The sequence below is a fragment of the Pararhizobium capsulatum DSM 1112 genome, from assembly GCF_030814475.1.
Classification (GTDB): domain Bacteria; phylum Pseudomonadota; class Alphaproteobacteria; order Rhizobiales; family Rhizobiaceae; genus Pararhizobium; species Pararhizobium capsulatum.
The window spans coordinates 228,642-285,107 of sequence record NZ_JAUSVF010000001.1; the positions used below are offsets into that span (position 1 = coordinate 228,642).

The 56,466-nt window shown below is 59.9% G+C and carries 55 protein-coding genes (2 of these 55 running past the window's edge); 23 read left to right on the top strand and 32 right to left on the bottom strand.

Annotated features, from left to right (window positions below; genetic code table 11):
- A protein-coding gene (locus QO002_RS01065; RefSeq protein ID WP_307225827.1) for a LysR family transcriptional regulator crosses the window boundary here: on the bottom strand, positions 1 to 680 show its 5' portion. It extends 214 nt beyond the left edge of the window; the window shows 680 of its 894 coding nt (coding positions 1-680); its start codon is at positions 678 to 680; its stop codon lies off the left edge, out of view.
- Positions 681 to 796: 116 nt separating this feature from the next.
- Here QO002_RS01065 and hglS point away from each other — a divergent pair, with 116 nt between their 5' ends.
- The 6 genes from hglS to QO002_RS01095 all read left to right on the top strand — a co-directional run bounded on the left by hglS (position 797) and on the right by QO002_RS01095 (position 9,008).
- Complete coding sequence (hglS, locus tag QO002_RS01070) at positions 797 to 2,197, top strand: 2-oxoadipate dioxygenase/decarboxylase HglS (protein ID WP_307225829.1); 1,401 nt, start codon at positions 797 to 799, stop codon at positions 2,195 to 2,197.
- A 9-nt stretch (positions 2,198 to 2,206) separates the two neighbouring features.
- Positions 2,207 to 3,625, top strand: coding sequence for an FAD-binding oxidoreductase (locus QO002_RS01075; protein ID WP_307225831.1), 1,419 nt, complete (start codon positions 2,207 to 2,209; stop codon positions 3,623 to 3,625).
- 40 nt (positions 3,626 to 3,665) lie between these two features.
- Positions 3,666 to 5,198 (top strand): L-piperidine-6-carboxylate dehydrogenase, encoded by a 1,533-nt coding sequence (amaB, locus tag QO002_RS01080; protein ID WP_307225833.1) that lies wholly within the window; start codon positions 3,666 to 3,668, stop codon positions 5,196 to 5,198.
- 14 nt (positions 5,199 to 5,212) lie between these two features.
- A complete protein-coding gene (locus QO002_RS01085) occupies positions 5,213 to 6,445 on the top strand; it encodes a pyridoxal phosphate-dependent aminotransferase (protein WP_307225835.1) in 1,233 nt (410 codons plus the stop codon).
- Positions 6,446 to 6,597: 152 nt separating this feature from the next.
- On the top strand, positions 6,598 to 8,013 hold the full coding sequence (locus QO002_RS01090) for a cytochrome P450 (protein ID WP_307225837.1): 1,416 nt from the start codon (positions 6,598 to 6,600) through the stop codon (positions 8,011 to 8,013).
- Between the two features lie 2 nt (positions 8,014 to 8,015).
- On the top strand, positions 8,016 to 9,008 hold the full coding sequence (locus QO002_RS01095; RefSeq protein WP_307225839.1) for a lysophospholipid acyltransferase family protein: 993 nt from the start codon (positions 8,016 to 8,018) through the stop codon (positions 9,006 to 9,008).
- Here the strand turns inward: QO002_RS01095 and phnN are convergent.
- The 14 genes from phnN to phnG all read right to left on the bottom strand — a co-directional run bounded on the left by phnN (position 9,003) and on the right by phnG (position 21,457).
- Positions 9,003 to 9,575 carry a phosphonate metabolism protein/1,5-bisphosphokinase (PRPP-forming) PhnN gene (gene phnN / locus QO002_RS01100; protein WP_307225841.1) on the bottom strand — a complete coding sequence of 191 codons (573 nt, stop codon included), beginning with the start codon at positions 9,573 to 9,575 and terminating at the stop codon, positions 9,003 to 9,005. The two genes, QO002_RS01095 and phnN, sit on opposite strands and share 6 nt — an antisense overlap.
- A complete protein-coding gene (locus tag QO002_RS01105) occupies positions 9,575 to 10,714 on the bottom strand; it encodes an alpha-D-ribose 1-methylphosphonate 5-triphosphate diphosphatase (protein WP_307225843.1) in 1,140 nt (379 codons plus the stop codon). Before QO002_RS01105 ends, phnN begins: the two co-directional genes overlap by 1 nt.
- 1 nt (position 10,715) lies before the next feature.
- The gene (locus QO002_RS01110) at positions 10,716 to 11,423 is read right to left on the bottom strand and encodes a DUF1045 domain-containing protein (RefSeq protein ID WP_307225845.1); all 708 of its coding nucleotides are present in this window, start codon (positions 11,421 to 11,423) and stop codon (positions 10,716 to 10,718) included.
- 98 nt (positions 11,424 to 11,521) lie between these two features.
- Complete coding sequence (gene phnE / locus QO002_RS01115; protein ID WP_307225847.1) at positions 11,522 to 13,039, bottom strand: phosphonate ABC transporter, permease protein PhnE; 1,518 nt, start codon at positions 13,037 to 13,039, stop codon at positions 11,522 to 11,524.
- 9 nt (positions 13,040 to 13,048) lie between these two features.
- Complete coding sequence (phnE, locus tag QO002_RS01120; protein WP_307225849.1) at positions 13,049 to 14,005, bottom strand: phosphonate ABC transporter, permease protein PhnE; 957 nt, start codon at positions 14,003 to 14,005, stop codon at positions 13,049 to 13,051.
- Between the two features lie 104 nt (positions 14,006 to 14,109).
- The gene (gene phnD, locus QO002_RS01125; RefSeq protein WP_307225851.1) at positions 14,110 to 15,015 is read right to left on the bottom strand and encodes a phosphonate ABC transporter substrate-binding protein; all 906 of its coding nucleotides are present in this window, start codon (positions 15,013 to 15,015) and stop codon (positions 14,110 to 14,112) included.
- A 92-nt stretch (positions 15,016 to 15,107) separates the two neighbouring features.
- On the bottom strand, positions 15,108 to 15,950 hold the full coding sequence (gene phnC, locus QO002_RS01130; RefSeq protein ID WP_307225853.1) for a phosphonate ABC transporter ATP-binding protein: 843 nt from the start codon (positions 15,948 to 15,950) through the stop codon (positions 15,108 to 15,110).
- 142 nt (positions 15,951 to 16,092) lie between these two features.
- The gene (locus tag QO002_RS01135) at positions 16,093 to 16,710 is read right to left on the bottom strand and encodes a DapH/DapD/GlmU-related protein (RefSeq protein ID WP_307225856.1); all 618 of its coding nucleotides are present in this window, start codon (positions 16,708 to 16,710) and stop codon (positions 16,093 to 16,095) included.
- Complete coding sequence (phnL, locus tag QO002_RS01140; RefSeq protein WP_307225858.1) at positions 16,707 to 17,414, bottom strand: phosphonate C-P lyase system protein PhnL; 708 nt, start codon at positions 17,412 to 17,414, stop codon at positions 16,707 to 16,709. Before phnL ends, QO002_RS01135 begins: the two co-directional genes overlap by 4 nt.
- Before the next feature lie 2 nt (positions 17,415 to 17,416).
- Positions 17,417 to 18,187, bottom strand: coding sequence for a phosphonate C-P lyase system protein PhnK (gene phnK, locus QO002_RS01145; RefSeq protein WP_307225860.1), 771 nt, complete (start codon positions 18,185 to 18,187; stop codon positions 17,417 to 17,419).
- Positions 18,184 to 19,098: an alpha-D-ribose 1-methylphosphonate 5-phosphate C-P-lyase PhnJ gene (locus tag QO002_RS01150; protein ID WP_307225863.1), complete on the bottom strand. Its 915-nt coding sequence runs from the start codon at positions 19,096 to 19,098 to the stop codon at positions 18,184 to 18,186. Before QO002_RS01150 ends, phnK begins: the two co-directional genes overlap by 4 nt.
- Before the next feature lie 150 nt (positions 19,099 to 19,248).
- A complete protein-coding gene (locus QO002_RS01155) occupies positions 19,249 to 20,358 on the bottom strand; it encodes a carbon-phosphorus lyase complex subunit (RefSeq protein WP_307225865.1) in 1,110 nt (369 codons plus the stop codon).
- A gap of 2 nt (positions 20,359 to 20,360) precedes the next feature.
- Entirely contained in the window at positions 20,361 to 20,990 is a 630-nt protein-coding gene (phnH, locus tag QO002_RS01160; protein ID WP_307225867.1) for a phosphonate C-P lyase system protein PhnH, read from the bottom strand.
- The gene (gene phnG, locus QO002_RS01165; RefSeq protein ID WP_307225869.1) at positions 20,990 to 21,457 is read right to left on the bottom strand and encodes a phosphonate C-P lyase system protein PhnG; all 468 of its coding nucleotides are present in this window, start codon (positions 21,455 to 21,457) and stop codon (positions 20,990 to 20,992) included. Before phnG ends, phnH begins: the two co-directional genes overlap by 1 nt.
- An 82-nt stretch (positions 21,458 to 21,539) precedes the next feature.
- On the opposite strand from phnG, the gene phnF reads away from it, so the two are divergent.
- Positions 21,540 to 22,277 (top strand): phosphonate metabolism transcriptional regulator PhnF, encoded by a 738-nt coding sequence (phnF, locus tag QO002_RS01170; protein WP_307225871.1) that lies wholly within the window; start codon positions 21,540 to 21,542, stop codon positions 22,275 to 22,277.
- Positions 22,278 to 22,338: 61 nt separating this feature from the next.
- Here the strand turns inward: phnF and QO002_RS01175 are convergent, their stop codons facing one another.
- From QO002_RS01175 to fba, 4 genes are all read right to left on the bottom strand, one after another.
- Positions 22,339 to 23,175 (bottom strand): fumarylacetoacetate hydrolase family protein, encoded by an 837-nt coding sequence (locus tag QO002_RS01175; protein ID WP_307225873.1) that lies wholly within the window; start codon positions 23,173 to 23,175, stop codon positions 22,339 to 22,341.
- Between the two features lie 119 nt (positions 23,176 to 23,294).
- Positions 23,295 to 23,837, bottom strand: coding sequence for a gluconokinase (locus tag QO002_RS01180; protein WP_307225875.1), 543 nt, complete (start codon positions 23,835 to 23,837; stop codon positions 23,295 to 23,297).
- Entirely contained in the window at positions 23,806 to 24,573 is a 768-nt protein-coding gene (locus tag QO002_RS01185; RefSeq protein WP_307225877.1) for an SDR family oxidoreductase, read from the bottom strand. The genes QO002_RS01180 and QO002_RS01185 overlap by 32 nt, the downstream gene beginning before the upstream one ends.
- A 3-nt stretch (positions 24,574 to 24,576) precedes the next feature.
- The gene (fba, locus tag QO002_RS01190) at positions 24,577 to 25,623 is read right to left on the bottom strand and encodes a class II fructose-bisphosphate aldolase (RefSeq protein WP_307225879.1); all 1,047 of its coding nucleotides are present in this window, start codon (positions 25,621 to 25,623) and stop codon (positions 24,577 to 24,579) included.
- Between the two features lie 584 nt (positions 25,624 to 26,207).
- Here fba and QO002_RS01195 point away from each other — a divergent pair.
- The 5 genes from QO002_RS01195 to QO002_RS01215 all read left to right on the top strand — a co-directional run bounded on the left by QO002_RS01195 (position 26,208) and on the right by QO002_RS01215 (position 32,505).
- The gene (locus tag QO002_RS01195; protein WP_307225881.1) at positions 26,208 to 27,806 is read left to right on the top strand and encodes a peptide ABC transporter substrate-binding protein; all 1,599 of its coding nucleotides are present in this window, start codon (positions 26,208 to 26,210) and stop codon (positions 27,804 to 27,806) included.
- A 60-nt stretch (positions 27,807 to 27,866) separates the two neighbouring features.
- Positions 27,867 to 28,790 (top strand): oligopeptide ABC transporter permease OppB, encoded by a 924-nt coding sequence (gene oppB / locus QO002_RS01200; RefSeq protein ID WP_307225884.1) that lies wholly within the window; start codon positions 27,867 to 27,869, stop codon positions 28,788 to 28,790.
- Positions 28,783 to 29,916, top strand: coding sequence for an ABC transporter permease (locus tag QO002_RS01205; RefSeq protein ID WP_307225887.1), 1,134 nt, complete (start codon positions 28,783 to 28,785; stop codon positions 29,914 to 29,916). Before oppB ends, QO002_RS01205 begins: the two co-directional genes overlap by 8 nt.
- Positions 29,891 to 31,513: an ABC transporter ATP-binding protein gene (locus tag QO002_RS01210; RefSeq protein ID WP_307225889.1), complete on the top strand. Its 1,623-nt coding sequence runs from the start codon at positions 29,891 to 29,893 to the stop codon at positions 31,511 to 31,513. Before QO002_RS01205 ends, QO002_RS01210 begins: the two co-directional genes overlap by 26 nt.
- A 77-nt stretch (positions 31,514 to 31,590) precedes the next feature.
- Entirely contained in the window at positions 31,591 to 32,505 is a 915-nt protein-coding gene (locus QO002_RS01215; protein WP_307225891.1) for an SMP-30/gluconolactonase/LRE family protein, read from the top strand.
- 6 nt (positions 32,506 to 32,511) lie between these two features.
- Here QO002_RS01215 and QO002_RS01220 read toward each other — a convergent pair whose 3' ends face one another.
- Complete coding sequence (locus tag QO002_RS01220; protein ID WP_307225893.1) at positions 32,512 to 33,423, bottom strand: DMT family transporter; 912 nt, start codon at positions 33,421 to 33,423, stop codon at positions 32,512 to 32,514.
- Positions 33,424 to 33,841: 418 nt separating this feature from the next.
- Between QO002_RS01220 and QO002_RS01225 the strand changes: the two genes are divergently transcribed.
- On the top strand, positions 33,842 to 34,918 hold the full coding sequence (locus QO002_RS01225; protein WP_307225894.1) for a DUF475 domain-containing protein: 1,077 nt from the start codon (positions 33,842 to 33,844) through the stop codon (positions 34,916 to 34,918).
- A 117-nt stretch (positions 34,919 to 35,035) separates the two neighbouring features.
- Here the strand turns inward: QO002_RS01225 and QO002_RS01230 are convergent, their stop codons facing one another.
- The 5 genes from QO002_RS01230 to QO002_RS01250 form a co-directional block, all read right to left on the bottom strand.
- Positions 35,036 to 35,206, bottom strand: coding sequence for a hypothetical protein (locus QO002_RS01230; protein ID WP_307225896.1), 171 nt, complete (start codon positions 35,204 to 35,206; stop codon positions 35,036 to 35,038).
- 211 nt (positions 35,207 to 35,417) lie between these two features.
- Entirely contained in the window at positions 35,418 to 36,935 is a 1,518-nt protein-coding gene (locus QO002_RS01235; protein WP_307225898.1) for a tripartite tricarboxylate transporter permease, read from the bottom strand.
- Positions 36,936 to 36,947: 12 nt separating this feature from the next.
- Complete coding sequence (locus QO002_RS01240) at positions 36,948 to 37,439, bottom strand: tripartite tricarboxylate transporter TctB family protein (RefSeq protein ID WP_307225899.1); 492 nt, start codon at positions 37,437 to 37,439, stop codon at positions 36,948 to 36,950.
- Positions 37,436 to 38,380: a Bug family tripartite tricarboxylate transporter substrate binding protein gene (locus QO002_RS01245; RefSeq protein WP_307225901.1), complete on the bottom strand. Its 945-nt coding sequence runs from the start codon at positions 38,378 to 38,380 to the stop codon at positions 37,436 to 37,438. The genes QO002_RS01240 and QO002_RS01245 overlap by 4 nt, the downstream gene beginning before the upstream one ends.
- Positions 38,381 to 38,607: 227 nt before the next feature.
- Entirely contained in the window at positions 38,608 to 39,675 is a 1,068-nt protein-coding gene (locus tag QO002_RS01250; RefSeq protein WP_307233057.1) for an ABC transporter substrate-binding protein, read from the bottom strand.
- A gap of 162 nt (positions 39,676 to 39,837) precedes the next feature.
- Between QO002_RS01250 and QO002_RS01255 the strand changes: the two genes are divergently transcribed.
- Together QO002_RS01255 and QO002_RS01260 are read left to right on the top strand one after the other, a co-directional pair.
- The gene (locus QO002_RS01255; RefSeq protein WP_307225903.1) at positions 39,838 to 40,512 is read left to right on the top strand and encodes a response regulator; all 675 of its coding nucleotides are present in this window, start codon (positions 39,838 to 39,840) and stop codon (positions 40,510 to 40,512) included.
- On the top strand, positions 40,509 to 41,906 hold the full coding sequence (locus tag QO002_RS01260) for a sensor histidine kinase (RefSeq protein ID WP_307225905.1): 1,398 nt from the start codon (positions 40,509 to 40,511) through the stop codon (positions 41,904 to 41,906). The genes QO002_RS01255 and QO002_RS01260 overlap by 4 nt, the downstream gene beginning before the upstream one ends.
- A gap of 471 nt (positions 41,907 to 42,377) precedes the next feature.
- Here the strand turns inward: QO002_RS01260 and QO002_RS01265 are convergent, their stop codons facing one another.
- From QO002_RS01265 to QO002_RS01275, 3 genes are all read right to left on the bottom strand, one after another.
- Positions 42,378 to 43,157, bottom strand: coding sequence for an ABC transporter substrate-binding protein (locus tag QO002_RS01265; RefSeq protein ID WP_307233059.1), 780 nt, complete (start codon positions 43,155 to 43,157; stop codon positions 42,378 to 42,380).
- A gap of 123 nt (positions 43,158 to 43,280) precedes the next feature.
- On the bottom strand, positions 43,281 to 44,087 hold the full coding sequence (locus QO002_RS01270) for a MerR family transcriptional regulator (protein ID WP_307225908.1): 807 nt from the start codon (positions 44,085 to 44,087) through the stop codon (positions 43,281 to 43,283).
- 23 nt (positions 44,088 to 44,110) lie between these two features.
- The gene (locus tag QO002_RS01275) at positions 44,111 to 44,365 is read right to left on the bottom strand and encodes a type II toxin-antitoxin system RelB/DinJ family antitoxin (protein ID WP_307225909.1); all 255 of its coding nucleotides are present in this window, start codon (positions 44,363 to 44,365) and stop codon (positions 44,111 to 44,113) included.
- A 418-nt stretch (positions 44,366 to 44,783) separates the two neighbouring features.
- Here QO002_RS01275 and QO002_RS01280 point away from each other — a divergent pair, with 418 nt between their 5' ends.
- Both QO002_RS01280 and QO002_RS01285 read left to right on the top strand, forming a co-directional pair.
- Complete coding sequence (locus tag QO002_RS01280; RefSeq protein WP_307225911.1) at positions 44,784 to 46,055, top strand: 4-aminobutyrate--2-oxoglutarate transaminase; 1,272 nt, start codon at positions 44,784 to 44,786, stop codon at positions 46,053 to 46,055.
- Positions 46,056 to 46,219: 164 nt separating this feature from the next.
- Positions 46,220 to 47,683: an NAD-dependent succinate-semialdehyde dehydrogenase gene (locus tag QO002_RS01285; protein ID WP_307225913.1), complete on the top strand. Its 1,464-nt coding sequence runs from the start codon at positions 46,220 to 46,222 to the stop codon at positions 47,681 to 47,683.
- Between the two features lie 27 nt (positions 47,684 to 47,710).
- Here the strand turns inward: QO002_RS01285 and QO002_RS01290 are convergent, their stop codons facing one another.
- Positions 47,711 to 48,880, bottom strand: a complete 1,170-nt coding sequence (locus QO002_RS01290; RefSeq protein WP_307225915.1) for a CaiB/BaiF CoA transferase family protein — start codon at positions 48,878 to 48,880, stop codon at positions 47,711 to 47,713.
- A gap of 9 nt (positions 48,881 to 48,889) precedes the next feature.
- Entirely contained in the window at positions 48,890 to 50,077 is a 1,188-nt protein-coding gene (locus QO002_RS01295; protein ID WP_307225917.1) for an acyl-CoA dehydrogenase, read from the bottom strand.
- A gap of 135 nt (positions 50,078 to 50,212) precedes the next feature.
- Between QO002_RS01295 and QO002_RS01300 the strand changes: the two genes are divergently transcribed.
- The 5 genes from QO002_RS01300 (at position 50,213) to QO002_RS01320 (ending at position 54,879) form a co-directional block, all read left to right on the top strand.
- Positions 50,213 to 51,457, top strand: coding sequence for a M24 family metallopeptidase (locus QO002_RS01300; protein ID WP_307225920.1), 1,245 nt, complete (start codon positions 50,213 to 50,215; stop codon positions 51,455 to 51,457).
- Positions 51,458 to 51,461: 4 nt separating this feature from the next.
- Entirely contained in the window at positions 51,462 to 52,397 is a 936-nt protein-coding gene (locus QO002_RS01305) for a LysR family transcriptional regulator (protein ID WP_307225922.1), read from the top strand.
- 114 nt (positions 52,398 to 52,511) lie between these two features.
- Complete coding sequence (locus QO002_RS01310) at positions 52,512 to 53,633, top strand: NAD(P)/FAD-dependent oxidoreductase (protein ID WP_307225924.1); 1,122 nt, start codon at positions 52,512 to 52,514, stop codon at positions 53,631 to 53,633.
- A gap of 145 nt (positions 53,634 to 53,778) precedes the next feature.
- The gene (locus QO002_RS01315; protein ID WP_307225926.1) at positions 53,779 to 54,336 is read left to right on the top strand and encodes a DJ-1/PfpI/YhbO family deglycase/protease; all 558 of its coding nucleotides are present in this window, start codon (positions 53,779 to 53,781) and stop codon (positions 54,334 to 54,336) included.
- A 39-nt stretch (positions 54,337 to 54,375) separates the two neighbouring features.
- The gene (locus tag QO002_RS01320; protein WP_307225928.1) at positions 54,376 to 54,879 is read left to right on the top strand and encodes a pyridoxamine 5'-phosphate oxidase family protein; all 504 of its coding nucleotides are present in this window, start codon (positions 54,376 to 54,378) and stop codon (positions 54,877 to 54,879) included.
- A gap of 172 nt (positions 54,880 to 55,051) precedes the next feature.
- Here QO002_RS01320 and QO002_RS01325 read toward each other — a convergent pair whose 3' ends face one another.
- Complete coding sequence (locus QO002_RS01325) at positions 55,052 to 55,534, bottom strand: flavin reductase family protein (protein ID WP_307233061.1); 483 nt, start codon at positions 55,532 to 55,534, stop codon at positions 55,052 to 55,054.
- Between the two features lie 374 nt (positions 55,535 to 55,908).
- Here QO002_RS01325 and QO002_RS01330 point away from each other — a divergent pair, with 374 nt between their 5' ends.
- Positions 55,909 to 56,085 (top strand): hypothetical protein, encoded by a 177-nt coding sequence (locus QO002_RS01330; protein ID WP_307225930.1) that lies wholly within the window; start codon positions 55,909 to 55,911, stop codon positions 56,083 to 56,085.
- A gap of 33 nt (positions 56,086 to 56,118) precedes the next feature.
- Here QO002_RS01330 and QO002_RS01335 read toward each other — a convergent pair whose 3' ends face one another.
- Positions 56,119 to 56,466, bottom strand: the 3' portion of a protein-coding gene (locus tag QO002_RS01335) for a RidA family protein (RefSeq protein WP_307225932.1). It continues 39 nt past the right edge of the window; the window shows 348 of its 387 coding nt (coding positions 40-387); the start codon falls outside the window, past its right edge — the gene reads right to left on this strand; it ends in the stop codon at positions 56,119 to 56,121.

The window sequence follows — 56,466 nt, forward strand, 5'->3', positions numbered from 1 at the left end:
AACTGGTCGAAGCGATTGCCGCGATAGGCCGACTTCATCTCGCTGCCGTTGAGCTCGAACCATTGCGCCCACATCTTCGGTCGCGTCGCCAAGTGTAGCAGCGGCTTGTCTTCGAGCTCTGCAGCTTCCCTCATGGGATGGGCCGCAATCAGCTGCGGGCTGGCAACCGGCACGATGATCTCGCTGCAGAGATAGCTGCAGGTCGCATGCGCCCAGATCGGCTGACCGTAATGAATGGCAAGATCGAAATTCTCTTCCTCGAAATCGAAGGGTTTCGAGCGCGAGGCAATGTTGATGACCGTGCCGGGATAGCGTGCGATGAAATCGGGAAGCCGGGGCGTCAGCCACCGGCTGCCGAAGGTTGGCAGCGAGGCGATGGAGAGCGACGAATCGGAGCGCGCCGATGCCATAGCGCGCACCATCATCTCTTCGGATTGATGCAGCAACCGTCGAACTTCGGGCAAGAACTTCTGCCCGGCTTCGGACAGGATCACCCGCTGGCGGATGCGCTCGAACAGCAGCACGCCGATCTGGCTCTCCAGGTCCTTGATCTGGCGACTGACAGCACTTTGCGTCAGATTCAGTTCAGCCGCGGCCTGGGTGAAGCTGCCATGGCGTGCGGCGCATTCGAAAGCCTGGAGCGTGGTGATGTCCGGCACCAGCCGTCTGCTCAACTTCATTCCGACCTCGCATGATCATAGTCACAAGGAACGCAATCAAAGCTCATTCGGCTCCTATATGATACTGAATGAGAATGATCACCCCATCCGTATTCCTTAATGCGAGGCGTGCCGCCGTGAAAGAAAATAGTTTCGTTTCCACCGATGACATCCGCTCGGCCTTCTCGGCCGCGATGTCTGCCATGTACCGCACCGAGGTTCCGGCCTACGGTACGCTGATGGAGCTTGTGGCAACCGTGAACGCCGAGACGCTTGCTGCCGACCCGGCTTTCAAGGCTCGTCTTGAAGACACCGACACGCTGGAGCGCATCTCCGAAGAACGCCACGGCGCCATTCGCCTCGGCACGCCCGCCGAACTTTCGATGATGCGCCGCGCCTTTGCCGTCATGGGCATGTACCCGGTCGGCTACTACGATCTATCGACCGCCGGCGTCCCGGTTCACTCCACAGCCTTCCGTCCCGTGGGTGATGAGGCCCTGAAGCGCAACCCGTTCCGCGTGTTTACCTCGCTGCTGCGCCTCGATCTCATCGATGACATGGAGTTGCGTGCGGAAGCCGAGGACATCCTGTCCCGCCGCCAGATCTTCACGCCACTTGCCGTTGCGCTGACCGAAAAGGCCGAGCATGACGGCGGCCTCAACAAGGTCGATGCCGATCGCTTCGTATCCGAAGTGCTGGAAACGTTCCGCTGGCATGACAAGGCCAATGTCAGCCCTGCCATGTACCACCGCCTGCACGATGCGCACCGGCTGATCGCCGACGTCGTGTCCTTCAAGGGACCGCACATCAACCACCTGACGCCGCGCACCCTCGATATCGACGCCATCCAGGCCCGCATGCCGGATTACGGCATTGCGCCAAAGGCCGTCGTAGAAGGCCCGCCGACGCGCAGATGCGCGATCCTGCTGCGCCAAACGTCCTTCAAGGCCTTGGAAGAGCCGGTTTCCTTCCAGGCCGAAGACGGCAGCTGGCAGGCCGGCTCCCATACCGCCCGTTTCGGGGAAATCGAGCAGCGCGGCATTGCGCTGACGCCGAAGGGCCGCGCTCTCTATGACGAACTTCTCACTGCATCCCGCAAGATCGTGCGTCCTGCAGCCGATGGCTCCAATGCTGCTGAATACGAGAAGGCACTAGAACAGGCTTTCGTCGATTTTCCTGACACCTGGGCCGAAATCCGCATCAAGGGCCTCGGCTACTTTGCCTATTCGCTGACGGAAAAAGGTCGCCGCGCCGGCGTCGTTGCCTCCACGGATATCGAAGGCCTGATCGCGACCGGCCTCGTACAGTTCGACCCGATCGTTTATGAAGACTTTCTGCCGGTCAGCGCCGCAGGTATCTTCCAGTCGAACCTTGGTGACGATGCTGCCCAGGAATTTGTTGCGAGCCCCAACCAGCAGCGTTTCGAAATCGATCTCGGAGCAACGGTTCTGAACGAATTCGATCACTATGCCGGTATTGAGCAGGGCTCGATTGATGATTGTATCCGGGCACTGTCGAAGCTTGAAGCTGCCGAATAAGGGACGTCAATGCTCAATGAAAACCATATGGCCGCCCTGAAGGCGCTGGTCTCGGACAAGGGTCTTGTCTGCGATCTCAGCGATATGGCGACCTATGAGAAGGGTGCGCGTTACGACGAGGGCCGTGCGGCGCTCGTCCTGCGTCCGCAAACGACTGAAGAAGTTTCGGCTGTCGTCGCTTACTGCGTGAAAAACGACCTGCCGCTTGTTCCGCAATCCGGCAACACCGGTCTCGTTTCCGGCTCGACACCGGATGCAACGGGCACGCAGATCGTGCTGAGCCTCGATCGCATGACCAAACGCTTCGATCTCGATCTTGACAACCGCTCGCTTCGCCTCGACGCCGGTTTCACCCTGTTGGAGATCAACCGTCGGCTTGAACCGCACGGCCTGTTCTTCCCCATCGATCTGGGTGCCGACCCGCGTCTCGGTGGCATGATCGCCACCAACACCGGCGGCTCGCGCTTCCTGAAATATGGTGATGTCCGCAAGAACACGCTGGGCATGACCGTCGTTCTCGCCGATGAAGCTGGCACCATGCTCGATCTCAATTCGGACCTGCGCAAGAACAACACCGGCATCGACTGGAAACAGATCTTCATCGGCACATCCGGCGCCTTCGGTATCGTCACCGAATGCGTGATCAACCTGGAACGTCTGCCACGCCAGACGGCGACAGCCTATCTCGTGCCCGCAAGCGGCGCCCATGTGATGCCGTTGCTGCGCGCCATGGAAGAGCGGCTCGGCGCCTATCTCTCGGCCTTCGAAGGCATGTCGAAAGATGCGGTCGCCGCCGCTCTTTCCCACGTGCCATCGCTGAGGAATCCTTTTCAGGGCGGAAACATTCCGGACTATGTGATCCTCGCCGAGATTTCCCGGACCTGGGAACCACGTGAAGGCGAGCAGTCGCTTGATGCGGTTCTGGAAACCGTGCTTGGCGAAATCTGGGAGAGCGACGACGCTCCGCTTGCCGACGCCTTCGTCGGGCCGGCCTCGGAGATGTGGTCGCTGCGCCACGCATTGTCGGAAGGCGTCAAACATCTCGGAAAGCTGATCGCCTTCGATCTTTCCTTCCGCAGGGGTGATATCATGGCCTTCTGCGACCATATGAAGGCTGAAATGCCGCACACCTTTCCCGAAATCACCATCTGCGATTTCGGCCATATTGGCGATGGCGGCGTGCACTTCAATCTGGTCGTGCCGAAAAACAGCACGACAGCATCCGATCCGGATTTCGAGAAGCGCCTGCGCGATTTCGTGTTTTCGATCGCTGTTGAAAAATTCGACGGCAGTTTCAGTGCAGAACATGCCATCGGCCGCAAGAACCAGGCCTACTACGACCAATACACGCATCAGCACATCAGGGACCTCGCCAAGGGCCTGAAGTCGATCACCTCGCCGGGAAAGCTCGGCACGGTCCGCTTCTGACAGTCTCTATATCCAAATCAAGAACGGGAGTTTGCTCACCATGAACATTGCAACCAAGCCGGTGAACGTCGCCGCTGAAGCCGCTAGCCTCCTCGACAAGCTGGGCGTCGACAAGGCGCTTTATACGGGCGGCGATATGGTCTCCTTCTCGCCGGTCACCGGCGAGCAGATCGCCAGCCTGAAGACCGTTTCGGCTTCAGAAGCCGCCGCGAAGATTGAAAAAGCCGATGCCGCTTTCCGCGCCTGGCGTCTCGTACCCGCCCCCAAGCGTGGCGAACTGATCCGCCTGCTTGGTGAGGAGCTTCGCGCCCACAAGACCGAGCTTGGCCGCCTCGTTTCGCTCGAAGCCGGCAAGATTCCGTCGGAAGGCCTCGGCGAAGTTCAGGAAATGATCGACATCTGCGATTTCGCCGTCGGCCTTTCCCGCCAGCTCTACGGCTTGACGATCGCAACCGAGCGCCCCGGTCACCGCATGATGGAAACCTGGCATCCGCTCGGCGTCATCGGCGTCATCTCCGCCTTCAACTTCCCGGTCGCCGTCTGGGCGTGGAACACGGCGCTGGCCATCGTCTGCGGCAACGCTGTTGTCTGGAAGCCCTCAGAAAAGACCCCGCTCACCGCCCTTGCATCGCAGGCTATCCTTGACCGCGCCATCGCCCGCTTCGGCGACGCGCCGGAAGGCCTGAGCCAGGTTCTGATCGGGGATCGCACCATCGGCGAAGTTCTCGTCGATCATCTGAAGGTCCCGCTGGTTTCGGCCACCGGCTCCACCCGCATGGGCCGCGATGTCGGTCCGCGCCTTGCCAAACGTTTTGCCCGCGCCATCCTCGAGCTCGGCGGCAACAATGGCGGCATCGTCTGCCCGTCTGCCGATCTCGACATGGCGCTCCGCGCCATCGCCTTCGGCGCCATGGGCACTGCTGGCCAGCGCTGCACGACGCTGCGTCGTCTGTTTGTTCACGACAGCGTCTACGACCAGCTCGTTCCGCGCCTGAAGAAGGCCTATCAGAGCGTTTCCGTCGGCAACCCGCTGGAATCGTCGGCACTGGTTGGCCCGCTGGTCGACAAGGCCGCCTTCGACAACATGCAAAAGGCGCTTGAGGAAGCAAAGGCGCATGGCGGCGCGATCACCGGCGGCGAGCGCGTCGATCTCGGCTATGCCAACGGTTATTATGTGAAGCCTGCTCTGGTCGAAATGCCGAAGCAGGACGGCCCGGTCACCGAGGAAACCTTCGCACCGATCCTCTACGTCATGAAGTACAGCGACTTCGACGCAGCCCTTGCCGATCACAATGCTGTTGGCGCCGGCCTCTCCTCGTCGGTCTTCACGCTCGACCTGCAGGAAGCCGAACGCTTCCTGTCGCCGGACGGTTCGGATTGCGGCATCGCCAATGTCAACATCGGCACATCAGGTGCTGAAATCGGCGGCGCCTTCGGTGGAGAGAAGGAAACCGGCGGCGGCCGCGAATCCGGTTCGGACGCGTGGAGGGCCTATATGCGCCGCGCCACCAACACCATCAACTATTCCAAGGCCCTGCCGCTGGCACAGGGCGTGTCCTTCGACATCGAATAATCGGAGCGACATCCATGACCATCACTGCAACAATCGAGGAGGCGGGCTTTTCGCCCGCCTCGCGGATCTCGACGATCGGGGTTTCGCAGATCCTGAAGATCGGCGCTCGCGCGCAAGCTCTGAAGCGCGAGGGACGGCTGGTGATCATCCTCGGTGCCGGCGAACCCGACTTCGATACGCCCGACCATATCAAGGACGCGGCTTCCAAAGCGATCTATGCGGGCGCAACCAAATACACCGCGCTTGACGGTTCTCCCGAGCTGAAGAAGGCGATCCAGGGCAAGTTCGAGCGCGAGAACGGCGTGCCCTACGCGCTTGACGAGATCACCGTTGCGACCGGCGCCAAGCAGATCCTCTTCAACGCCATGATGGCGACGCTGAACCCCGGCGACGAAGTGATCATCCCGACACCCTATTGGACCTCCTATTCCGATATCGTCGAGATTGCCGAAGGCAAGCCGGTGCTGATCGCCTGCGATGCCGAAGCCGGTTTCCGCCTCAAGGCCGAACAGCTGGAAGCGGCGATCACGCCGAAGACACGCTGGGTGATGCTCAATTCGCCGTCCAACCCCTCAGGCGCGGCCTACAGCGAAGCCGACTACCGGCCGCTGCTTGACGTGCTGCTGCGCCATCCGCATGTCTGGCTGCTCGTCGACGACATGTACGAACACATCGTCTATGACGACTTCAAGTTCGTGACACCGGCGGCCATAGAACCGAAGCTGAAGAACCGCACCTTGACCGTCAACGGCGTGTCCAAGGCCTATGCGATGACCGGCTGGCGCATCGGCTATGCCGGAGGTCCGCGTGATCTGATCAAGGCCATGGCCGTCGTGCAGAGCCAGGCGACGTCCTGCCCCTGCTCGGTCAGCCAGGCCGCTTCGGTCGAGGCGCTGAATGGCCCACAGGAGTTCCTGAAAGAGCGCACCGCGAGCTTCCAGCGGCGCCGTGATCTCGTGGTTTCCGCCCTCAACGCGATCGAGGGTCTGGATTGCCGCACACCGGAAGGTGCCTTCTATACCTACTCAGGCTGTGCTGGTGTGCTCGGCAAGACCGCACCGTCCGGTCGCAAGATCGACACCGACAGCGACTTCTGCGCCTATCTGCTCGATGAAGCCGATGTCGCCGTCGTGCCCGGCTCGGCCTTCGGCCTTTCCCCCTATTTCCGTATTTCCTACGCGACATCTGAAGAGGAACTGAAGGTGGCACTGGAGCGGATCGCCACGGCCTGCGCCCAGCTGGCCTGACCTTCTCCAAAACGCTTTTCCCGAGCCCCGTATGCCTCTGGTTTGCGGGGCTTTTGCTTTCGCAAGGCATTGTACCGCGACCGAATTTGCTGCTATCCGGGTTGTCCAGCCCGCGGTAACCGCGCGGTGCGTTGAACCAGGGCCGATCGTTCATGTTCCGCAATTTGCGTCCATCGACAGACATCATCGAAAAGCGGCAGAACGATACGCTCGAACCGGCCCATGCAAACTTCTACAGGGGAAAACCCAACCCTCTGCGCCTGATCCTGCAGGCCCGGCACGATTTTCTGTCGATCTGGCGCAAGACCGACTATGCCGATCAGGTTACCTCCATCAAGCTGCTGGGCCGGCAGCTCGTTCTCGTCAATTCGCCGGATGCGATCCGCTATGTCGTCGCAAAGCGTCACGAGAATTTCGAGCGCAAGACACCGCAGATGCGCCGCGCGCTTGAGTTTCTTCTAGGTGATGGCCTGTTCATTTCCGATGGCGAAACCTGGAAACAGCGCCGGCCGCTCGTCAACGACATCGTGCACAAGAACCGCCTGCCGGTCTTCGGCAAGATCATGGAAAAGACGGCGAATGAGATGGTGGAGCGCTGGAGCGCGCTGCCGGACGGCGCTGGGGTCAACGTTCTCTACGAGATGGCCGGCCTTACGGCAGAAATCATCTCGCGTAGCGTCTTTGGCAACGATCTCGGTGAAGAGGCAGCAAATGCCGTTTCCCAGGGTTTCGAGAGCTACCAGTCGCTGATCGACTCGATCAATCTCGGCTATTTCCTCGGTTTCGATGACGGTCTGCCGGTTCTGCGCACGCCCAAACTTCGTCGCTCCGTTTCCCGTATCCATGGCATCATCGATAAGGTGGTTGAGGACCATCTTGCCGGCCGCGGCGACGATCAGTCGATGGTGGAGCTTCTGGTACGCCGCCAGCAGCGCAATCCCGAACTGAAGCTCGACGTTGTTGCGCTTCGAAATGAAGCGGCGACGATCTTCATGGCGGGGCATGAGACCACGGCGGCTACTCTCACCTGGGCCTGGTATCTTCTGTCGCGCGCGCCCTGGGTTGAAAAGGCCGTGCACGATGAACTTTCCCGGGTCTGTGGCGACCGCACGCCGACAATGGAGGACTTGCCGGCGCTCGACTGGTGTCGTGCGGTCATCGAGGAGACGCTGAGGCTCTATCCGCCCGTGCCGATCCTGGCCCGCCAGGCAACCGAAGCCGACCGCATTGGCGATGTTGATATCAAGCCGGCGTCTCTGGTGCTGATCGTGCCGTGGCTTCTCCATCGCACGGAAGCCTTCTTCAAGGACGCCCACCTTTTCAAGCCGGAACGCTTCCTGGGCGACAAGCGCCCGATCCCCTACAGCTATATCCCGTTTGCCGCCGGTCCTCGCGTCTGCCCGGGCCTGCAGTTCGGCCTTAACGAGGCCATTCTCTGCCTGGCCGTTCTGGCGCAGCGCTTCCGCATCCGTGTGGCAGATGATCTCAAGGTCGAACCACAATGCCGCCTCACGCTCAGGCCGCGCAGCGGTTTACCTGTCACTCTTCATCGCCGCGGAAAGGCCTGACCATGGCACCGGAAAAACAGAACGTCGTCGCGAAGAAGAGACAGGCCTGGGTTTATGAGGCACCACCAGCCCCGCCGGTTTCGGATTTCTTCCGGGACACGGAGCGGCGGCAGGCCGCCTTCAAATATCATGTAAAGGACAATATCCAGAATGCCGCCGAGTTCGCCACCCATTTCGGCCTGAAGCTGCTTCCGATCGACCTGTGCTCGGCCATCGGTGCATGGCTTGGCGCGTTTGTCATGCCGCGCTGGCACAAGGGTGCCCTGAGGAAGGCCGATCGCAATCTCAAGCAGCTGCTGCCCAACGCCTCGGACGAGGAACGCGCGGCGATCCTGAAACGCAATATGAAAAATCAGGGCCGGCTGATGACGGAGTTTTCCATCATCGGCCGCCTTTCCAAGCCATCGAAACGCGTGGTGTGGAACAATGTCGACTGGATTGTCGAAGCCAAGCGCAAGGGACCGGTCATCATGGTCGGCCTGCATCTTGGAAACTGGGAAATCCTCGGACCGAAACTCGTCGAACTCGGCTTCGAGCCATCCGCCAACTACACCCCGCCCACTGGCCGGGCACGCGCCTGGATCGCCGACCGCCTGCGCATCAAGCTCGGTTATCGGCTGATGCCACCCGGCAAGGACGGTATTCGACCCGCGCTCAAGATCCTCAAAGGTGGCGGCGTGATATCGATCTTTTGCGACGAAGGGTTCGGCGGGAAGATTCGGGGACCCTTTCTCGGGCGGCCACCACATCTCGAAGGCAACATCGCGATCGTCACCCGTCTTGCTCGGATGACCAATGCAACGATCTGCCCAGGCTACATCCTGCGCACCAACGGCGCCAATTTCGAGGCTACCGCCCTGCCGCCGATCGTTCTGCCGCCAGAAGAAACGCCCGGCGATAGGCTGATCGAGGATGTGGTTCTCCTTAATGCCGCAATCGAGCCGGTCATTCGCGCCCATCTCGATCAATGGTATTTTCTCGACAACTCCCTATAGAACGGGTTGCCGAAGCTCTGCGACCAACGCTGCCAAGCGTTCGCCAGCGATCTCGATCGAGCCGCTGTTGTCAATGGTGATCACATCCGGCTCGTCAAGCAGATCCGGCACCCGCCGCTGCAGCCGCGCGAGAATCTCCTGCTCGCTTTCACGGCCCCGCGTCACCAGACGCTTGGCCAAAACTTCCGGCGAGGCGACGATGTTGACGATCCTTATCCGGGCAAATTTCGCGCGAAAATGATCGAGCGCGTGCCGGCTGCCATTGGCTATCAGGATCTGCCCTTGCCGCAATCGGACGAGGGTATCGGCAGGAATACCGTAACTCAGACCATGCGCGGACCATGAAACCGCAAAACCGCCTTGGGCGAGCCGGGCCTCAAATCCCCCCGGCGAAATCGCCTCATGATCCTCGCCGCCGGCTTCCCCCGCGCGGGTGATAACCCGGCGAACGCGATGCACGGCGAGGCCGGAAAGGCGATCGAGGGCGAAGTTTATGACGCTGTCCTTGCCGGCGCCGCTCGGCCCGACGACAACGACAAGCGTGCCGTCGGAATGTTCTCCCGACATCACGCCACCCGCCGGCCTTCACGCCAGACCGCGCGCACGATCGGCACGCCTTCATGCCGCTCGACACGAACGAGATCGGCACGCAAGCCCTCTGCGATACAACCACGATCATTCAGTCCAACAGTGCGGGCCGGAGTGGCCGTCACCATGGCCAGCGCCTGCGGCAGGCTGACGGTTTCGAGTTCATCGGAAAGCACGAAGGGCGCATGGATCAGGCTAAAAGGGACATAATCGGAGGAAAGAACATCGAGCACACCGCGCGCGGCAAGATCACGGGCGGCGATATTGCCGGAATGGGATTTGCCACGGACGATATTGGGCGCACCCATCAATACACTGAGCCCTGCTGCATGGGAGGCTTCCGCAGCCTCGAAGCTTGTCGGGAACTCGGCAAGGCGCACACCAAAATTCACCGATTCATCGACATGGTCGAGGGTCGCATCATCATGGCTGGCAATGGCGATACCGCGTTCGTGACAGGCACGGGCAATCTCCGTGCGATGGGGAGCGGCATACCGGGCCGAGAGCGCCTGCTGCCGCGCGACGAAGGCCGCGAAAGCCTCGTCCGACAGGCCACGCTTCGTCTTGTAGTAAAACGTGTACTGCTCCATCGTCTGGAACTGGCGCTGGCCGGGCGCATGATCCATCAGCGAAACGAGGCCGACCTGGGGATCGTTTTCGAACTCCTCGAAATGCTCAAGCACGTTGTCGGTCGAAACTTCGCAGCGCAGATGGATGCGGTGATCCGCGCGCAGCCTGTTTTCGCGCGCAGCCTGGGCCAGCGCATCGGCCATCGCCCGCATCTCGCCCTTTTCAAAACCCCCATCCTCATCGGATCCCATGCGCAGGCAATCGAACACCGTGGTGATGCCCGACGTGACGACCTGGGCGTCGTGCGCCTGAATGGCCGCCGTCTTCAGCCAGCGGACGCCTGGGCGTGGCGAATAATGCGCTTCCAGATGGTCTGTGTGCAGTTCAACGAGGCCGGGAATAAGATAGTCGCCTTCGAAATCCTCACCGACAGTGCTCGGGCCTTCGGAAATCTCTGCGATCTTGCCATCCCGAACGACGACCGAGCCTTTGACGATCTCGTCTTCGAGAACAATGTTTGCGTTGGAGAAAATCTGTTCGGTGGCCATATCAAGCAGTCTTTCGTGTCGCTGCGCCGCCAAGCGGCATGAGGGAGTGAACGGTAAATGGCGCGCCGCGCCGTGGCTCGACGAAGAGCGCAAGTGTCGTGATCGGCAACGGTCTGCCGACAAACCCGGCAAAAGCCCGATTGAGCGCTTGACGCATCGGCGCCTGACGGTCTTCCGGAACGGGACCAGTAAGCGTCATGTGAAAACGGAAATCGTCGAACACATAGGGATAACCCCATGTCTGCAGGTTGGTGCGCTGGCTGGGCGGGAGCGCTTCGGGATTTCGCCGCGCAATGTCTTCGGCAGAAAGCGGCTCGCGAAACGGTTCGAAACGCCGAACCGTTTCTGCTGCAAAAATCTGGAGCGCGTCGCAGGGTTCAGCCGGAACCAGCGCAAAGAACGAGCCGAGCTGGCCGACGACGATATCAGGAATATCGAACGAGGCGCATTCCGCTGAAAATTCATCGAGCGCTTGCAAAAGCTCGCTTTCGCTACGGCCGTCCGCCAGCGAAAACGGCGCCTTTACCGTCGCATGGAAACCGTAGCGGCGTGGATCAGCCGTCAGCTGCTTCAACTCCTGCGCATCGAATCCTTCTACCGCCGGCATGGCGACACTGCCGTCGATAAAGGCATCGCGGCCGAGCCAGGTCGCAGCCGACAGGGTCAGCGGGTCGTCAGCAGGTGGCGTGAAGTACAATGCGTAGCGCAAGCGTCAATTCCTTGAGTGGACCCGGGCGTCATGCGAACCCGCGTCGCTATTCCGTTTCCGTGACATTCTCGTGGTGCCCGGGCGATGGGGCCAGTTTTTTAGTGCCCCCTTCGTCCCATGAGGCGGGACCGTAACAGATTCGAAACGCCGTCGAAAATGAAGACGACGATGAGGATGAGCACCACCATATAGGCAACGTTTTCCCAGTCGGAATTGGTACGCATCGCCTCCCAGAGCTTCAGACCTATACCACCGGCGCCCACCGCCCCGATGATCGTCGCCGACCGGGTGTTCGATTCCCAGAAATAGAGCGCTTGGCTCGCAAAAACCGGCAGGACCTGTGGCAACACACCATAACGCTGCACGGCAAGCGGCGCGGCGCCAACCGATTTGACACCCTCACGCTGCTTGTCGTCGATATTTTCCAGTGCTTCCGAATAGAGCTTCCCGAGCGTGCCGGTGTCGGTGAAGAAGATGGCGGACATACCGGCGAGCGGCCCCGGACCGAAAGCGCGGGTAAAGAACAATGCCCAGATCAGCATGTCGACGGACCGCAGGAAGTCGAAGAAGCGCTTCGTTACCTGATTGAGGATACCGTTGCGCGTGATGTTGCGCGCCGCCAGAAAGCAGAGCGGAAAGGCGATGAGAGATGCGAACAGCGTTCCGACAAAGGCCATGACGATTGTCTGCAGCAGCTTGGTCCAGACATCGAGATGCTGCCATTCGGAATTGTAAAGGATATTGTCCCAGGCGAGTGACAGGTTCGATTGAGCCGGATCGATCCGCTCGCCGCTCGTGATCAGATGGAAAACCTCGGCCGTCGATTTTCCGAAGAAGGGGGAATTGGTATCGAAGATGAAATTCGCCCATCCCAGGAAACGATTGTGGATGCTGATCTTCTCCGCATCGACATCCGCCCAGCCGGTCGGGCCGAAGGCAAGCGTGATTTTCTCGCCGGGATGTCTCTGCGTTGCCCAGCCGGGCAACGGCCCTTCCGCTGTCACCTCGCCCGGCCGGTCAAGCCGGATCAGAAGTGTCTCGCCGCCATGGGTTGCCACTGCCTTGCGGTCGCTGACGGCGATGCGGGTGCTCGCGTTGAAGCTGACCTCGGCGCGGGTCACGACCTCTTCCGTACGGGTCACTGGCTTTGCCTCCTCGGCCTGCACAGCGGTTCCCAGAGCCGCGTCCGGCGCCATGAAGCTGAAGGCCGAGCTTTTCTTTGCGGGGGTCGCAGGCTTCACGGAAGCTTGTGGCACATCTTCCGTGCGCGTCACGGTCGCCTTGTCCAGCCTGACCCAATCGGGAGCAGCGTTCGGACCGAGCGGCGAGTAGCGCGGATAAACGACCTGCATCGTCCCATCCGAGGAAATACGGATATCGGGCCGGACTTCGTAGGACACCCAGTCTGCGAGATAGCTGCCGGCGATGTTCCAGTTGGCATTGCCAAGCACATGGCCGATGGCGAAGAACCACCAGCCGTAGATCATGTAGAGCGCAAGCCCCAGGCAGAGCAGGGCGGTCCGCTTCCTGTTGCGGTTCGAGCCCTCCACAAGCGCCGGATGCCGGGCGGCAATTGCCTCCATTTCGGCCATGCTCATCATCGGGTTACCGCTCATGACACGCTCCTACTGGGCAAGCTGAAAGGCCTGGTCGCCAACAAGGCGACGACGCAGCCAGGCGGAAAACTGATCGACGACAATAATTGTCGAAAACAGAAGCAGCACGATCGCCAGCGTCTTCGCCTCATGTCCCTGGCCGATCGAAAGCCGCAGCAGCTCGCCTATACCCCCGCCGCCGACAGCACCGATGATCGTCGACGCCCTGACATTGATCTCCAGCCGCAACAGGAAATAGCTCATGAAGTTCGGCAGCACCTGCGGCACGATGCCGAACCACACACGCTCGATCCAGTTACCACCGGCGGCGCGCAGACCCTCCTCCGGCTTCATGTCTGCATTTTCGACCACTTCGAAGAACAGCTTGCCAAGCGCACCCACCGTGTGGATCGACACGGCGATGATCGCAGGGATCGGCCCGAGAGACAGGATCGCCAGGAAAAAGCCTGCGATCACCACCTCCGGAAAGGCCCGGAGAATTTCCATCAACCGACGGACAACGCCGCGAATGATGGGATTGGGCATCAGATTGCGCGCAGCAAAGAAGCAGAGGATGAAGCCGAAGAACATGCCGATGATCGTCGAAAAGATCGCAATGTTCAGCGTTTCCAGCATCTTGTGGAAATATTCGGGCACATAGATCGTATCGGTCAGATAGAGCCGGCCTTCGGGATAATTGTATTTGAAACTGCCGTCGTCATAGGGCGAGGGGAGGTCGAACATGGCGCGCGCGATCTCCAGGCCGTCACGCGGCACGAGATCGCCGACGAAATCGAAGAAATGCGGCAGCCGATCGAAGAATTTGCCGGCATTGGTCTCGTTTGCAAACCACAGCGAGCCCGACAAAGCTAGGCCAAGCACCAGAAGCCCCAAAAACGTATAGATCCGGCGGTGACGGCTGAGCTCCTGCCAGTGTCGCTCGACGAGGGCGCCACTTGGGCTCAGCTGTGTTGAAAGCACGGACATGCCGCGTTGTCTCCGACGGTTTCGGGCTGTCCCGCATCAATGCGAAACGCCAGGAAAAGGGAACGCCGGCCAGCAAGCCGGCCGGCGTCAGATGCGCTTTAAGATCAGCCGCCGATCGTTGCCTTGCGGGCATCGATGATCGGCTTGTAGAAGTCGACGTTGACTTCGGTGAAGCCGGTGAAGTCACCGCCCATGACAGCCGAGAAGCAGGCAGCGTCTGTCTTCGGCAGGTCGAGCATGAACTGCTTGAACTTCGTCTTCATGTCCTGGTCCATCGATGTGCGAACGACGATCGGGCCGTTCGGGATCAGCGGCGACTTCCACAGCTCGACGATGTCGTTCATGTTGAGAAGGCCTTTTTCGACCATCTTGTGCAGGTTGCCGGACGTGTAGCCATCCTTCCACTCGCCAACACCCGAACCGAAGGTCGTGCCGGCGTCGAAGGTGCCCTTCAGCACTTCGAGGACGAGGTTTTCATGACCGCCGCCGAAGCCGGTCTCAGCAAAATATTCCTTGACCGGGGCGCCGATTGCTTCCGGCAGCGTGACGAGCGGAACCAGATAACCGGACGTCGAATCCGGATCAGCAAAGCCGAGCTTCTTGCCCTTGAGGTCTTCCAGCTTGGTGATGCCGGAATCCTTGCGGGCAATCATGATCGAGTGATAGCCGGTCGAGCCGTCGGTCTGGACGGTGGTCAGGATCGGCTCGACGGCGTCGGCCTTGGCGAGGTAGATCTTGGCAAAGCCGGAAGCGCCGAGTTCGGCATAATCGAGCGTGCCACCGAGCAGGCCCTGGATAACACCGTCATAATCGGCAGCCGGGAAGAACGAGACCTTTTCGACACCGAGCGTGGTCTTCAGGTGGTCGCCCAGGCACTGGTAGTTGCGCAGACGGTCGGCTTCGTTTTCGCCGCCGATGATACCGACGCGGAATTCCTTGAGGTCTTCGGCCTGGACGTGGCCGACGAGGGCGGTAAGGGCAACAGCGCCCATGAGGATTTTCTTCAGCATGACAAACGTCTCCTGTTGGCCCGGCTGCGCCGGGTCACGTTTTGTTGCGATGGCTTGCCCTTGACGCGGGCTCTCGATCCTTCAGGCCGGTGTCAGAGACCGGTCAGTACCAGCGGCTTGAGGCCGGCGGATTCCGTGTTGTCCTGCAGCGCGGCTGCCGGAATATTGATGCTGGTGGAGGTCATCGATTCCTCGATTTCGGCACCGCCACCGTAGATTTCGCTGACCGCAGCTGACGTCAGCTCCCCTGGCTTGCCGTCGAAGACGACGCGGCCATGGGCCATGCCGATAATGCGCTCACAGTAATTGCGCGCCGTATCCAGCGTATGCAGGTTGGTGACGACGGTGATGCCGTCGCGCTCGTTGATATCGCGCAGCGCGTCCATGACGATCTTGGCGTTGAGCGGATCGAGCGATGCAATCGGTTCGTCGGCAAGCAGCATCCGTGACTGCTGCATCAGGGCACGGGCAATCGCAACACGCTGTTGCTGGCCGCCCGAAAGTGTACCCGCCTGCTGCAATGCCACCTGCTCGATGCCCAGACGCTCCAGCGCGCCGATCGCCATGATCCGCTCCTCGCGAGTAAACATGTTGAGGATGCTGAGCACCGTGGAGCGATGATTGAGCCGGCCGAGCAGGACATTGGTAAGCACATCAAGGCGCGGCACCAGATTGAACTGCTGAAAGATCATCGCGCAATCACGCTGCCAGTGGCGAAGCGCCGAACCTCGTAGTCGCGACACCTCGATATCACCGAAATGGATCGAGCCGGAGGTCAGATCGCACAGCCGGTTGATCATACGCAACAGCGTCGATTTACCGGCACCGGAGCGACCGATAATGCCGACCATCTGGCCCGGAGGGATGTCGAAGGTAACCGAGCTGACGGCAGTCTTCTTGCCGAACTGGCGGGTTACGTTCTTCAACTGGAACATGGGCACTCGTCCTTCAAGCGGCGATACCGTCATCGGTACGACACTTGCCTTACAGGCACTTGATGAAGCGGGAATGTCAGTTTCATGTCGTTTCGATAACACTCCACAATCCCTTTCACGGCAGGCGGTTGCGGGGGAAAACTCAGGCATTGTGTCGAACAAGGAAAGCATCCGCATCGAGCATACGAAAGTCGTCGAGAGCCGTGCGAAGGCGGGCGTGATCCCAGTCCCACCAGGCGAGCTTTTCAAAGCGCGTTGCAATGTCGGCGCCGAAGCGCTCGCGGATGAGACGGGCCGGGACACCACCGACGATGGTGTAGGGGGCCACATCCTTCGAGACAACCGCGCCTGCGCCGATCACGGCACCATTGCCGACGGAAACGCCGGGCAGGATGGTTGCACCGTGACCGATCCAGACATCATGGCCGATGACGACCCGGTTTCCCCGCCGCCAGGCGAAAAAATCATCATCCATATCCGCATCCGGCCAATAATCTTTAGCCCGGTAAGTAAAATGATGCAGCGTCGCCCGCCAGACGGGATGATTGGTGGCATTGATCCGGACCGAGGAGGCGATGTTGGCAAATTTGCCAATGGTCGCGCACCAGACCGAGCCATCCTCCATGATGTAGGAATAATCGCCAATCTCGGCTTCATGGATACGGCAACGCTCGGCAATTTCGGTGTAGCGGCCGATCGTGCAATCGACCACGCGCGCGCTCGGATGGATGAGCGGGGCTTCAGAAAGCTTGGTGCTCATGCCGCAACCTTTCGTGGTGAAAAGGCCGAGACATCGATGATGCGATCGGCGACCGCGTCACGCACTTCCTCGTCGTGGAAAATACCGAGCAGGGCCACGCCAGCTACCTTCTTGGCCGCGATCATCTCGACCACGACAGCGCGGTTGCGGGCATCGAGCGATGCCGTCGGCTCATCGAGCAACAGGACCGTGTGGTCGGTAATGAAGCCTCGGGCGATATTGACACGCTGCTGCTCACCACCCGAGAAGGTCGCAGGCGGCAGCTGCCAGAGTTCTTTCGGCAGGTTAAGCCGGGCAAGAAGGTCGGCAGCACGTTCACGCGCTTCGATTTGAGCGACACCACGGGCGACCAACGGTTCGGCAACGACGTCGAGTGCCGAAACACGCGGGACGACCCGCAGGAACTGGCTGACATACCCAAGCGTATCGCGCCGGACCTCCAGCACCGCGCGCGGCGCAGCACTGGCGAGATCGACGAGCTGGCCGTTGTGCTCAATGAGGATTTGTCCGGCATCAACGCCGTAATTGCCGTAGAGCATTTTCAGGATCGAGCTCTTGCCGACGCCCGAAGGCCCGCCAAGAACGACGCATTCACCCTTTTTCACGGAGAAGGAGACGGCCGACACGACCGGCAGGCGGATACCATCGCGCAGATGCATGGTGAAGCTTTTTGCGACGTCGGAAACGACCAGGGGAGTGGCCATGATTACACCTGCAGGATCGAGGAAACGAGAAGCTGGGTATAGGGCTCGCGCGGATCGTCGAGCACGCGATCGGTCAGGCCCTGCTCGATGACGACGCCATCCTTCATCACCATCATCCGGTGCGACAGGAGCCGCGCAACAGCGAGATCATGGGTAACGATGATCGCCGACAGGCCGAGATCCTGGACAAGACCGCGTACGAGATCGAGAAGCCTTGCCTGGACGGAGACGTCGAGCCCGCCTGTCGGTTCATCCATGAAGACGAGGCGCGGCGATGTCACAAGATTGCGGGCGATCTGCAGGCGCTGGCGCATGCCGCCGGAGAAGGCCCGCGGCTGATCGTCAATGCGGTCCTCATCGATTTCCACCCGGCGCAGCCAGTCGATGGCCGTTTCGCGAATACGCCCATAATGACGGTCACCGACCGCCATCAGCCGTTCGCCGACATTGGCGCCGGCTGAAACCGTCATGCGCAGGCCATCGGCCGGGTTCTGGTGAACGAAACCCCAGTCGGTGCGCATCAGGAAGCGGCGCTCGGCCTCGCCCATCCGGGCCAGATCGCGATATTGCCCATCACGCATGTGATATTCGACCGTGCCGGATGTCGGCATCAGCCGCGTGGAGAGACACGACAGAAGCGTCGTCTTTCCGGAGCCGGATTCACCGACGATGGCCAGCACTTCACCGGGCCAGAGCTCGAAGGAAACATTCCGGCAACCGACCCGGCTGCCGTAGAATTTCGAGACGTCCTTGACTTTGAGAAGCGGTGTCATTCTGCGGCCTCCTTCTCGGCAGACATTGGGCTGGCGAGCATGGAACCGGCATGACCATGCTCCCTGCGGTCTTCGCAATGATCGGTATCGGAACAGACAAACATGCGTCCGCCCTTGTCGTCGAGCACCACCTCATCGAGATAGACATGCTCGGCGCCGCAAAGCGCGCAGGGTTTGTCGAACTGCTGAACCTCGAAGGGATGGTCCTCGAAATCGAGGCTGACGACGTCCGTATAGGGAGGCACCGCATAGATGCGTTTTTCACGCCCGGCGCCGAAAAGCTGGAGCGCTTCCGACCGATGCATCTTGGGATTATCGAACTTCGGCGTCGGCGATGGGTCCATGACGTAACGGCCTTCGACCTTGACCGGATAGGCGTAGGTCGTGGCGATACGACCGTTGCGGGCGATATCCTCATAGAGCTTCACATGCATGAGGCCATATTCTTCCAGCGCATGCATCTTGCGGGTTTCGGTCTCCCGCGGCTCCAGAAAGCGCAGTGGCTCGGGTATAGGCACCTGGTAGACCAGGGTCTGCCCTTCCTTCAACGTTCCCTCCGGAATGCGATGGCGCGTCTGGATGATCGTCGCCTCACCGGTCTTCGTCGTTACCGCAACGTTGGCAACCTTCTGGAAGAACGCGCGGATCGAAACAGCGTTGGTGGTATCATCAGCGCCCTGATCGATGACCTTCAGGACATCGTCCGGTCCAAGGATCGCAGCGGTGACCTGAACGCCGCCGGTACCCCAACCGTAAGGCATGGGCATTTCACGCGAGGCGAAGGGCACCTGATAGCCCGGAATGGCAATCGCCTTGAGGATCGCGCGGCGGATCATCCGCTTCGTCTGCTCGTCCAGATAGGCAAAGTTATAGGATGCGAGACCATCGGTCTCGGGAACGTTATCGCGCATATCGCGTTGCCCTCCGCAAGAAAGGAGCCATGAGATGGACAGTGGAAGCCTTGTTGCCATATGCCTGGCCGTTCTGGCGGGGATCGGCGTGTGGTTCGCCTACTGGCATGGCGAATATCGCGGACGCCGGGACGACTGATCGGGCCTGGCTCATTCCGCAGCCTCCCGGAGATCGCCGCTGCCTGTCTTCTGCTTCTGCTCGTATTCCGCGCGCATGCGGCGGACGAGGTCGAGTTCGGCCTGGAAGTCGACATAATGCGGCAGCTTCAGATGCTCGACGAAGCCGGTTGCCTGAACGTTGTCGGAGTGGGAAATGACGAATTCTTCGTCCTGCGCCGGGGCGACGATATCCTCTCCGAACTCTTCCGCCCGAAGCGCCCTGTCCACCAGCGACATCGCCATCGCCTTGCGTTCGCTCTGCCCGAAAACCAGACCATAGCCGCGCGTGAACTGCGGAGGGCTCTTTGCAGATCCCTGGAACTGATTGATCATCTGGCATTCGGTTACCTGAATGCGGCCCAATGAAACGGCAAAGCCAAGCTCCGGCAGATCGAACTCGACCTCGACTTCGCCGATGCGCACTTCGCCGACGAAAGGATGGGTGCGGCCATAGCCGCGCTGGGTCGAATAGGCCAGGGAAAGCAGGAAACCCTCGTCACCCCGCGCCAGCGCCTGCAGCCGCAGATCCCGTTCCAGCGGAAACTCGAGCGGCTCACGCGTCAGGTCACCGGCCACATGATCCTGCGGCAGTACGCCGTCGTCCTCGATCAGGCCTTCGCCCGACAGAATGTCGGAAACGCGCATGACGGGCTCTTCCAATGGCGGCTTTTCGGCTGGAGCATCCACGCCCTCATCCGTCAGCAGGCAAGGATCAAGAAGGCGGTGGGTATAGTCGAACGTGGGCCCAAGCAATTGGCCGCCCGGCAGATCCTTGTAGGTTGCCGATACGCGACGCTCGATCTTCATTTCTGCCGTATCGACAGGAACCGAGGAACCGAAGCGGGGCAAAGTCGTGCGGTAGGCACGCAGGATGAAGATCGCTTCGATCATGTCTCCCCGCGCCTGACGCACGGCAAGTGCTGCCAGACCGCGGTCGTAGAGCGAGGCTTCCGCCATGACGCGATCGACTGCAAGACCAAGCTGGGCAACGATCTGCTCGATCGATATGGCCGGAAGCGAGCGATCCCCACGGCGGCGATCGGCAAGCAGACGGTGCGCATTGGCAATGGCGGCTTCCCCGCCCTTGACGGCAACATACATGCTCAGGCCTCCCGACGTTCAAGTTTGGTGGTGCGCGGCAAGCAAAGAAGCTCAGAACCCGTAACCAGGATGAGATCGACCCCGCGAGGGAAAAGCGCGTGGTTTTCCGCCCACAGAATGTCGAACACATCGGGAAGACCGGCAGCCGCAAAGACCGCCTCTTCCTTGATGCCGGGACCCATGGCCCTAAAGACGGGGCCGCCCGTCAGGGCGTCGACTTCCAGAGCCAGTGTCGCCGAGCGATCCGGATACTCCTGCGTTCCGAGCGAGAAATGACCGAAGCCCGGAACCAATCCGCCGGCTTCGACGAAGGCAAAACGCGCGTCCGTCTTGGTTTCCGTGAACGGTGCGCCGGCGTGGAAGGCAAGCCATGCCTTGGCCGCCGACTGGCGCAGCGCGGGAGACAGCCACACTGGCGTATCCGCATCGCAGAGCGTGAGGGCAATGGCTCCCGCGCCCGCCGACAACGGGGCCGGGGGCTTCACAGCCGCGATAATGCCGGAAAGCGACTGGACCGTGCAGGGTCTCGCCATCGCATCCATGACGGCGCGGAAAATCCCTTGCGCCTGGAAAACCGGATCGGCAAAGCCGCCACGATAGGCTGCGCCGTTCTTGTCTGCGTTCACCCTCATCAGTCGTCTCCGCGAACCATGGTGAAGAAATCGACCCGCGTCGCAGCCGTCTGTTCGGCGCGCTTCAGATCGTCCGCAGCGATGCGCGCCTCAAGTCCGTCAACAAAAGTCCCGATAGCCGGAGCATGGTCGTCGGCCTGGCCAAGCGCATCGAAGAGAGCGGCAAGAAGCGCCTTTCGGCGATCCGTCCCGAGGACCTGGCCGTGGCCGACTTCGCCTGAAGCCAGCTGTATCGTGGCACGGCTGACCGTCGCCTCGCCGAGATTGAACGGTGCACCGCCGCCACCAATCTGCCCGCGCACCATCACCAGCCCCGTTTCCGGGCCGCGAACCACATCATGAGCCGGCGTTGCGCCGAGATTTTCGAGCGCCGCCTCAAGCTCCTGACGCGTGGCCTTGGCGAGAAGGCCGATCACTCGCTGGCGTGCCTTCTGGGCTAAATTCAGTTCTTGTCCGATTGCATCCATTGCTTTCATCCGAAATGTCTAGTAATGTAGACAACTATACATCTAACCATGGGATACTATCTCAAGATGACGGGCCTGTGACATGACGCAGAAAAAAACGGTCGAGCGGCAAATCGGGGTCGCCCTCTGGCGCCAGATCGCCGACCGAATCCGGCTGTCGATCGCCAATGGCGACTATGACCAGGCCGGCATGGTACCGCCGGAAATCAAGCTTGCCAGCCAGTTTGGCGTCAACAGGCATACGGTGCGAAGCGCCCTTGCTTCACTTGCCGACGAGGGCCTTGTCGAAGCGATCCAGGGACGCGGGACGATGGTTCGCCGAAAGGAACGGCTGAGCTTTCCCATTTCCAGGCGCACCCGCCTGTCCCAAGGACTGAGCAATCAGGTGCGCAACATCCAGTCCACGCTTCTCTTCCATGAGGAACTGCCGGCCACACCGGAAATAGCTGCAGCCCTCACATTGTCGCTCGGAGAAAAACTGATCCGCATGGACACGACAAGCAGTGCGGATGGACGTCAGGTTTCCTACGCGACAAGCTATTTCCCGGCTCATCGTTTTCCGGACATGGTCGAGCATTTCAGCCAGTTGAACTCGATCACCAAATCGTTCGCCGCACAGGGCCTGGCGGACTACGTACGCATCTCGACAGAGATCGTGGCGCGACATGCGGATGCGGACGAACTCGCCACGCTGCGTCTGTCCGCCGGTGCAATCGTTCTCGAAACCATCGCGGTCAATGCCGATCCGGACGGCGTTCCCGTGCAATTTTCCCGCAGCCGGTTTGCAGCCGACCGGGTGACGCTCAAGCTTGAAACCTGACGGCACGAAAAAGGGCGCGATGTCTCACACCGCTCCCTCTGCAAATTCAGCAATCCTGAAATCAGTCGGCGATAACCGTCTGCTTCTGGTTGCCAAGTCCTTCGATGCCGAGTTCGATGATATCACCGGCCTTGAGGTACTGTGGCGGCTTGAAGCCCATGCCGACACCGGGCGGCGTTCCGGTGGAAATGATATCTCCTGCATGCAGCGACATGAACTGGCTGAGATAGCTGACGACGTGGGCAACGCCGTAGACCATGGTCTTCGAAGAGCCGTCCTGCTTGCTCTCACCATTGACGGTGAGCCACATCTTGAGGTTCTGCGGGTCGGCCACCTCATCTTTCGTCACGAGCCACGGGCCGGTCGGGCCGAAATTGTCGCAGGACTTGCCCTTGGTCCACTGTCCAGAGCGCTTGGTCTGGAAATCGCGCTCGGAAACGTCGTTGATGACGCAGTAGCCGGCGACATAATCAAGCGCTTCCGCTTCAGAGACGTATTTGGCTTTCTTGCCGATGACAACGCCGAGCTCGACTTCCCAATCCGTTGCGACCGATCCGCGCGGAATGATGACGTTGTCGTTCGGGCCGACGATGGCAGATGTCGCCTTCATGAAGATCACCGGCTCTGGGGGAACCGTTGCGCCAGTTTCGGCGGCATGGTCTGCATAGTTGAGACCGATGCAAATGAACTTGCCGGTACCGGCAACGCAAGCGCCGAGACGGGGGCTGCCTTCGATGACAGGAAGGCTCGAAATATCAAGCTTCTCGGCCCAGCTGAAATCCGAGATCGCAGCGCCGCCGACATCTGCGATGACGCCACTCAGATCGCGGATTTGGCCGTCCTTGTCGAGCAAGCCCGGCTTTTCAGAGCCCTGCGGCCCATAACGCAAAAGTTTCATGTTTTCTCTTCCCAATAGAGCTGTCTTGGTAACCGGTCGTATCGTCTGACAAACCAAACGAAACCCCAATTGTAAAGCATTTTTTCACTGGTGAAAATCAGCTATTGGAGCCATGCTGCTCAATGCTCGCCACCAACAAGTTGAGCAACCGCCTGCGAAACGATCTCGTCAAGCGGCAAGGTAAGATCGATCGTGATTACGCCAGCCTCGCCGGTCGGCACTTCAAGAGTTGCAAACTGGCTGTCGAGTAGTGACGCCGGCATGAAATGGCCCGGCCGTATGCTCATCCGCGCCTCAAGGACGGAGCGAGGACCTTCCAGAAAAACGAATGACAGCCGGCCACCCGCGGCGGCCCGCAACCGGTCGCGATAGATCTTCTTCAACGACGAGCAAGAAACAACTAGGACTTCTCCCCGCGCGTGACTTTCCGAAAGTCTGCGGCCGACTTCATCCAGCCATGGCCAGCGATCATCGTCCGTCAGCGGAATGCCGGCGCTCATCTTATCGATGTTTGCGGCGGGATGGAGGCTATCGCCCTCGACAAAATCGCAGCGAAACGCCTGCGCCACACGTTCCCCTACCGAGGATTTGCCGCAGCCGCTGACGCCCATGACGATGATGAGCTGAGGTTCAGAGAGAGGTGGTGAGGCCGCCATCGACATACAGCGTGTGTCCGTTCACAAAAGAGGAGGCATCTCCGGCCAAAAAGACGGCAGCGCCGACCAGCTCGTCGAGATCGCCCCAACGCGCGGCAGGCGTGCGTTTTTCCAACCACCCGGAGAATGCGGGATCATCGACCAAAGCCTGGTTGAGCGGCGTCTTGAAATAACCGGGAGCGATGGCATTGATCTGCAGCCCGTGATGCGCCCAGTCGGCGCACATTCCACGCGTGAGGTTGCGGACCGCGCCTTTCGTCGCCGTGTAGGGGGCGATGCCGGTTCGGGCAAGCTCACTCTGCACCGATGCGATGTTGATGATCTTGCCCGCCCCACGGGCGATCATGCGGCGCGCGACAGCCTGCCCGACATAGAAAATACTCGATATATTAGTCTTCAGAAGCTCTTCCCATTTCTCGCCTGGAAAATCTTCCAGAGGCGCCCGAAACTGCATGCCGGCATTGTTGACGAGAATGTCGATCGGACCGATCTCTTCCTCGATTACATTGACGCCAGCCAAGGTGGCCTCGGCGTCCGTCACATCGAAAACGGCTGAACTGGCGTTATAGCCTTCATCCCGAAGTGTGGTGACCGCGGCCTCGACTTTTTCGCGCGACCGGCCGTTGATCACCACCTCGGCACCGTGATCAGCAAGACCTTTCGCCAGAGCAAACCCGATGCCTTGGCTGGAGCCGGTGAGCAACGAGCGCCGGCCTTTCAAATCGAACAGGCTCTTAGCCAAGGCTCAGGCAGCCTTCACATAGCTTTTTGCCATCTCAGGCAAGCGTTTGACTCGGATGTTGGAAGCCTGACCCGCGGCATTGAAGGCGATGAAACGCTCCTTGCAGACCTCGGCCATCCGGGCAATCGCTGGCTTCAGATAGGCGCGAGGATCGAAATTGTCGGGATGCTCGCGGTGATGCTTACGGATTTCGCCAGTAAAGGCGAGGCGAAGGTCGGTGTCGATATTGACTTTACGGGCGCCGAGCGGGATGGCCTTCTGGATTTCGGCAACCGGAACGCCCCACGTCTGCTTCATCTGGCCGCCATATTCGTTGAACAGCTCCTGAAGGTCCTGCGGCACCGAGGATGAACCGTGCATCACCAGATGCATATTGGGCAGGCGCTTGTGGATCTTGGCGATGGTGTCGATCGACAGAATTTCGCCGTCCGGAGCGCGGGTGAACTTGTAGGCGCCGTGGCTGGTCCCGATGGCAACCGCCAGCGCGTCGACGCCTGTTTTCTCGACGAAATCGAAGGCCTGCTCAGGATCGGTCAGCAACTCTTCGCGCGACAGCTTGCCCTCGAAGCCGTGGCCGTCTTCCTTTTCGCCCACGCCGGTTTCCAGATTGCCGAGACACCCAAGTTCGCCTTCGACGGACACACCAGCCGCGTGAGCGATCTTCACAACCTCTGCCGTTACGCCGACATTGTATTCATAGCTGGCGATGGTTTTTCCGTCTGAGAGAAGCGATCCGTCCATCATCACGGATGTAAAGCCGTTGGTGATAGCCGATACGCAGGTAGACGGTTGATCGCCGTGGTCGAGATGCAGGCAGACCGGGATATGCGGATACTCTTCCGCAGCGCCGAGTATAAGGTGGCGCAGGAAGGCATCGCCGGCATAGGCGCGCGCGCCTCGGCTTGCCTGGAGAATAACGGGCGAATCGGTCTCGTCCGCAGCCCGCATGACGGCCTGGATATATTCAAGATTGTTCACATTGAATGCCGGAAGCGCATAGTTATTCTCGGCGGCGTGGTCGAGCAGCTGCCTCAAGGTAATCAATGCCATTATCAAATCTCCCTATTGATCGGCGAGGGGTTTCCGCGCGAGGCGCGCCCCTTTTCAAAACAAGTCGGCGTTCCAGGAACAACCTTCCTGCAAAATGCAGGGAAACAATAGTTGATGATCGCTTTTTGGCAACGCCTCCCCGCCATATCCCGGTCAGGTTTCATCTTTCTGTCGGAAATCTTGCGCTTGTGGACAGTTTCGCAGCGGAAGCGGCCTCTCTTCACGGTTGTGGCCACAATTTGCATACCGCTGCGCCACTCCATTGCGGTTCAAAAAGTGCCGACGTTTCGAAGATTACAAAAACGGGAGCAAGTTAAACCACATATTACGTAAACTGCCGGAGTCGATGATTTTTCTTGCGCGCACATTGCCAAAAGCGGTCATCGCTCTAGCTCACGCTTGTCGCTTGGCCACCAACAAGACGTCGCTCCAAAGACAATTGAATTCACAACCAAAAAGCGCATCGGAGACGATTGCGACCATCAGGTTATAGGTCCGACGACAAACAGGGGCCTTGCCTTTGCAAAAAAATTGGCATTCTCTCGGCGCTTCACAACCCAAAAAAAGAGGGGAAGGAGAACAAAATGATCTCAATGAAGATGAATTTCCGTGCCGCAGTCCTGCTGGGGTCCATCCTGATCGGCGCAAGTCCCGTGCTTGCCGAAACGGTGCTTCACCGCGGTAATGCCGGCGAACCGCAGACGCTCGACCAGGCCCACACCTCGATCAATATCGAAGAGTTTATTCTCAAGGACCTTTACGAAGGCCTGACGGTTTATGACGCCGCCGGCAAGATCATTCCCGGTGCGGCCGAAAGCTGGACGGTTTCCGATGACGGCACAGTCTACACCTTCAAGCTGCGCGACAACGGCAAGTGGTCGGATGGCTCTCCGGTCACGGCTGGTGACTTCGCCTTCTCCTTCCAGCGCGTCGAAGATCCGAAGACGGCTGCCGGTTACGCCAATATCCTGTTCCCGATCAAGAATGCGGAAAAGGTCAACAAGGGTGACGTTCCGGTCGATCAGCTCGGCATCAAGGCAGTTGATGACAAGACCGTCGAAATCACACTTGAGCGGCCGACCCCCTTCTTCCTCGAACTGCTCGCCCACCAGACCGCTCTTCCGGTTTCCAAGGCAAGCGTCGATAAGAACGGCGCTGACTTCGTCAAGCCGGGCGTCATGGTGTCGAACGGCGCCTACAAGCTCGTCGCGCACACCCCGAATGACAGCCTGACGACCGAGAAGAACGCAAACTACTGGGATGCCGCCAACGTCAAGATCGACAAGGTAATCTTCTACCCGATCGACGACCAGGCCGCTTCCGTTCGCCGCTTCGAAGCCAAGGAAATGGACCTCGTCTACAACTTCTCGGCCGACCAGATCGACCGCCTGAAGCAGGCCTATGCCGACCAGGTCCACATCTCTCCGACGCTCGCAACTTACTACTACGCCTTCGACACCCGCCAGGAGCCCTATAGCGACGTGCGCGTCCGTCAGGCGCTGTCGATGTCCGTCGATCGCGACTTCCTTGCCAAGGAAATCTATTCCGGTTCGCAGATCCCGGCCTATTCTATGGTGCCTCCGGGCATCGAGACCTATGGCGAGCCGTCCAAGGCCGATTTCGGTACGCTGTCACAGCTCGACCGCGAAGACAAGGCGATCGCGCTGATGAAGGAAGCCGGCTACGGTGAGGGTGGCAAGCCGCTCGAAATCGAGATCCGCTACAACACCAACCCGAACCACGAGCGTGTTGCGACCGCCGTCGCCGACATGTGGAAGAACACATTCGGCGCCAAGGTTTCGCTGGTGAACCTCGACGTGTCGTCGCACTACGCCTACCTGCAGGAAGGCGGCAAGTTCAACGTCGCCCGCGCCGGCTGGGTTGCCGACTACGCCGATGCCGAGAACTTCCTGGCGCTCAGCCTGTCCTCGAACAAGACCTTCAACTATGGCCATTATGAAAGCCCCGAATTCGATGCCCTCATGAAGAAGTCCTATGAGGAAACCGATCCGGCCGCCCGCTCCAAGCTTCTCCATGAAGCCGAAGCGCTGATGATGAAGGATCAGCCGGTTGCTCCGTTCCTGACCCAGGCCGACCTGTGGCTGGTCGCGACCAAGGTCAAGGGCTGGCAGGACAATGCTGCCAACCAGCACCTCACACGCTTCCTGAGCATCGCAGAATAACCAAACGATCCGAACCATGGCGGCATCGCCGCCATGGCTTCCGGCCGGAGGGCTACCCCCATGATCTCCTTCGTCCTGCGCCGCCTTGCGAGCGCTGTACCGACGCTGTTTATTGTCGTGACGATTTCCTTCTTCCTGATGCGGTTCGCTCCGGGCGGCCCTTTCAACCTCGAAAGGCCGCTGCCGCCACAGACGATGGCGAACCTGATGCGGACCTATCAGCTGGACCAGCCGCTCTGGCGCCAATACCTGACCTACATCACCAATGCAGTCACCGGCGACTTCGGCCCCAGCTACATCTACAAGGACAACACCGTCGCCGAGCTGATCGGCAAGGGTTTGCCCTATTCGCTGGAGCTCGGCTTGTACGCCCTTCTTCTAGCGCTGATCGGCGGCGTCATTGCCGGCACGATCGCGGCGCTCCGGCAAAACAGCATTCTCGACTTCCTGATCATGACGGTCTCGACGGTCGGCGTCACGGTGCCGAATTTCGTTGTCGGTCCGGTGCTGACGCTCATCTTCGCCATCAGCCTTGCCTGGTTGCCGGCCGGCAGCTGGGGTGATGGCTCGCTGCGCTTCCTCATCCTCCCGATGATCGCGCTCGCCCTGCCGCAACTTGCGGTGTTCGCGCGGCTGACGCGGGGCTCGATGATCGAGGCGCTGAACACTGACCATATCCGAACCGCCCGCGCCTATGGCCTGCCGGCCCGCACCGTCGTCATCACCCATGCGATGCGCGCCGCACTCCTGCCGGTCGTCTCCTATCTCGCTCCTTGCGCCGCGGCCCTGCTCACAGGCTCCGCGGTCATCGAGACGATCTTCACCATTCCCGGCGTGGGCCGCTATTTCGTGCTGGGCGCGATCAACCGCGATTATACGCTGGTCATGGGAACCGTGGTGCTGATTGCCATCTTCGTCATCGTCTTCAATCTCCTGGTCGATATTCTCTACGGCCTTCTCGATCCGAGGGTTCGCCATGACTGATATCGTCAACGCACCACTCGTGGCTCCGCCGGAAACCAGAAGCCGCAGCCTCTTCCAGCTTGCCGCCATGCGCTTCCGTCGCAACCGCGCCGCCATGGCCGGCTGCATCGTGCTCGTGCTGATCGCGATATTCTCGTTCCTGGGACCGTTGTTCATCAACCACAGCTATGATCAGGTGTTCCCGTCCTACGTCTCTATCCCGCCGAGCCTGGAAGCCCGGCCCGACGCTGGAAGCCTTCAGGACGCGATGGAAGGCGTTACGGGCCGGGCCCGCGTGGAACTCAAGGAATTTGCCGTTGAAGGCCAGACCTTCACCGCAACCATCACCTCCGACCAGCCGATCGATCCGCGTGCGACACGCTATTTCGACCGGGCCAACGAGTTCGATGCGACGCAGGTGGTAGCAACCGAGAACGACGGAAAGACGCTGAAGCTCGAAGGCAATGTCAGCCGCGAATACTTCTTCTTCGGTACAGATCCCAACGGTCGCGACATGCTGGCCCGTGTCATGCTCGGCGGCCAGATCTCGATCGCCGTTGGCCTTCTGGCAAGTATCGTCTCGCTCGGCATCGGCGTCGTCTACGGCGCCACCTCGGGCTATATCGGTGGACGTGTCGATAACGTCATGATGCGCTTCGTCGAAATCCTCTATTCGCTGCCCTTCGTCTTCCTCGTCGTCGTGCTCGTCGTCTTCTTCGGCCGCAGCTTCATCCTGATCTTCCTCGTCATCGGCGCAGTGGAATGGCTGGACATGGCCCGCATCGTGCGCGGCCAGACGCTGGCCCTGAAGCGGCGTGAATTCGTCGGTGCGGCTCAGGCCCTCGGCCTTACCGACTGGCAAATCATCCGCCGCCACATCATCCCCAACACGATCGGCCCTGTTGTCGTCTTCGTGACGGTGGTGGTACCGAAGGTCATCCTGCTCGAAAGCTTCCTGTCCTTCCTCGGTCTCGGCGTACAGGCGCCGCTGACGAGCTGGGGGGCGTTGATTTCAGAAGGCGCCAACAACATCCAGTCGGCACCGTGGCTGCAGATCTTCCCGGCGATCTTCTTCGTTGTAACGCTGTTTTCCCTGAACTTTGCCGGCGACGGCCTGCGCGATGCGCTCGACCCGAAGGACCGCTGACATGGCCGCAGAAACCATCCTGACTGTCCGCGACCTGAAAATAAGCTTCGACACGCCGGATGGCGCTGTCGAAGCGGTCAAGGGCATCTATCTCGACGTGAAATCCGGCGAAACGCTTGCCGTCGTCGGAGAATCCGGTTCCGGCAAGAGCCAGACCATGATGGGCATCATGGGGCTTCTATCGAAGAACGGCCGCGCAACCGGTTCGGCCAGCTATCGCGGCAAGGAGCTTATCGGTTTGCCAATGAAGGAGCTTAACACGGTACGCGGCGCCAAGATCACCATGATCTTCCAGGAACCGATGACCTCGCTCGATCCGCTCTACACGATCGGCCGGCAGATTGCCGAGCCGATCGTCTACCACCGCGGCGGCAGCTTCGCCCAGGCAAAGGCGCGGGCACTGGAACTGCTCGAACTCGTCGGCATTCCCGAACCGGCACGCCGTATCAACAGCTATCCGCACGAGCTTTCCGGCGGCCAGCGCCAGCGCGTGATGATCGCCATGGCGCTTGCCAACGAACCGGATATCCTGATCGCCGACGAGCCGACGACAGCGCTCGACGTCACCATCCAGGCTCAGATTCTCGATCTCCTGAAATCACTGCAGCAGAAGTTCGGCATGGCCGTGGTGCTGATCACCCACGATCTCGGCATCGTGCGCCATTTCGCAAGCCGCGTTGCCGTCATGCGTCGCGGCGAAGTGGTCGAGACGGGTATGACCGCCGATATCTTCGAACGGCCGCAGGCGGATTATACCAAGATGCTGCTGGCGGCCGAGCCAAGCGGCCGCAAGGCTTCGCCGCCCGATGATGCGCCGATCATTCTTGAGGGCCGCAATGTCTGCGTCGATTACCGGATCGGTGGCGGTTTGTTCAAAAGTGCCGCCGGCAGCTTCCGTGCCGTCGATGACATCACGCTACGGCTAAGGCAGGGTCAGACCATCGGTATCGTCGGAGAATCTGGCTCAGGAAAATCGACGCTCGGCCGCGCACTTTTGAAGCTCCTGCCGGCAAGCGGCCATATCCGCTTCGAGAAGACCGATATCTCCGATTTTGGCCGCAGCGCCATGCGGCCCTTGCGTCAGGAGATGCAGTTGGTTTTCCAGGACCCCTATGGTTCGCTCTCGCCGCGACAGACCGTCGGCGAGATCATCACCGAAGGCCTTTATGTCCACGAGCCTCAACTCTCCAGGGCCGACCGGGATCGGCGCGCGATCGAGGCGCTGAAGGAAGTCGGTCTTGATCCGGCCGCCCGCAACCGCTATCCGCACGAATTCTCCGGCGGCCAGCGCCAGCGCATCGCCATCGCGCGCGCAATCATCCTGAAACCCAAGGTTGTCATCCTCGACGAACCGACCTCGGCGCTTGATCGCTCGGTGCAGGGTCAGGTGATCGAGCTGCTGCGCGGCCTGCAGAAGGCGCATGACCTGTCCTACATCTTCATCAGCCACGACCTGTCGGTCATCAAGGCCATGTCCGACTACGTGATCGTCATGAAGAACGGCAAAATAGTCGAGGAAGGCGATACGGATATCATCTTCCATGCACCGAAAGAGGCCTATACCAAGACCCTCATGAACGCGGCCTTCGCGGCCTAGAGCCTTTCTCTACCCTGTGCTATCGATACGTTCGATAGCCGGGGAGGGAAATCCGGCCGAGGTTCGGGACGGAGCGCATGGCAGAAGCAGCAATCTATGAAGTATACGACCCGCGCTTTAATGCGCTGGTGGTGGGGAGTGCTTGCCTGGAGGAGCTCTATTCCTCCTGTCGCTGGGCCGAAGGTCCGGTCTGGTTCGACGATGCGCAGCAGCTTCTGTGGAGCGACATTCCCAACCAACGCATGCTGCGCTGGGTGCCGGAAGGCGGCGTGTTCGTCTACCGCTATCCCTCCAGTTTCGCCAATGGCCATACACGCGACAGGCAGGGACGGCTCGTTTCCTGCGAACACGGCACGCGGCGCGTGACGCGAACGGAGACAGACGGCTCGATCACCGTACTTGCCGATAGTTACCAGGGGAAACGGCTGAACTCGCCCAATGACGTGGTGGTAAAATCGGATGGCGGCATCTGGTTCAGCGACCCGACCTACGGAATCCTTTCCGATTACGAGGGGTATAAGGCAGAGCCAGAGCAGCCCGAGCGCAGTGTCTACCGCCTCGACCCGTCAACCGGCGAACTGGAAGCAGCCGCCTCGGACTTCTTTCAACCCAACGGACTTGCCTTCTCACCGGATGAGACGAAGCTCTATGTCGCCGACAGTGGCTCAAACCCCGACGGCTTCGCAGCGCGCCACATTAAAGTTTACGATGTGACGGACGGCACGCATCTCAGGAATTCCCGGATCTTCTGCCATCTGGACGAGGGTGTTCCGGACGGTTTCCGCCTCGATACGGACGGCAATGTCTGGACCAGCGGCGGCAAGGCCGTTCACTGCTTTTCACCGGAAGGCAAGCTTCTCGGCAAGATCCGCATCCCGCAGGGTGTATCGAACCTCACTTTCGGTGGCCCGCGCCGCAACCGGCTGTTCATCACCGCCACGCGGTCGCTTTATGCGATCTATGTGACAGCAACGGGCGCCCAGACACCCTGAAGACGGTCAAGCAGACGGCTGACGCTTCTTCAACTGCTGTTCGCGGAAGAAGATGAAGAGGCCGGAGGCGACGATGAGCGCCGAGCCGATCAGAACCGTGATGCGCGGCGTATCGCCAAAGAACAGCCAGCCGAAGATCACAGCCCAGAACAACAGCGTGTATTGAAGCGGCACTACGGTTGCGGCGTCTGCAAGCTTTAACGCGCGCGTGACGAGGATATGCGCCATCATCGCGACGATGCCGAGAAGTCCGAGCAGGATCGTCGCCTCGAAGTCCGGCGTTGTCCACCCCGCGGGACGGATTGCCAGACCGGCAAGCGAGAAGATCAGCGCGCCAACGACCTGCCAGAAGACGAGGGTCATATCCGGCGTTTCCCGCAGCGTGCGGCCGAGCAGGATAGCGCCGGCAAAGGCGGCGCTGCCAAAAAGCGCGATCACCGCGGGCAGTGAGAAACTGTTTCGGGAAGGCTCGAGCGCGATCAGAACACCGAGAAAGCCGACGAGGATCGCCGTCCAGCGTCGCCAGCCGACCTTCTCGCCCAGCACGAAGGGTGAGGCTGCGGCCACATAGATCGGTGCGGCCAGCCAATAGGTCATCGTGTCGGCGAGCGGCATATAGGCAACGGCAAAATAGAAGGCGGAGGCTTCCGCAGCAAAAAGAAGCGAGCGAAGGGCGTGAAGCCCTGGCCGGTCCACGATCAGGAAGCTGCGCCAGCCGCGCTTGACGATGAAAGGCGCCAGAATAACCAGCGCGGCAAGGCTGCGGATCGTCATCAGCTGGTTGACCGAATAGGTCCCGACCAGCCATTTACCCATGACGTCGTTGAGCGAGAACATCAGCATGCTCAAAAGCATGACGATCGCACCGTTGCGCGCAGCGCTCCCCGAATGAGGCGCAAGAGTAGATTGAAGAGACATGGCCGGCCGTTTCCTGAAGTGTCGCCAGCCAGTCGCATATTCGGGGCGCTCGATCCATCCCTGAAAAACGATGAGATCATCAGCGATGCGAATGGGCCGATGCCTTGTCGGCGCAACACCATCGATCCTCGCGCAAAGCGGCTTGAGCACTCACCCCTTGACCTCGGCGAAAGGATCGCTAATTAATCAGGAGCTTCCGCCGCTACAGACATCGAAAGGCTGCGGAATGAACGATGGTGCCGGGCCCCTCTGGCGAGAGTTTTTACGGCGCTCTCGTGATGTCGGTACCGCCAGCAAATAAGCCGGCGGATTACGCGCAAATGACAATCTATTCCATGCCACCAGCGCATGCCTTGGGCATGTGTCCTTTCTGCACATATGCAGACCAGCCCATCTCCAATTTGATGGAGGTGTGGCCATGAACCAGCCCCAAACGCACACATCCTCCCTTGGCTATTTCAAGTGGGCCTTCATCGTCACAGCCGCCGGGCTCCTGCTCGGCGCCTGGCTTGGCTGGAACGCGACCGGCACGTTTGCCGGTATGGCGACAGTGTTCTTCATCTGCAGCGTCCTTGCGGTGCTCGAAATTTCACTTTCCTTCGACAACGCTATCGTGAATGCCAACAAGCTGAAGGACATGACGCCGGAATGGCAACACCGGTTCCTCACCTGGGGTATCGTGATTGCCGTCTTTGGCATGCGTATCGTCTTTCCGCTGTTGATCGTCGTCATCGCCGCCAACATCGGCCCGATCGACGCCCTCATCCTGGCGGCGGCACGTCCTGAGGAATATGCCCGCATCATGAATGATGCCCATCTTCCGATCGCCGCCTTCGGTGGCACCTTCCTGATGATGGTGGGACTCACCTACTTCTTCGACCATGAAAAAGACATCCACTGGATTTCTTTCCTTGAACGTCACATGTCACGGTTCGCGACCATCAAGGGCATCGAAATCGCCTTCGTACTCGTGCTGATCCTCGGATTTTCGAAGCTTCTCGATGGTGAAGAAGCGTCGGTCTTCGTTCATTCGGCAATCTACGGTCTTGTAACCTTCTTGATCGTCGAAGTGATCGGTGGATTGCTCGATGCCTCGCAGCAGACCATGAGTGCAGCGGCCAAGGGCGGTCTTGGAGCCTTCATCTATCTCGAAGTACTCGATGCCAGCTTCTCCTTCGACGGCGTCATCGGCGCCTTCGCGTTGACGCAGAACCTGTTCGTCATCGCCATCGGCCTCGGCATCGGCGCGATGTATGTGCGCTCGATGACGATCATGCTGGTGGAGAAGGGAACGCTTGCGGAATACCGCTATCTGGAACACGGCGCCTTCTACGCCATCCTGATCCTCTCGGTGATCATGTACTTCCAGACCCTGGTGCATATCCCCGAGGTCATCACCGGTCTTGGCGGCGCGGCCCTGATCGGCATCTCGCTCTGGTCGTCGATCCGCTACAACAGACAGGAGCAACAGCAACTGCAGGAGGCGCGCCAGTAAGATGCGTCGCCAAATGCCTTGCGGGTGCTAGCATCCGCAAGGACATCAACGCAAAAGCCCGCCGGAGGGAACGCCGGCGGGCCTTTTCATGGGGAGATCAGTGGTATCGCTTGGTAATCAGCCGCGCTTGACGGTATGAAACCGTGTCGGCTCGATGCCAAGCGTGTAGAGGTCGCGATCGAGCGGACGACGGCCACCTTCGACGGCCGCCGCAACTGCGGAGGCAGCGCCGAAAACAGCGATCGCACGACCGAAGAAGCCTTTACGGGCGGAAGTATTGGCGGACATTTTGCTTTCTCGCTTTCATGTTTGGTTGACGTCCTAAAGATGGGGCACATGCGCCCTTTCTACAATGCACGAATCATCATCGCAGCTATGCAAAGCAAGCAGGCTATGCAAGGCAGGCAGGCCATATAAAGCAAGCAGCCCGGAATCCCCTGCGGGAAACCGGCCTGTTCGTGGACGCTCGTTGGAAATGACGATCTGTTTGGGAGGAGAATCAATCTTCCGAAGCGGCCAATTGCGAGAGAACCTCACCTCTACCCCGTGCCCGAAGGATCAGCGGGATGATCAGCGCCGCAGCAGCAATGATCAGAAGCGCTGCCGCGATCGGTGAGGTGAAAAGCACGGTGACATCGCCCTGACTGATCGCCAGCGCCCGGCGAAGCTGCTGCTCGGCAAGCGGCCCGAGGATCAGGCCGACGACGACCGGCGCAATCGGGTAACCGAAGATCCGCATGACGTAACCCAGCAGACCGAAGCCGAGCAGCATGCCAAGCTCGAAGGGCGACGGATTGGCGCCGATGGTGCCAAGTGTCGCAAAGAGCAGGATGCCGGCATAGAGCCAGGGCTTCGGGATCGTCAGCAGGCGCACCCAGAGGCCAACCAGCGGCAGGTTGAGCACCAGCAGCATCAGGTTGGCGATCAAAAGGCTGGCGATCAGGCCCCAGACGAGCTGCGGATTTGTCGCAAACAAAAGGGGACCCGGCTGCAGGCCGTATTGCTGGAAGCCAGCCAGCATGATCGCTGCCGTTGCCGTCGTCGGCAGGCCGAGCGTCAGGAGCGGCACGAGCGTTCCCGCAGCAGAGGCATTGTTGGCCGCTTCCGGGCCGGCCACGCCTTCAATCGCACCATTGCCGAATTCCTCCGGATACTTGGTCAGGCGTTTTTCAGCTGCATAGGACAGAAATGTACCGATTTCGGCACCGCCGGCCGGCATGGCGCCGATCGGAAAGCCGATCGCGGTGCCACGCAGCCAGGGCTTCCAGGAACGCGCCCAATCCGCACGCGTCATCCAGACCGAACCTTTCACCGCTTCCACCTTGTCCGGGCCGCGATCGCCCTGGGCTGCGATGTAGAGAGATTCACCGATGGCGAACATGGCAACCGCCAGCGTCGTCACCTCGATACCATCCAGCAGATCGGGGACGCCGAAGCTCAACCGGGCCTGGCCGGTAAGCTGGTCGATGCCGATGGTGGCAAGCGCAAGGCCGATGAACAGCGAGGTGAGACCGCGCAGCGTCGAATCACCGAAAGCCGAGGACACCGTCACGAAGGCGAGCACCATCAGCGCGAAATATTCCCGCGGGCCAAAGACAAGCGCGACCTTCACGACAAAGGGAGCAATGAAGGCAAGGGCGATCGTCGCGATCAGGCCCGCCACGAAAGAGCCGATCGCCGCTGTCGCAAGCGCCGGTCCGCCGCGGCCCGCCCGCGCCATCTTGTTACCCTCGAGCGCCGTGACGATCGAGGAGCTTTCACCGGGCGTGTTGAGCAGGATCGACGTGGTCGAACCGCCATACATGCCGCCATAGTAGATGCCGGCAAACATGATCAGCGATCCGGCTGGATCGAGCTTGTAGGTTACGGGCAGCAGAAGCGCGACCGTCAACGCCGGGCCGATGCCGGGCAGAACGCCAACGGCGGTACCGAGCGTGACGCCAACCAGCGCGTAAAGCAGGTTCATCGGCTGCATCGCAATGCCGAGACCATGCAGCAGGAATTCAAATGTGTTCATTGCGGCATGCCCTTAGAGAAACAGATGTTCAAGCGGACCTGCAGGCAGGGAAAGCTGCAGCAGGCCGGCGAAGATCAGCCAAATTCCGAGACAGAGCACGATGCCCACGGGAATAGTGATCCAGAGCTTGCGCCGTCCGAAACCGGCAGCAGCAGCGGCAAAGAGAATGCCCGTCGCAATCGAGAAGCCGGCAGTGGTCAGGAGGAGGAGCTGCGCCACGAGACCGCCGACAATCCAGACGACCGGGCCGACCTCCTGATGTTCCCGCTCGGGAAAATCGCCACGCCATGCTTCCAGCGCCGTCCAGAGGGCCAGAACCATCAGCACGCAGGCAATCACGAAAGGGACTGTCGCAGGGCCGATGCGCGAATAGCTGGCTATTGTCGAGAGACGCGAAACGTCCCAGAACATGATACCGGCGATGGCAGCGAGGAAAACGGCGATAAAGAGCGCCGCCCGGTCGGGGCGGCGCTTTCCGTTCGAAGGGACGTTACCCTTGCTCATTGAACAAGTCCGATCTCTTTAAGAATGCTTTCCGTCGCGGAAACATCCTTGGCAAGCTGCTCTTCGAAGGCCGGACCTGCGAGATAGGTATCCTGCCAGCCCTTGGTCTTCAGGGTTTCCTGCCAGCTGGCCGACTTGGCGAGCTTTTCGACATCAGCGGAAACGGCAGCCTTCTGCTCATCGGTCAGACCAGGAGCGGCAGCCACCATGCGCCAGTTTTGAACCACGACGTCGAGGCCACCTTCCTTGAAGGTCGGGGCATCGATACCGGCAATGCGTTCACCGCTGGAAACGGCCAAAAGACGCAGGGTGCCCGACTTGACCTGCGATTCGAATTCGCCGTAACCGGAAATGCCCGCGGTCACCTGGTTACCGAGGATCGCGGCAAGTGCTTCGCCACCGCCCGAATAGGCGATATAGTTGATCTTGGTGGGATCAACGCCGGCAGCCTTGGCAAGAAGACCGACTGCGATGTGATCGGTACCGCCGGCAGAGCCGCCAGCCCAGGACACGGCGCCCGGATCCTTCTTCAGGGCTTCGATCAGGTCCCCCATCGTCTTCAGCGGCGATTCGGCCGGAACGACGACGGCCTCATACTCGCCCGTCAGACGGGCGATCGGTGTAACGTCCTTCAGCGAAACCGGCGACTTGTTGGTGAGAATGGCGCCGACCATGACATAGCCACCGACGATCAGTGCGTTCGGGTTGCCCTTGGACTGGCTGGCGAACTGCGCGAGGCCGATGGTGCCGCCCGCACCCGGCACGTTCTGGACCTGAACATTGCCGGAGATGCTTTCCTGCTGCATCGACGTCTGCATCGAACGGGCCGTCTGGTCCCAGCCGCCGCCCGGATTGGCCGGGGCAATGATGGTGTAGTCGGCGGCGTTTGCGGAAAACGCAACAGCACCGGCGAGAATGGAAGCGATAAGAAACTGTTTCAAGGATAGTCCTCCGTCAGGCGCCTTTGGCGCGCATGTTAACTGCGCAGACGAAAGGGGATCACCACATAGACCGAAGGCCTGTGGCTGGTTTCCTCCTCCCAGCCTGCCCCGTCGTCCGCCTCCACGGACGATGAAGACCTGCAAAGCACCACAGAAAGCTGTCATTTACCTGACATTCCTGTTCGTGGCGCAAGCAACGGCAGCTTCCTCCAAAAAGGAACCAACGTCTACTGTAACCGCAAGGCCTCGTTCCACCGCGCAATGAGCCGTGCGCGCTTCACCTGATCGAGGTAAACCATCAAGCCCGGACTGACCGGCACGGGACGCAATTGAGCACCGAGCATTTCCTGCATGGTATTGGCTGTATTATCGCCAGCGACATCGGGACTGACCGCAGCGATATGCAGTTCCCGCGCCATGATCGATTGCCCTTCGGGCGACATGAAGAATTCGAGATAGCGACGACCGAGATCGGGCGTCGCTGCGGCCTGCGGCACCAATCCGATCCGGGACATCACGACGGTATAGTCCTTGGGAAGAACGATGCCGACATCGGGATGGCGCGACGCCCAGTCAGCAGCATAGGAACCGACAATATTGTAGCCGAGCACGAAGCGCCCGTCCGAGACGCGCTCCAGAATGGCCGAACTCGTGGAGTAGAGCTTTACGCCCGCAGCCCCCATGGCCTGAATGACTGACCAGATATCGCCAAACTGCTCCTGGTCGCGCGCCATGAACAGGAAACCGACGCCGGAGCGCTCGATATCGTAGGTACCGATCCGGCCGAAGACGGAATTGCCCTTGCGCTTGAGGTATTCGATGAATTCCGCCCGGCTCGCCGGCGGCTTTTCATGGGCAAAACTTGGCTTGTGGTAGACGAAAACGGCCGGCTCGAAGGTGAGCGCATAGGCCGTGTTACGCCAGTTGGCCCAGGCGGGCCAGCGTGCGCTCATCGAAAGATCGCTGCGTTGGGCGTAGCCGTCATTGGAAAGCTTCACCTGCAGATCCATTGCCGAGGAAAAAGCGAAATCGGCGGTCTTCTGACCCGCATCCGTCTCGCGCACGATTCGGTCGTAGATCTCGCCAGTCAGCAGCTCCTCGTAACGGACGGCAACATCCTGGTTCGCTTTCTGAAAGCCCTTCACCATCGGTCGCGCCAAAGGTTCGTCGAGGGACGAGTAGACCGTCAGCACACGCGCGTCCACGTCGCCGGAAAGAGCGGGGTAGAAAGTCGCCTGCGCCCGCGCAAGCGACGGAAAAACCACTAGTAACAGTAGAATAAGGAAACGGCGCATGCGCCGATCATGCAGCAGAGGCGCGCGCTTCACAAGCATGCGGTCGCTTCCCCGTCGCCGTTGAAGCCGAGCCTTTGCGAAAACGGTTCCGCTGTCGGCCATGTTGGTTTAATTCAAGAAAGGCGGCCTGCAAATCCGGTCGCGCACGGGAGATATTGAAGCGTGCGGATACTGCTGGTGGAGGACAATGCCACGCTGTCGGAGGGTCTCTCGGCGATCCTGCGCTCAAGCGGCTATGCCGTGGATGTCGTTGCGGACGGCGCCTCGGCCGATGCCGTCATCGCCACTGAGACTTTCGACCTCGTTATCCTCGACCTGACCCTGCCGGAAATGGACGGGCTGGAAGTGCTGCGCGCCATGCGCTCGCGCCAGAACAAGGCTGCCGTCATGATCCTGACGGCACGCGGCACGCCCGAAGAACGGGTGAAGGGCCTCGACCTTGGGGCCGACGACTACATGATCAAGCCGTTCGACGTCGGTGAGTTCGAAGCGCGGGTGCGGGTATTGCTGCGCCGGCAGGCGGGGCTTCGGGCCTCCAACGTCAGCTACGGCAATGTCTCCTTCGACCTGAAATCCCGCATGTTTTCCGCCGATGGGGCGGTGATCGATATTCCCGCACGCGAACTGGGCCTTCTGGAAATCCTGTTCCTGCGGGCCGGCAAAGTGGTCGCCAAGGAAGCCATCATTCAGTCGCTTACCGCCTTCGACGACGATCTCAGCGCCAACGCCATCGAACAATATGTCAGCCGGCTCAGGAAAAGACTGGCGCCGCATGGGCTGACTGTGCGTACCGCCCGCGGCATCGGGTACTATCTCGAAAAGGTAACAAGTTCTTGAGCAGCGCCAAGCCCTATTCGCTGCGCCGCCGGCTGCTCGGCTGGCTTCTGATATCGACCGCCGTCATCGGCGTGATCGCGCTTGCCGACACCTACAGCGAGGCGGTCAAAACCGCCAATACGGTCTCCGACCGGGTGCTTGCCGGCTCGGCCCTCGCCATCGCCGAGCGCGTCGTCGTCGCCGAGGACGGAACGCTGGAGGTCGACATCCCCTATGTCGCCTTGGAGATGCTGACGTCCGCCGCACAGGACCGGGTTTTCTACCGGGTCGATGGTCCACCGGGACATTTTATCACCGGATACCAGACCCTGCCCTCGATCGACTTGAAGAACCGGACATCGGCCTATGCCGATGCGAAATTCCGGGGCGAGCCGATCCGCATCGCCGTCCTCGAACGCTCCGCGTCGACCGGGATCAATTCGGTACCCTTCGTCGTGACGGTGGCAGAAACGACGATCGCACGACGCCAACTGGCGCAGGCGATCCTGCTGAGATCGGCGCTCAGGCTCGCCTTCATGATTCTCGGTGCAGCAACCATCGTCTGGATCGCCGTCACCTTCTCGCTTCGTCCCCTCTACAAGTTGGGCGACGCCATTTCGGAGCGTAGTCCCGATGACCTCCACCCGATCGAACAATCCGTTCCGAGCGAAGTCGAGGGGCTGGTGGAAACGGTCAATTCCTTCATGGTGCGACTGGAATCGGCGCTCGACGCGCTGCGTCATTTCAGCGGCAATGCAAGCCATCAACTGAGAACGCCCCTGGCAATCATTCGCACCCAGCTCGCTCTCTCCGCCCGGGCGGCAACGCTCGAGGAAGCACAGATCGCTGCGCGCAAGGGCGACGAGGCGGTAGCCCATGCCGAGCGTATCCTGAAGCAATTGCTGCTGATGGCGAAGATCGACGCGGCCGGATCACGTCAGAGGATAGCGCCGCCGCTGCTCGATCTTACCGCACTCGCGCAGGAAATCACCGCCGACTATGTGCCGAAGGCGGGCGAAGCGGATGTCGATCTGGGCTTCGAGGGCGACGAACAGATGTTTATTGCTGCAGAACCTCTGCTGATCGGCGAACTGCTGCGCAACCTGATCGAGAACGCCATCGTCTATGGCGGCAGAGGCGCTGAAGTAACGGTGCGGGTCGCATCGTCAGACAACACACCTTGCCTCGAAGTGGAAGACAACGGTCCCGGCATTCCGCCGGAAAAACGGCAAATTGCCCGCCAGCGCTTCGCGCGCGGCGGTGACATCGATGCGCCCGGCATGGGCCTCGGCCTGCCGATCGTCGAGGAGATAGCAAGCCTGTTCGCCGGAAAGGTGAACCTCTCCGACGGGCATGATGGCAGAGGATTGAAAGTCTCGGTGACCTTTTCGCCAACCCGACCGCTCGCCACATAAGTGGAGCAAGCGCTTTGATAAAGTCAGTTCAGGTCGAAATGAAAGATTAACGACCGCGGGGGGCGGTGAACAAATCGGTTTCGCGTGCCCGGCCGAGAAGAAGGGCACTCCAGAGAACCTGAAAGAAACCGGGGCTCGCGAGCTTGCGCTGCGAAGTCATGATAAGCTCCATTGGCTATTAATGTTGGTCATATGGCATGGATGAAGCCTTTTTTCCAGAGGCAAAGAGTCGCGGCAGCTATGCTCAGCAAGCATAGCCGAAACCGTCGCGCAGTTATATTTTTGAACTGGAAAATAGTATCAAATTTATACTTGAAGTACCATCCGGGAACGCCCAAAAACCCTTGACATGCTGAAGCGACACAGATTTTTCTGTGCCAACCGAACCGATGAAGTGTAGTAATCGACCTGATTGAATAAGCATGGCCCTCCGGCTCTTGCCTGAAGGCCATGGAGGAAAATCCTCTCGGATCATTTCATCGTATAGACGTCGATGGTAAAATACTTGTCGTTGATCGTCTTGTAGGTGCCATCGGCGCGGATATCGGCCAGGGCCTTGTTCAGCTTTTCGCGCAGGTCGTTGTCATCCTGGCGCACGGCGATACCGACACCATCGCCGACGAACTTCTTGTCGGTGATCGGATCGCCCGTCAGCTCGCAGCACTTGCCATCCTCAGACTTGGTAACCCAGTCGAGCATTGGCAACATGTCGCCGACCTGCATGTCGAGGCGACCATTGACCATGTCGAGATTGGTCTCATCCTGAGTGGGATAAAGCTTGATCTCCGCGTCCGGATAAGTCGCGGCAATATAGTCGGCCTGAGTGGTGCCGGACTGGGCGCCGATGACCTTGCCCTTCAGGGCGTCGTTGGTGAATTCCTTGATATCGGAGCCCTTCGGCAGGACATGGGTCATGGCAGCCAGATAGTAGGGATCGGTGAAGGAAACCTGCTTCTTGCGCTCTTCAGTGATGAACATCGAGGCGATGATCAGATCATACTTGCTGGCGATCAGGCCGGGGATGATGCCGTCCCAGTCCTGCGCGACCACTTCGCACTCGACCTTCATCTTGGCGCAAAGCGCCAGTCCGATATCGACGTCGAAACCGCCGATCTTGCCGGCGGAATCAACGAAGTTGAAGGGTGGGTAGGCACCTTCGGTACCGATGCGCAGCTTTTCGGCCGCATCGGCCGTGGTGGCGGAAAAGGCGGCGGCACAGGCAAGCGCCCATGCGATCATCTGTTTTCTCATCATCGTGTCGTTCCCTCTTCTATCCACCTGATATCGATGGTTGCAACGATCCTAAGCCGGCCTTGAATATAAGCGAAATAGATAGCGGCAATAGCCGGTATCATTGCCATTGTCCAAAGACGATCAGAAAGTCGGCGGCGTGTTGATCCAGAGAAGCACAGTTTCGCCGTCATGGCGATTGACCCACGCATGACGGCGTCGGCTGGCGAAATAGAGGGAATCGCCAGGCTCCAGATCGTGAAAATGCTCGCCGTCCAGAATGAACTCGACCCGGCCCGTAAGGACGTAGACGAACTCCTCTCCTTCATGCCGATAGGCACCTTCGCTGGATGCGCCGGGCGCCAGCACGAAACGATGGCAATCCATCTGGTTTGGCCCTTCGGCCAACATTTGCACGATGACGCCCGGTGTCGTGCGTGGCCAGGAGCGCCATTCGCCGGCGCGCACGACAGCGCGGATTGCAGGCTCATCCTCCCCGGAGAGACGAGAAACGGTCGTATCGAAATAGGCGGCAAGATTGTGCAGCACCGCAACCGAAACCCCCTGCGACGTCCGTTCTAGGGTCGAGAGGACAGAAGGAGCAATGCCGATTTCACCGGCTACCTGCTCAAGGGTCTTGCCACCGGCATGGCGAAGACTGCGCAGCTTGCGCCCGACAGGCGAGGCGGCCTCCGTCGCAACCACATCGTCGCCGCCTTCCGCCTCCAAAGCCTCTCGGATTGCCGCAGGATTGAGACCGCGTTCGGCACGGAACCAGGAAATACGCTTCAGGCGCGCCAGATCGCCGTCGCTATATTGGCGATGGCCAGTCGATGAGCGCTCGGGAATGACCAGCCCCTGCGTCTCCCAAAGACGCAGGGTAGACGCGGAAACGCCGGCAAGCCTGGCCGCTTCCGCCACCTTATATCGAACAGGGGCGTCAGCGTTCATCGCTGCCGCCTCCAAGCTTCATGTCAGTGTTCCAGGTCACGGAAAAGATCTTCACCACTCTCTACGCGTCGAACCGGCTGCCCGGCGGGCATATCGGCATCTGCCTCTTCGTATTCCGGAACCTTCAGTTCGAACGGCAGGCGCCGCTCCTCGGCAATGCGCAACATCAGCATTCGGATGGCATCGGAAAGCGAGAGCCCCATGGCGGACAGGGCTTCAATGGCACGTTGCTTCGTCCCGGAATCGATACGGGCCCGGATGATCGTATCAGCTGTCATGACGTCATTCTCCTGATGCTAAACGTTTCAAGGAAAGAAATGGACCGACCGTGCCGAGAACGGAAAAGCCCCAAATGAATTCTTGCAATTCGTGCCGTATCTGCATGCCCGGGAATGTTCGGACATGCTTTCTCTTTCACGATCTAAGAGCGCCTTGAAATATCGACCGGACGGTGAATGTACGGAGTTGAAAAGGCACTCAAGTAGGCAATCGCGCGTGGCTCAGCCTTGCTTTGCCACCCCGCCATATCGAAAAAAATATCCATTGCTGCAATGTTCCGACAGTGTAGCCACATCGCTTACCTCTTGACAAGAAAAAGCATTCGCTGACCGTAAGGATTCGATCACAAAATTTGATTTGCAACCTTACAGAAAAAATATAGGATTTGACTATCACCCCCACTTCAGGACGACGCCCGTGACCTCTCTCACCGACCGCAAGAACGCAGCCATTTCCCGTGGCGTGGGCATGACCACGCAAATCTATGCCGACCGCGCTGAAAATGCCGAGATCTGGGACAAGGAAGGCAATCGCTACATCGATTTCGCCGCAGGTATTGCCGTGGTCAACACCGGCCATCGCCACCCGCGTGTCATCGAAGCCGTCAAGAAACAGCTCGACCGCTTCACCCACACCTGCCATCAGGTTGTTCCCTACGAGAACTATGTCGAGCTCGCCGAGCGCCTGAACGCTCTCGTCCCCGGCAATTTCGAAAAGAAGACGATCTTCGTCACGACAGGCGCCGAAGCCGTCGAAAATGCCGTCAAGATTGCCCGCGCCGCGACAGGCCGTCAGGCCGTCATCGCCTTCAGCGGCGGCTTCCATGGCCGTACCTTCATGGGCATGGCGCTGACCGGCAAGGTCGTGCCCTACAAGGTCGGTTTCGGCGCCATGCCAGCCGACGTCTTCCACGCACCCTTCCCGGTCGAGATGCACGGCACGACCGTCGAGCAGTCGCTCGGTGTGCTGAAGAAGCTTTTTGCTGCCGATGTCGATCCGAACCGCGTCGCAGCCATCATCATCGAGCCGGTGCAAGGCGAGGGCGGCTTCTATCCGGTACCAGTCAGCTTCATGAAGGCGATCCGCGAAATCTGCGATCAGCACGGCATCCTGCTGATTGCCGATGAAGTGCAGACCGGTTTTGCCCGTACCGGCAAGCTGTTTGCCATGGAACATTATGGTGTCGCAGCCGACCTCGTGACCATGGCCAAGGGTCTAGGCGGCGGCTTCCCGATTGCAGCTGTCACCGGCCGCAAGGATGTGATGGATGCGCCAGGACCGGGCGGTCTCGGGGGCACCTATGCCGGCAGCCCGATCGGCGTTGCAGCGGCCCATGCCGTCCTCGATGTCATCAGGGATGAAGACCTCTGCAACCGCGCCGAACAACTCGGCGGTCGCCTGAAGCAGCGCCTTGCCTCGATCCGTGAACAGGTTCCGGAAATCGTCGATATCCGCGGCCCCGGCTTCATGAATGCGGTCGAATTCAACGACACGATCACCAACTTGCCGAGCGCCGAATTCGCCAACAAGGTGCGGCTTGTCGCGCTGGAAAAGGGCCTGATCCTGCTCACCTGCGGCGTGCACGGCAACGTCATCCGCTTCCTGGCGCCGATCACCATTCAGGACGAGGTCTTCGCCGAGGCCCTCGACATTCTGGAAGCTTCGATCCTCGAAGCCCGGGCGGCCTGAACGAAAAGAACGAAGTCCATCGGCGGGCAGCCTGCCGATGGACGACAGACGCGCGATCCGCTAGATCGGCGGTCCCTCCGCTGAGCCGAGCCTTCGCGCGCATGAAAGCCCGGTGTCCAAGGGTAACGCCCGCAGACGGCACACCGCGGCAGAAAGGATCGCCGATGATCTTTACCGCTCATCTCACTGACCATGTAAAAGAATCCGTCCTGCTCGGTCTTGAAAATGCGATCGCCGCGCCGGCTGGCGCGCGTTTTGCCGTTCATAATCCATCGACCGGGGATCTGCTCGCCACGCTCCCGGACATGGGTGTTGGGGAGACGCGCGCCGCAATCGAGGTGGCATCCATCGCCCAAACGGCCTGGGCCGCTCGTCCCGCCAAGGAACGTAGCGCCATCCTGCGACGCTGGCACGACCTGATCCTGACCCACCTCGACGATCTCGCCGCCGTGCTGACCGCGGAAATGGGCAAGCCGCTTGGAGAATCGAAATCCGAGCTTCAGCATGCCGCCGCTTACATCGAATGGTATGCAGAAGAAGCCAAGCGCGTTTATGGCGAGACCTTTCCAGCCCCTTCGACGGATCGACGCATGCTGGTCATCAAACAGCCCGTCGGCGTCGTCGGTACGATCACGCCTTGGAATTTTCCGGCCTCGATGGTGGCGCGAAAGATCGCACCTGCGCTTGCCGTCGGCTGCACGGTCATCCTGAAGCCGGCCGAGCAGACCCCGCTGATAGCGCTCGCCATGCATACGCTTGCCCGCCGCGCCGGCCTTCCTGAAGGTGTATTCAATTTGGTACTCGCATCCGAAGGCGATGCGATCGGCCGCGAACTCTGCAGCAATCCGAAGGTTCGCAAGATCAGCTTCACCGGCTCGACGGAAGTGGGCCGTATCCTGATGCGGCAATGTTCCGACCAGATCAAGAAAGTAAGCCTCGAGCTGGGTGGCAGCGCACCCTTCATCGTTTTCGAGTGCGCTGATATCGATGCGGCCGTTGACGGCGCAATCCAGGCGAAATTCCGCAATGCCGGCCAGACCTGCACGTCAGCCAACCGCTTCTACGTCCAGGCCGCCGTCTACGACGAATTTGCGGGCAAGCTTGCGGAGGAAGCAAGGAAACTCGTCGTCGGCGACGGCTTCTCGCCCGCGGTAACAATCGGTCCGTTGATCGACGAGCGCGCCATGGCCAAGGTCGAAGCCCATGTCACGGACGCCGTTTCCAAGGGTGCCACCTTGATGTGCGGCGGCACGCGATTGGAGGGCGCCGGCGCGTTCTATACGCCAGCCGTACTCTCCGGCGTCGATCGTCGCATGCAGGTTGCCTGCGACGAGACTTTCGGCCCTGTGGCCCCGATCATTCGTTTCGAGACGATCGAGGATGTGATTACAGAGGCCAATGACACAATCTACGGCCTTGCCGCCTATTTCTATGCGACCGAACTCAAGAAAGTCTGGCATGTGGCCGAAGCGCTGGAATACGGCATGATCGGCATCAACGCCGGCCGCATGTCTTCCGAAGCCGCCCCCTTCGGCGGCCTCAAGCAATCCGGTATCGGCCGCGAAGGCTCCCGCCATGGTGCGGAAGATTATCTGGAGATGAAATATCTCTGCATGGGCAATATCTGAGGCATTTCCGGAACGGCCGGGGATGCGTCAGGCCATGCCGATCTCGCGCAGAACCTCTTCCGTGTGCTCACCAAGACGGGGCGCACCTCGCTCCAGCGCAAGCTCCGCCCCCGAAAAGGTGATCGGCGTACGAACGCCGGGTGCTGAGCCGCCGGCGGCACCTGTATGGGGCGCATCAACCCGCATTGATCTGTGCACGATCTGCGGATTGGAAAACACATCGGCAACCGAGTTGATCGGCCCGCCTGGTACTCCGGCGTCTTCGAGTTTCGCGAGAAGATGCTCTCGCTCGAATTTCACAGTTTCTCCGGCAAGCTCGGGCGTCAGTGTGTCGCGATGCTTCACCCGCAGCGCATTGGTCTGATAGCGCTCGTCCGCCGCCAGATCGTCGCGACCTAGCAAGGTACAGAACTTGACGAACTGGCGGTCATTCCCGACAGCGACGATAAGATGACCATCGGCAACCGGAAAAACCTGATAAGGCGCGATATTCGGATGGGCATTGCCCAAACGGCGTGGCGAATTCCCTGAAACAAGAAAATTCAGCGCCTGATTGGCGAGAACGCCGGTCATGCTATCATAGAGTGCCATATCGATCTGCTGGCCCTCGCCGGTGCGTTCCCGCTGGACAAGGGCTGCCTGGATACCGATGACGCCATAAAGCCCGGTGAAGATATCGGCGAAGGCAACACCGATCTTCTGCGGCTCGCCATTGGGGTCGCCCGTCAAATCCATGATGCCGCTCATGCCCTGGATGATGTAGTCATAGCCGGCGCGATGAGCATAGGGGCCGTCCTGCCCGAAACCGGTCACCGAACAATAGATGAGGCGCGGATTGATCGCCTTCAGGCTCTCATAGTCGAGACCGTATTTCCTGAGGCCCCCGACCTTGAAGTTTTCCAAGACTACGTCCGATTGCGCAGCAAGCCGGCGAACAGCCTCCTGCCCTTCCGGTGTGGTGAAATCGAGTACCACGGAACGCTTGCCACGATTGCAGGCATGGAAATAGGCGGCATCGAGCTGAGCGCCGCCCTCTCCCTCGACGAAGGGAGGCCCCCAGGTTCGGGTGTCATCACCTTGGGAGCTTTCGACCTTGATCACATCGGCGCCGAGATCGGCGAGCGTCTGGCCGATCCAGGGGCCGGCCAGGATACGCGCGAGTTCGAGAACCTTCAGTCCTTCCAGCGGAGCTGACATAGCATCGCCTCAGAAAAATGCCTGCAGCCCGGTCTGGGCGCGGCCGAGGATGAGGGCGTGCACGTCGTGGGTGCCCTCATAGGTATTGACCGTTTCCAGATTGACCATGTGACGCATGACCTGGAATTCTTCCGAGATACCGTTACCGCCGTGCATGTCACGCGCCATGCGGGCGATATCGAGCGCCTTGCCGCAATTGTTGCGCTTGACGATGGAGATCATTTCCGGCGCCATCTTGCCTTCATCCATCAACCGGCCGACGCGCAGCGACGCCAGAAGGCCGAGCGAGATTTCCGTCTGCATGTCCGCAAGCTTCTTCTGGAAGAGCTGCGTTTGCGCGAGCGGCCGGCCGAACTGCTTGCGGTCGAGACCATATTGACGGGCAGCATGCCAGCAGAATTCGGCGGCACCGAGCGAGCCCCAGGAAATGCCGTAGCGCGCCCGGTTGAGGCACCCGAAGGGACCCTTCAGACCTTCTACATTCGGCAGCAGCGCGTCTTCACCAACTTCGACATCGGCAAGCACGATCTCACCGGTGATCGAGGCGCGCAGCGAGAGCTTGCCGGCAATCTTTGGCGCGGAGAGGCCTTTCATGCCCTTTTCCAGCACGAAACCACGGATCGCGCCGCCATGGGCCTCGGACTTCGCCCAGACGACGAAGACGTCAGCGATCGGCGCATTCGAGATCCACATCTTGGAACCAGACAGCCGATAGCCGACGTCGGTCTTGATCGCGCGCGTTTTCATCCCACCCGGATCGGAACCAGCATCGGGCTCGGTAAGACCAAAGCAGCCGATCCACTCGCCGCTGATCAGCTTCGGCAGGTATTTCTGCTTCTGCTCCTCGGAGCCGTAAGCGTAGATGGGATAGATCACCAGCGAGGATTGCACGCTCATCATCGAGCGATAGCCGGAATCGACGCGCTCGACTTCGCGGGCCACAAGGCCATAGGCGACATAGGATGCGCCGACGCCGCCATAGGTATCCGAAACGGTGACGCCGAGCAGGCCAAGCTCGCCCATTTCCCGGAAGATCGACGGATCGGTCGCCTCTTCACGATAGGCCTCGATCACGCGCGGCTGCAGCTTGTCCTGCGCATAGGCGCGGGCCGTATCGCGGATCATGCGCTCATCTTCGGTAAGCTGATCTTCCAGCAGGAACGCATCGTCCCATTGAAACTGATTGCGCTGACCCATGTGTTCCTCCTGTAACTCGATCCCTATGGCAGCACTTATGGCAAGCGGGGACAAGCGTTACAAACGAAAATGAGGCACTGCCTCATGCGCCGCAGGAATGGTATGGAACCGCATCTGCAAGGACGAGGCATAACCATGGCGCATCTGGATCGACAGCGGGCGGCGAGACTTATGGAAGCGGAAGGGATCGATGCCCTGCTGCTGCTGACGGCTGAAACCTTCACCTATGCGACGAGCGCGCCCGCCGGCGTGGCCACCATGTGGCGCAAGACCGGCGCCATCGCCGCCGTTGTCCCCGCGGACCCTGCAATTGCGGAGGGTGCGGTTGTCAGCGACCTGTTCGAGGCAGCTTTTCGGGTCGCCAGCTCCATCACCGATATCCGCATCAATCCCATCTGGGTAGAGACTGCTGATATCACCGGCATTGCCTTCGATCCCGATGCCGCAAACCTTGTCGCAGAGGCACTCCGCATCAAGGGCAGGAAAGGCGGCTTTGCCCGGCCGGAAACCTTCGATGCTGATCTCGGCTTCCAGCACGCTGCCGATATTCTCGCTGACAGAGGACTGCAGGGCGGACATATCGGCATTGAACTGGAGAGTCTCTCTGTAAGCGATTTTCGGCGGTTACAGAATGCCCTACCGGATGCCACGTTTGTCGATGCAAGCCGGCTTGTCGCGCAGTTGCGCATGATCAAATCCCCTGCAGAAATCGAGCACCTGAGAACCGCAGTCGCCCTTTCCGAGGCGGGTATCGAGATGCTTCAAAAAACGATTGCGATCGACGTTTCACGCGATGCGCTGGCAGCGGCGTGGACGACGGGCGTCAAGGAGGAAGCCGCGCGGCGCGGCGTCAAGAACCTGACGGGGCTTTGGGAATATGTCTCTGTCGGCCCCAATCCCTGGATACAGGGCGGCGCCGTCGAGGAAGGGTCGCTGATCAAGGTCGACGTCGGCTGCCTCATTTCCGGCTACACCTCCGATACCGGCCGGACCTTCGTCTGCGGCAAGCCGACGGCTTTGCAAAGCCGGCTGTTTCAGGGGTTGGAAGCGGCCTTCGCCGCAGGCCTCGACAAACTCAGGCCCGGCAATGCCATGAGTGCAGTTCATCGGGCTGCCACCCACGCGATAGCGAATGCTGGCTTTCCTGATTTTACCCGAGGCCATTTCGGCCATGGGCTCGGCACCGGGCCGGGAAGCGAGGAGTGGCCCTTCCTCTCGGCAACGAGCGAGACGCTGCTGGAGCCCGGAATGGTGCTGGCCTTCGAGACGCCGTGGTATGTCGATGGCGTCGGCGGCATGATCATAGAGGATCAGTTGCTGATCACGGCCGATGGTCACGAGATCATGAACCGGCTCCCCCGCGGCCTTGTCAGCGTGTAACCCTATGCACCGCCTCGAACGTTTCGCCCACAATCTCGACTGGAACCTGCTTCGCACCTTCGTCATCGTCGTGGAGGAGGGAAGCATCACGGCAGCGGCAAACCGGCTGCTTTTGCAACAACCGGCCGTCAGCATGGCGCTCAAACGGCTCGAGCAAACGCTTGAGCAGAAGCTGATCGACCGGCGCCCTGGCCGTTTCGAACTGACCGAGGCCGGTGCACGGCTCCATCGACAATGCCGCGACATCTTTGCCGCCGTGGTCCGGCTGCCGGATACGCTGGAAGCCGCCGGTGAGGACATCACCGGCCATGTCAGCATCCACAGTGTCAGTCATGCCCACAATGACGCCTGGGATCAAAAGCTTCAGAGTTTCTTCCAGCTTCATCCCAAGGCTACGGTCAGCATCACGATTGAAACAACCGTCGATGTGCTGAGCGCCGTCGAGCGCGGTGTCGCCACACTCGGACTTTGCGATGGCAACATACCGGAGACATTGACGAAGGCTTTCCACATTCGCGAGCAATACGCACTTTACTGCGGCCGAGGCCACCGGCTTTTCGGCGTGACGGATGCACAGCTCAACGACCTGCGCGGCGATCCTTACATCGCCTTCACCGCCGACGTGCTCGGCGGCCAGCATATGAATGCAGTGACGGCCGTTCGCGCCATGGGCTCCTTTGGCCAGAAAGTGCGTGCCGTTTCCTCAAACGTGGAAGAGGTGATCCGGCTGATCACAGCCAATATCGGCATCGGCATGATGCCGGACCATCTGGCAGCCGCCGGTGTTGCCGCGGGTGAACTCTGGCAGCTGCCGCCATACAGCATGCTGCCGACGACCGATGTTTTCCGCATCTCTAACCCGAACGCGATCCTCAATCCGGCCGAGGCGGCGTTTCTACGCCATGTTTCCGATACAGAGCCCCTCGATCACAGCCTTTGAAGTGTCGGGAGCATCAATCAGCCTTATAGCGACCTTTATCCCTTTAAATTGGAAGAGAGGACAAAATCTTCGTAAGGTGCCGCCATCATCAGCAGGCAGCGGAAACCGAGAGCCATGACAACATATGACGTCGCCATTATCGGCGGTGGTATTGCCGGGCTCTCGCTGGCCTATTTCCTCAGCCCGCATCGAAAGATTGCCGTTCTGGAGCGTGAGGAAGCGCTCGGCTACCACAGCACGGGTCGATCCGCGGCAGAATTCGTCCTGCGCTACAATGCACCGGAAGTCTGCGCTCTCGCGACGATCGCCAAGGGCTTCTTCGACGCACCGCCGGAGAGTTTTTCGTCCATTCCACTTTTGACGCAACGCGGCGGCGTGATGATCGCCAATGCAGAGAAGGCGTCTCGCCTGGAGGACATATTTCGAGCGGAGCTTGCCTTCACACCCGAACTCGAGAAGCTCACTCTTGAAGAAACGCTCGCTCGCGTGCCAATCCTGCGACCGGACTATGTGGCAGCCGCATTCTACGATCCGAATTTCTGGGACATCGAGGTCGAAAGCCTCCTCCAAGGATATACCAGGGGTGCGCGGCGCAACGGTGCCGATATTCTGGAAAACCATGGCGTTGTCTCGGCGTGGCAGGAAAATGGCATCTGGCTGATCGAGACTGCGAGCGGAATTGTGCGGGCCAGAACGGTCGTCAATGCCGCGGGGGGCTGGGCGGACGAAACAGCCTCAATGTTCGGCGTAACGCCGCTGGGCATCGTGCCACATCGCCGTACGGCGATCACCGTCGATTTGCCGGAAGGCATGGACGCCTCGGATATGCCGGAGATCAACGAGATCGACGAGGCCTTCTACATGAAGCCGGATGCCGGGCGACTTCTGGCTTCGCCAGCTGACGCCACCCCCTGCGAGCCGGGTGATGTACAGCCGGAGGAAATCGACGTTGCCTGGGCCGCGCACTACATCAAGGAAGCCACCGCTATCCCCGTCAGACGCGTTGCCAAAAGCTGGGCGGGCATGCGCAGTTTTTCACCAGACCGACTACCGGTCGTGGGATGCATACCATCTCGACCCGATTTCTTCTGGCTGGCAGGACAGGGCGGCTTCGGCATCCTCACATCGCCCGCCCTTGGCGCATTTGCCGCTCATCTTTTGACGGGCTCTGCCCCGCCCGCGGCTTTTGCTCAAAACGGAATATCCGCCGAGATATTCAACCCGGCACGTTTCTAAACGCCTCAAATATCCGCCCCACCGATGGCCTGTCGCGCTGTCATCCTGCGGCAGTTTATCATTACGATTTCAACGGAACGTTTGTCGCGCGGCATCGTTATGAAGGCGAACCCACCCCCCAATAGCAAACAATGGGAGTTGGCACATGCCCTTCATCAACAAATCCAGGATCCTCATCCTCGCCACTGATGGCTACGAGCGTTCGGAACTGCGTTTCCCGCTCGAAGAACTGAAGAAGCGCGGCGCAGATGTGAAGATCGCCTCCATCAAAAAACAACCGATCAAGAGCTGGGACAAGAAGAACTGGGGCGAGACGGTCGAGGTCGATCTTCTGGCCACCGACGTTGATATCGATGATTTCGATGCGCTCGTGCTGCCAGGCGGCCAGATGAATCCGGATATCCTTCGTCATGATGACGACGCGATGCGTGTCGTGCGCGAGTTCGTGGCCTCCGGCAAGGTCGTTGCAGCCATTTGCCATGGGCCGTGGCTGCTGATCGAGGCAGGCGCAGTCAAAGGCCTCAAAGCAACGTCCTACGGCTCCATCACGACCGACATGAAAAACGCCGGTGCGGATTGGTCCGATACCCCTGTCGTCACCGACAAGGGCATCATCACCTCGCGTTGCCCGGACGATCTGCCGGCCTTCGTCGACAAGATCGTCGAGGAAGTCGAAGAGGGCCACGAGCGCCGCGCCGCCTGAGCTCAGCCCATTCCAACATATTTTAGAGAGGAAAAATTCATGGCCGATCTATCGAAAGCGAAAAAGGATCCGCTGCAGCAACTGTGGGATGTCGTGGGCGATGTCCATGCCGGCATGCTGGGCGTAGAGGAGTCAGGCCAACACATGCAGCCGATGGCGCCATTTATCGAGAAGGAAAGCAATTCCATCTGGTTTTACAGCCGTGACGACAGCGATCTCGTCAAGGCGGTCAGGACCGGTGAACGGGCACACTTCTGTGTGATCAGCAAGGATCACGACTATCATGCGTGCCTTGCCGGTCAGATCGATGAAGTTGAATCCCCGGAACATGTCGACAAATACTGGTCACCCATGGTGGCCGCCTGGTTCGAAGGCGGCAAGGACGATCCACAACTCACCATGCTGCGGCTGCGCCTCGACGATGTCGCGATCTGGGCCTCCTCCAACAGCACGCTGCGTTTCGGCTGGGAAATGGCAAAGGCAAATCTGACCGGCAAGGAGCCGGACATAGGTTACCACACGCAGATTTCGTTGCCGCATTAGAGTTCGTCAGGGAAAAGTGGAAACCGGTTTTCCCGAAAGGACAAACAGAAACAAAAGATCGAGAAGATGTCTGGCTCAATCTGAGCCAGACATCTTCTAAGCACGAATACGCATGGAAAAGCCCGGCTGCTTTGCTGCAGCCGGGCTTTTCGTATTTATAGGACCAAGCCAATCACAGAGAAAAGCGACCGTAGCTGCCATTATTATAGAGCAGCGAATGACCCTCACCCGCGACGATCGAGACCACGCGCCCGAGAATGATCGCATGGCTGTGACGCTCGATGATTTCATCCACCTCACAGTCAATAACCGCCAACGCTCCACGCAGCGCAGAAGCACCGCTTGCAAGCGTAAACCATTCCGCGCCGTCGTAGCGGGAAGCTCCTTTGAGCCCTCCCTTGCCGGCGAAACGATCCGCAATATCCTGCTGTTCGGCAGACAGGATATTGACGCAGAAATGCCCGTAGCGGCTGATGACCGGCCAGCTTGAAGAGCTGCGATTGATATTGACGATCATCGTCGGCGGATCGACTGAGAGAGCGGTGGCAGATGTCACGGTGGCTCCCGTGCGTTCTTCGCCGACACCGGCCGTGATCACGGAAACGCCGCCAGACATGCGCCGCATGGCTGTTTTCAACGAAGCCTCATCGGCAATATGCGCAAACGCCTCGCGTGTCGCTTCAGCTTCGCCAAAGCGACCCAACTCCGCATCGACAGACTTTCTCAGCACAAGATTCACTCCGGATGCCTCCTGCGTTTACCATTGCGGCAAATGTGGCATCAATTGACACGCTTTCTCAAGCAAAGAAACTTCCCGCAGAGTGACTGCAGCGGATGCAAATTTCTTTCCTAACAAATTATATAGATTATTATATTTCCAGCGATCCAACATATTTCCAAACCTGGGATGGCTTGCAGCGGACCAGGGATAGGATAACGCACCGTTTTGATGGACTATTGACACCGGTTCAAATTGCGGCAACTTTGTGTCAAAACAATTAATGATCCTGTCGGACAAAAGGGGTTGGCATGTTTTATCTCGGTGGAATGACACTCGGCTATCTGACACCTCCGGCGAAACCGGAGAAATCCGTGCGCGCCGAAAAACCATCCGTGCGCAGCACCGACGATCAGATCGATGTTGAGCCCTCGCGCTTGGAAGATCTGAGCCGGGCTTTCCTGACGCCCTGGCACCTCTTCTACTGAGGCCTGGAGAACGCTGCGTCTGCCTAGGGTAACTTATCCCTTGAACGCCGTCACTTCGATCTCGATCAGCATCTCAGGCTTTATGAGATCACAGACCACCATGGTGGCAGCCGGGCGAATGTCACCAAAGGCTTCGCCCAGGATCGGAAATACAATGTCGGCATAGGCCGCATCGGTCACGTAATAATGGTTCCGGACGGCATCCTTCAGCGAGAAGCCGGCTTGCGCCAACGCCGCCTCGATCGTCTTCAGACAATTTCGCGTCTGCGCCTCAACCGTCGCCGGCATGCTCATCGTCGTGTAGTCATAACCGGTCGTGCCGGAAACGAAGCACCAGTCGCCCTGAACCACTGCACGGGAATAGCCCGCCGTCTTTTCGAA

What these genes read in the sequence shown, in the direction of transcription:
- phnF (WP_307225871.1), top strand. Translation starts at nt 21,540, where the DNA reads ATGACGCAGAAAAAAACGGTCGAGCGGCAAATCGGGGTCGCCCTCTGG.
- QO002_RS01305 (WP_307225922.1), top strand. Translation starts at nt 51,462, where the DNA reads ATGCACCGCCTCGAACGTTTCGCCCACAATCTCGACTGGAACCTGCTT.
- QO002_RS01225 (WP_307225894.1), top strand. Translation starts at nt 33,842, where the DNA reads ATGAACCAGCCCCAAACGCACACATCCTCCCTTGGCTATTTCAAGTGG.
- QO002_RS01315 (WP_307225926.1), top strand. Translation starts at nt 53,779, where the DNA reads ATGCCCTTCATCAACAAATCCAGGATCCTCATCCTCGCCACTGATGGC.
- phnE (WP_307225849.1), bottom strand. Translation starts at nt 14,005, where the DNA reads ATGTCCGTGCTTTCAACACAGCTGAGCCCAAGTGGCGCCCTCGTCGAG.
- QO002_RS01210 (WP_307225889.1), top strand. Translation starts at nt 29,891, where the DNA reads ATGCGCTCGACCCGAAGGACCGCTGACATGGCCGCAGAAACCATCCTG.
- amaB (WP_307225833.1), top strand. Translation starts at nt 3,666, where the DNA reads ATGAACATTGCAACCAAGCCGGTGAACGTCGCCGCTGAAGCCGCTAGC.
- QO002_RS01215 (WP_307225891.1), top strand. Translation starts at nt 31,591, where the DNA reads ATGGCAGAAGCAGCAATCTATGAAGTATACGACCCGCGCTTTAATGCG.
- QO002_RS01180 (WP_307225875.1), bottom strand. Translation starts at nt 23,837, where the DNA reads ATGTCGATGGCGGCCTCACCACCTCTCTCTGAACCTCAGCTCATCATC.
- QO002_RS01090 (WP_307225837.1), top strand. Translation starts at nt 6,598, where the DNA reads ATGTTCCGCAATTTGCGTCCATCGACAGACATCATCGAAAAGCGGCAG.
- QO002_RS01285 (WP_307225913.1), top strand. Translation starts at nt 46,220, where the DNA reads ATGATCTTTACCGCTCATCTCACTGACCATGTAAAAGAATCCGTCCTG.
- QO002_RS01105 (WP_307225843.1), bottom strand. Translation starts at nt 10,714, where the DNA reads ATGGCCACCGAACAGATTTTCTCCAACGCAAACATTGTTCTCGAAGAC.
- QO002_RS01205 (WP_307225887.1), top strand. Translation starts at nt 28,783, where the DNA reads ATGACTGATATCGTCAACGCACCACTCGTGGCTCCGCCGGAAACCAGA.
- phnL (WP_307225858.1), bottom strand. Translation starts at nt 17,414, where the DNA reads ATGGCCACTCCCCTGGTCGTTTCCGACGTCGCAAAAAGCTTCACCATG.
- QO002_RS01270 (WP_307225908.1), bottom strand. Translation starts at nt 44,087, where the DNA reads ATGAACGCTGACGCCCCTGTTCGATATAAGGTGGCGGAAGCGGCCAGG.
- QO002_RS01150 (WP_307225863.1), bottom strand. Translation starts at nt 19,098, where the DNA reads ATGCGCGATAACGTTCCCGAGACCGATGGTCTCGCATCCTATAACTTT.
- QO002_RS01265 (WP_307233059.1), bottom strand. Translation starts at nt 43,157, where the DNA reads ATGAGAAAACAGATGATCGCATGGGCGCTTGCCTGTGCCGCCGCCTTT.
- QO002_RS01330 (WP_307225930.1), top strand. Translation starts at nt 55,909, where the DNA reads ATGTTTTATCTCGGTGGAATGACACTCGGCTATCTGACACCTCCGGCG.
- QO002_RS01300 (WP_307225920.1), top strand. Translation starts at nt 50,213, where the DNA reads ATGGCGCATCTGGATCGACAGCGGGCGGCGAGACTTATGGAAGCGGAA.
- QO002_RS01195 (WP_307225881.1), top strand. Translation starts at nt 26,208, where the DNA reads ATGATCTCAATGAAGATGAATTTCCGTGCCGCAGTCCTGCTGGGGTCC.
- QO002_RS01230 (WP_307225896.1), bottom strand. Translation starts at nt 35,206, where the DNA reads ATGTCCGCCAATACTTCCGCCCGTAAAGGCTTCTTCGGTCGTGCGATC.
- QO002_RS01220 (WP_307225893.1), bottom strand. Translation starts at nt 33,423, where the DNA reads ATGTCTCTTCAATCTACTCTTGCGCCTCATTCGGGGAGCGCTGCGCGC.
- QO002_RS01320 (WP_307225928.1), top strand. Translation starts at nt 54,376, where the DNA reads ATGGCCGATCTATCGAAAGCGAAAAAGGATCCGCTGCAGCAACTGTGG.
- QO002_RS01275 (WP_307225909.1), bottom strand. Translation starts at nt 44,365, where the DNA reads ATGACAGCTGATACGATCATCCGGGCCCGTATCGATTCCGGGACGAAG.
- QO002_RS01135 (WP_307225856.1), bottom strand. Translation starts at nt 16,710, where the DNA reads ATGAGCACCAAGCTTTCTGAAGCCCCGCTCATCCATCCGAGCGCGCGC.
- oppB (WP_307225884.1), top strand. Translation starts at nt 27,867, where the DNA reads ATGATCTCCTTCGTCCTGCGCCGCCTTGCGAGCGCTGTACCGACGCTG.
- QO002_RS01085 (WP_307225835.1), top strand. Translation starts at nt 5,213, where the DNA reads ATGACCATCACTGCAACAATCGAGGAGGCGGGCTTTTCGCCCGCCTCG.
- QO002_RS01290 (WP_307225915.1), bottom strand. Translation starts at nt 48,880, where the DNA reads ATGTCAGCTCCGCTGGAAGGACTGAAGGTTCTCGAACTCGCGCGTATC.
- QO002_RS01240 (WP_307225899.1), bottom strand. Translation starts at nt 37,439, where the DNA reads ATGAGCAAGGGTAACGTCCCTTCGAACGGAAAGCGCCGCCCCGACCGG.
- QO002_RS01075 (WP_307225831.1), top strand. Translation starts at nt 2,207, where the DNA reads ATGCTCAATGAAAACCATATGGCCGCCCTGAAGGCGCTGGTCTCGGAC.
- phnG (WP_307225869.1), bottom strand. Translation starts at nt 21,457, where the DNA reads ATGGATGCAATCGGACAAGAACTGAATTTAGCCCAGAAGGCACGCCAG.
- phnH (WP_307225867.1), bottom strand. Translation starts at nt 20,990, where the DNA reads ATGAGGGTGAACGCAGACAAGAACGGCGCAGCCTATCGTGGCGGCTTT.
- QO002_RS01250 (WP_307233057.1), bottom strand. Translation starts at nt 39,675, where the DNA reads ATGCGCCGTTTCCTTATTCTACTGTTACTAGTGGTTTTTCCGTCGCTT.
- QO002_RS01310 (WP_307225924.1), top strand. Translation starts at nt 52,512, where the DNA reads ATGACAACATATGACGTCGCCATTATCGGCGGTGGTATTGCCGGGCTC.
- phnN (WP_307225841.1), bottom strand. Translation starts at nt 9,575, where the DNA reads ATGTCGGGAGAACATTCCGACGGCACGCTTGTCGTTGTCGTCGGGCCG.
- QO002_RS01155 (WP_307225865.1), bottom strand. Translation starts at nt 20,358, where the DNA reads ATGTATGTTGCCGTCAAGGGCGGGGAAGCCGCCATTGCCAATGCGCAC.
- phnK (WP_307225860.1), bottom strand. Translation starts at nt 18,187, where the DNA reads ATGACACCGCTTCTCAAAGTCAAGGACGTCTCGAAATTCTACGGCAGC.
- fba (WP_307225879.1), bottom strand. Translation starts at nt 25,623, where the DNA reads ATGGCATTGATTACCTTGAGGCAGCTGCTCGACCACGCCGCCGAGAAT.
- QO002_RS01295 (WP_307225917.1), bottom strand. Translation starts at nt 50,077, where the DNA reads ATGGGTCAGCGCAATCAGTTTCAATGGGACGATGCGTTCCTGCTGGAA.
- QO002_RS01095 (WP_307225839.1), top strand. Translation starts at nt 8,016, where the DNA reads ATGGCACCGGAAAAACAGAACGTCGTCGCGAAGAAGAGACAGGCCTGG.
- QO002_RS01235 (WP_307225898.1), bottom strand. Translation starts at nt 36,935, where the DNA reads ATGAACACATTTGAATTCCTGCTGCATGGTCTCGGCATTGCGATGCAG.
- phnE (WP_307225847.1), bottom strand. Translation starts at nt 13,039, where the DNA reads ATGAGCGGTAACCCGATGATGAGCATGGCCGAAATGGAGGCAATTGCC.
- phnD (WP_307225851.1), bottom strand. Translation starts at nt 15,015, where the DNA reads ATGCTGAAGAAAATCCTCATGGGCGCTGTTGCCCTTACCGCCCTCGTC.
- phnC (WP_307225853.1), bottom strand. Translation starts at nt 15,950, where the DNA reads ATGTTCCAGTTGAAGAACGTAACCCGCCAGTTCGGCAAGAAGACTGCC.
- QO002_RS01175 (WP_307225873.1), bottom strand. Translation starts at nt 23,175, where the DNA reads ATGAAACTTTTGCGTTATGGGCCGCAGGGCTCTGAAAAGCCGGGCTTG.